Here is a 57671-nt window from a genome sequence, read left to right as displayed (position 1 = left end):
CATTGGCGGCTTTTCCCGGTGCATAGAGTAGTTTCGCTTGTTGGAATACTTCTATAGCCTCAGGTGTAGATGGCATATTAGCTCCTTCCGATATTGCGATAACACCATTTGCTACGAGTTTTTTTGCATCCTCTCCGTTTATTTCATTCTGTGTTGCAGATGGTAATGCGATATCGCCTTTTTCTCCCCAAGGGCGTGCATTCGGAACGTATTTGCAGCCGTATGTTTCTGCATATTCGCTGATGCGGCCTCTGTAAAGCTCTTTCAGCTCTTTTACATACTCCAGTTTCTCGGTTGTTATTCCTTCCGGATCGTAGATGTACCCGTTAGAGTCTGATAATGTAACAGGTATTGCTCCCAGCTCTATCAGTTTTTCGCAAGTATATTGCGCTACATTTCCTGAACCTGAAACAAGACATTTTTTACCTTTTATGTCAATGTTTTTTGTTTTCAACATTTCGAGTAGGAAATATACATTTCCGTAACCTGTAGCCTCCGGGCGAATGAGCGAACCTCCGAATGTAAGCCCTTTACCTGTGAATGTTCCTGTAAATTCACGAGCCAATTTGCGGTACATTCCGAAGAAATAACCTACTTCGCGACCGCCTACGCCTATATCTCCTGCCGGGACGTCTGTGTCAGGGCCAATGTTGCGCCAAAGTTCGAGCATAAAAGCCTGACAGAAGCGCATGATTTCTGCGGTAGATTTCCCTTTGGGACTAAAGTCTGAACCTCCCTTTGCTCCTCCCATAGGAAGCGTAGTAAGTGAGTTTTTAAACGTTTGCTCAAAAGCAAGGAACTTCAATATAGACGGATTTACAGAGGCGTGTAAGCGTAAGCCGCCTTTGTATGGGCCTATGGCATTGCAATGTTGTATGCGGTATCCCATGTTGGTATGTGTGTTGCCTTTGTCGTCAACCCACGTTACACGGAAAGAAAAGATACGATCAGGAATGCATAGTCTTTCTATTAAGTTTGCCTTCTCAAATTCAGGGTGTTGATTGTAAATCTCCTCAATGGATTCTAATACTTCCTGAACAGCCTGAAGATACTCAGGTTCGTTCGGAAATCTGCGTTTTAAGTCTTGTAATACTAATTCTACCTTCATTATAAAAAATGGATTTTGATTTATGGATGCCACAAATATATGAAAAAAATGTCTATTTGTTAAAAAATATAACATAAACGTGACAGTTTTTCAAAATAGAAGGATTGAGATAAATAAATTTACCTCATATAATACCGTCTCGAATGTTTTTAATATTGTTTTTTTCTTATTTTTGTGATGAATAATAAATAAGAATATAAAACAATGACATACTTGATCACAGGCGGAGCCGGATTTATAGGCTCGAATTTTGTGAAACGCATGTTGGCGACACATCCCGAAGCAAAACTCGTTATATTTGATGCACTTACATACGCCGGAAATCTTGGAACTCTGGCTGAGGAGTTGAAAGACTCCCGCGTAACATTCGTAAAGGGAGATATCTGTGATAAAAATATTACGGAGAAAGTTTTTTCGGATCATCAGATAGACTTTGTTGTCAACTTTGCGGCAGAGAGTCATGTTGATAGAAGTATCGAGAATCCTCAATTATTTTTGCAGGTGAATATTCTTGGTACTCAGAATTTATTGGATACTGCAAGAAAATTTTGGACTATAGGCAAAGATGAAAATAATTATCCGATTTGGCGCGAAGGTGTAAAGTTTTTGCAGGTATCTACAGATGAAGTATACGGATCGTTGGGCGAAGAAGGTTACTTTACAGAAGAAACTCCTTTAGATCCCCGTTCTCCTTATAGTGCAGCAAAAACAGGTGGCGACCTGATCGTAAAAGCTTATGGCGAAACCTATAAGATGCCGATTAATATAACCCGTTGTTCGAATAATTACGGACCATTCCATTTCCCTGAAAAGCTTATTCCTCTGATTATACGCAATATTCTGGCAGGACAACAACTTCCGGTATATGGTGATGGTAGCAATGTACGTGATTGGCTATACGTGGACGACCATTGTAAGGCTATCGATATTGTTCTGCACAAAGGACGTGTAGGCGAAGTGTACAATATAGGAGGACATAACGAACGAAAAAATATAGAGATCGTTAAACTGGTAATAAAAACTATACACGATATTATGGAGAAGGAGCCTAAGTATCGTGACGTATTGAAGAAAAAAGACGTGGCTGCTGATGGAAGTATCGATATAAGTTGGATCAACGACAATCTCATCTCTTTTGTGAAAGACCGTCAGGGGCATGATCAACGTTATGCTATCGACCCTACCAAAATATCGAACGAATTGGGATGGTTGCCTGAGACGACCTTCGATAAAGGTATTGTGAAAACAATATATTGGTATCTCGACAATCAAACTTGGGTTGAAGAAGTTACTTCGGGCGACTATATGAAGTATTACGAACAAATGTACGGAAACAGATAAATATATTTCTGATTAATTATTTATGGAGCGCCTAAAATCTATATTGGCAGATAAAGTGCTTGACCTATCCTCAGGAAACGGGGAAGAAGTGAAGGCAAAAATAGAAAAGATACAACGCTTTCGTGATTTTGCGAATGCATTGAAGTCTTTTATGATCAAGTATCCGGCTATAGAAGACGAACTGATATCTATGGTTGAGAGCGGAGACTTTGACACAAAAGTGGCTTCATCTCGTGTGGATACAATTATCCGTCTTGCTGATACCGAAAGGGCGCAAGCCGGTAAGTTTACACCTCAGATTGTTGAACCGATTGGTGTAGAAAATCAATCACCGTTGGATGAAAACGAAGAGTTGGAGACCGAAGACAGCTATATCAATCCTGATGATATTCCGATGGAAATATACGAGGGGGAGGAAGAAGCCTTGGTTCAGACTGAAGATATAGACTTTGAGGAGATCGAATCTATTTCGGAAGAAGTTGAAAAAGGTTACGTTCCTTTTGAAGATGTGAAAAGCGAAGAGGACGAGACCCTCGATATAAGCGAAGAGGAAAAGGCCGCAAAAAGAAAGCAGACAATCCGCAGAGTTTTGCAAATAGTCGGTATTATTCTTGCTGTCATAGCTTTAATCTTTATCATCAAATTCATCATGACCCATTGGCAGACAGTTCTCATTGTTCTTGGAATTCTTGTCGCACTGGGTATATTAATTTTCTGGTTGAAGCGAAAGCGTTGATACCGGATTTATGTAGAATCAATAATTCCTGAAATGGACTATTATAGGCAAACCCAATTAAAAGATTACAATTCATTAAAAACAGAAGCTCAGGCAAAGATTTTTTGCAAGCCCACTACAATCGAAGAGCTTCGCAAGTGTTTATCTGATTACCCGGACGAAAAAAAGCTGATAATAGGTAGCGGTTGCAACCTGTTTTTTACCAAAGACTTTGATGGACTGGTGATTTATCCCCATATCAAAGGGCTTCGTGAAATATCAGACGATGATGACGAAGACGATGATGTGTTTCTGGAAGTCAATGCTTCCGAAAACTGGGATGAACTCGTCGCTTACTGTGTCGAACGTGGTTTCGTAGGGCTCGAAAATCTTTCGCTGATTCCCGGTACAGTAGGTGCAGCACCTATACAAAACATAGGCGCTTATGGGGCTGAAGTAAAAGATGTGATACGTGAAGTTGTTGCAATAGATATGGAAACAGGGAAGATTGTTTCGTTTTCGAACGCTGAATGTGAGTTCGGATATCGTGACAGTATCTTCAAAAGGACAAATAAGTATTTGATCGTATCCGTTGTTATTCACCTGAAACGTTCCTTCGTTTACACCCCCAAGTATGCCGATCTGAATAAAGAACTGGAAGAGATAGAAGAGCCTACAGTTGAGGATGTGCGCAATGCTGTTATACGTGTTCGTCAAAGAAAGCTACCGGATGAAAGGGTACTGCCAAATGCCGGAAGTTTCTTTAAAAATCCGTATATAACAAAAGAGGCTGCGGATAAGATTTTACTGGAATATCCGACTCTGCCTGTTTTTCCATATAAAGATGGGTTGGTAAAAACATCAGCTGCATTTCTTATCGATAAAGCAGGATATAAAGGAAAAAGAATAGGCGACGTAGGTACATATCCCAATCAGCCGCTTATTATAGTCAATTATGGCACAACCGATGGAAACAACATCGTCAGTTTTATGAAAGAAGTGCAGGGGGCAGTGAACGATAAATTTGGTATCGAGCTTGAACCCGAAGTTAGAATTTATTAAAAAATTATATTAGCTAAAAACATGGCATCATTTATAATAGAGGGAGGTTGTCGCTTGAGTGGAGAAATTATTCCACAAGGAGCAAAGAATGAAGCATTACAGGTTATTTGTGCGACATTACTTACCGCAGAGGAAGTTATTATAGAAAATATTCCGGATATTCTGGATGTAAACAACCTGATACGTCTATTGAGCGACATGGGTGTCGAAACCAAAAGGTTGGCAGAAGATACCTGGTCATTCAAGGCCGAAAATGTAAATATAGACTATCTGCAAACACCGGAGTTCTTGAAGAGAAGTGCCTCTCTGCGTGGCTCGGTAATGATCATAGGTCCTCTTGTAGCTCGTTTTGGCAGGGCTATTCTCCCTAAGCCGGGAGGAGACAAAATTGGTCGTCGTCGTCTCGATACTCACTTTGTCGGGATACAAAAACTAGGTGCTGAATTTAATTACAACGACGCAGAACAGATATATAATATATCAGCCGAAAAGCTGAAAGGTACATATATGCTTCTTGATGAGGCTTCTGTTACCGGTACAGCTAATATTGTTATGGCTGCGGTATTAGCCGAAGGCGAAACTACAATCTATAATGCCGCTTGCGAACCATATATACAACAACTTTGCCGTTTGCTTACCAAGATGGGAGCCAAGATAGACGGGCAGGGGTCTAACCTATTGCGTATCGAAGGAGTAACTTCTTTGGGTGCTGCAAAACATCGTATATTGCCTGATATGATCGAGATCGGTAGTTTTATCGGTATGGCAGCTATTACAGGGTCGGAAGTTACAATAAAAGATGTAGCCTACGATGATTTGGGGATCATCCCCGACACATTCAGCCGTTTGGGTATTCAGTTGGAACGCAGAGGAGATGATATATATATTCCTGCACAGAAAGAATATACTATAGATACATTTATCGACGGGTCGATTCTTACTATTGCCGATGCTCCATGGCCGGGGTTGACTCCCGACCTAATCAGTGTGCTTCTTGTTGTGGCTACTCAGGCTAAGGGGAGTGTCTTAATACATCAGAAAATGTTTGAGAGCCGTTTGTTCTTTGTGGATAAACTTATCGATATGGGAGCACAGATCATATTATGCGATCCGCACCGTGCAACAGTAATCGGTACAGGAAAACGTCCTATGCGTTCCACAACGATGACTTCGCCGGATATACGTGCCGGTATAGCTTTGCTTATTGCCGCTATGTGTGCCGATGGAAAAAGTACCATACACAATATAGAGCAGATAGACCGTGGATATCAGAATATCGACGTGCGTCTTAATCAGCTCGGCGCTAATATTATGAGGCTGGACTAGAATATGTTCATTCATTGTTAACTTTATGATAAATAAACTTTTATATATTTTTCTCTTTTGCTTTGTTCCCTCAGCTCTACAAGCCCAAGAGAAGAATGAATTTCTCTTTTTGGGAAACATAACTGTTGGAAAGAGTTTGCCTTCGGATCAGCCGATAGTGGCTCAGACTTATAAGTTTAATGATGAGATATATTCAATGACGTTGGCACCTCGATCTCAAAAAGAAATTATTCTTTTGAGATCCAAAGTTCTTGTGTGTGACTTATCATCTTCTCGTACTCACTTAGAAATCAAATCGCAAGGGGAACCATTTCTGTCTTATAATAATAATGCGTTAATACTGTCTAAGATGAATAGTACCATTATGGCTTCAACAGAGTGCTATTCTCTTCATAATGGTAAAAGGTTGTGGAATAAGGGAAGGAGCCTCAATTCATTTGGTTTCTATACTATTTTTGTTGATAGTAAGTCTCCAACAATAGTAGGTGTGGATTCATATTTCCTTAAAGGAGTAGACGCAATGACAGGAAAAGAAATATGGAAAAAGAATATTAGCAAAAGAGATGCAGGAATACCTTATTATAGACAGATAAATGATTCAACTCTATTAATCATATCAGGGGGACTTCATGCCGTAAATATATATACAGGCAAAGGATGGGATTACGATATAAAAACGTCAGACAACAGTTTTAAGAGAGAAGTTATAAGCTATAGCATCAGCTCGGGAGGAGGTCTTATACCCGCTTTGATTGCTGAATTAGTAAGAGGAACTAAAAAATTAGATTATGGTGATATCAATATAGAGGGTGATATAATCATGTATAATAATGAAACAGAGCTTGTAAAACTATCAGCAACGGATGGGGCTATAATGGAAAAAAGAACAATAACAGCTAATCCTAAGAAAAATAGTAAAGATAGTTTAATAGAGTATTGGTATAAAGATTTGCGGTTTGAGGTGAATGATAATAAAATTTCTGTTTATAACTCCAATTCAGCATTAGTTGCGAATATAGTAAATCTCACAAGATTGATTTTTGCGAATGAGAATTTTATATATCTTGCAAAAGATAAATCAATTTATAAAATAGATATTTCACAATTTAATTAAAAAAACGTTTTAGAGTACGGTATCAATTTTTACACTATGACAGAAAATGAAAAGTATCTCTATGATCATTTCCTTATTAGTATAAAATCAGGATTTGAATCTTTAGAAGATATTATTACAGAGGCTATTGAAGCTGTAGAAGATGAAGGCTGGGAAAGCGAAATCTCTGAAGAGTGGATTCGGGATATTTTTGGCAAGGAGTATGCGAAAAATGAATCTGAAAGTAAAACATGGCAACGCCCTACTGATACGGATAAGCTGCATACCGTTTTCGATAATCTTTGTAAAGAGAAAATTGTAGCATTGCACAATGCCGGATATACACAATCCGAAGCTATATATGATGTGCAGGATGTATGGCAAGACCTGGAAGATAATGGGGTAAAACCTATTGGATATTGTTATTATCACGGGCAGGATTTGGAACGTGTAATACAAACGGGGGTGCTTAGTATCGGCTTCTATGGAGAAAAAGAAAAGAATGACAAGGAAGCTATATTGATAGGTAACAAAATTGTGGCCCAACTCAAGAACCAGGGCTTTACTGTGGAATGGGATGGCTCGGCATCGAAGCGTATCGAGGTTGTTGACTTTAAATGGCAAAATAGATTCACATCCGATGATGAAGTTGCCGAAAAATGGGGATATGATAGAGTCCTCGATTTGATGGAAGAATAAAGAGAAGCGGCTGTAATGAAAAGGGGTTGTCATCCTTTCCATTACAGCCGTTTAATTCTATACTTTTACTTTGCTCTTTCATATTGAAGAGGCCATTTTAGATCATCTCCCAACGATTTTGCCGCATGAAGCGCAAAATAAGGGTCTCTTAATAATTCTCTCCCGATAAAAATAAGATCGGCCTCCTCCTTTTGTAAAATCTCCTCTGCCTGATTCGCTTCAGTAATAAGCCCTACAGCTCCTGTAAGCATTCCTGTTCGGCTTTTTATTTCTTTGGCAAAAGGTACTTGATAATTTTTCCCTACAGGTATTCTTACGTGCGGTAGATTACCTCCGGATGATACATCGATAACATCTACACCTTTATCTTTCAATAACGATGCTAATTGTGTAGACTCTTCCGGATTCCAACCATTGTCTACCCAGTCGGTAGCTGATATTCTTACCCATAACGAGTGATCTTCATCCAATAATAACCGTACAGCGTCCACTATTTTAATTAACAATCGAATTCTATTCTCGAATGTACCACCATACTGATCATTTCTTTGGTTGGTAAGAGGAGATAAAAATTGATGGATAAGGTATCCGTGAGCCGCATGTATCTCTATTATCTTATAACCCGCTGTTATCGAACGTTGCGCAGCGAGCGCGAAATCATATATGATTTTTTCGATCTCAATCTCTGTTAATTCTGCCGGAGTATTATCTGTCTCATAAAAAGAGATAGGGGAGGGTGCTACAGTCTGCCAACTATTTTCACCTTCTTTTATTTGCTCTCCACCTTTCCATCCCAATTCGCAGCTTGCTTTACGCCCGGCATGAGCTAATTGTATTCCCGGTATAGAGCTGTTTTCTTCGATTGCTGCTACTATTTCCTTGAGTTTTGATATATGCTCGTCTTTCCATATACCCAAATCTCCATACGAAATTCGACCTTCGGGACAAACGGCGGTTGCTTCCTGTATAACGGCTGCTACACCGCCTACAGCTCTACTGGTATAATGGACAAAGTGCCAATCGGTAGCGAAACCGTCATGCGCCGAATATTGACACATGGGAGACATGATAATCCTATTTTTGAGAGTAAGATTACGTATCGATAAATTACTAAATAGCTTAGACATATATTATTTGTTTATTATTCCAGTCCTAATGTTTTTATGCTTAAATCTATTTCTCTCGGATCTCCGGTATGCTTTCCAGCTACATCCGAAAGTTTTACGGCTTTCATGAAGTTCGCATCCTTCTTATGTAATTTTACATCCGTTAGTTTAATAACGATATTCAACGCTTTAGATCCTACATCGTTCGAAAAGAATGTACCGATACCATACGTGTCGTGTATACGTCCGGCAACATGATCTTTTATTTCCTTAACTGTTTCTAGGTTTAGCGAATCGCTGAATACTAATGTTTTGGAAGTAGCATCTATGCGGTTTTGTTGATAAAAAGAGATCGCCTTGTCTGCAAAAACAAGAGGGTCTCCGCTATCGTGGCGTACTCCGTCAAATAGTTTAGCCTGTTTGAGGCTGAACGAGTTGAAAAAAGAATCGGTAGTGTATGTATCTGTCAATGCAATGCCCAGACTGCCGTCGTAGACCTCAACCCATGCTTCCAAGCCCTTGATATTTGCCGACCGATAACCGAATATTGCGCCATGAAACATAAACCATTCGTGCGGCATTGTACCAATCGGAATCGTATTGTGTTTCATCGCAAAGTATACATTGCTTGTCCCTTTAAAGTACTTTCCCGAATAGGCCTGAAGTGCTCCGATAACTTTATCTTCTACGTCGAAAGAAAAACGTCTGCGAGTACCAAATTCAGAATAATCGGCCTCCATTTCTTTTAGGGCTTTTGCTTTTATGATTGCATTTTCTTCTACATTCTGAGGGGTCGCCCCTGTCATCTGGAAATAAAGCTCGGAGATAATTGCCAGCAGCGGTACTTCCCAAAGTACAGTTCTGTACCAATAGCCCTCTATTACCACGCTGAGGTCTCCTCCTTCTTGAGTAATGGTCACTTCCTCTGGTTTATATCTGAATCCTTCAAGAAAGTCTACAAATACAGGGTCGAAGAAATAGCATTTGGCTTTTATAAATTTTTTCTCTTCGGCGGTTAATTGCAAGTTAGCCATAGATGCTACTTCTTCTTTCATCCGTTCGGCGAATCCTTCAGGAAATTGAGTCTTTCCTCGGTTCGTAAAAGCATATCTGACGTATGCCCACGGATATAGCTTTTGGATAGCTAACATGACGGAAAATTTATACAGATCGTTGTCTGTAAAATGTTTTATTATCATAATTCTGTGGTGGTGTTAAATTGTATAATTGACAAATATACCTTTTTATATAACAAATAAAGAACGCCGATGTTGTAGAGTTCTGCAACATCGGCTTATTTTTAGTTTTTCTTATTTCGGTTTTAAAGAAAAGATATGTTATTCCAGCTTGTGGATGACAAGTCCTGACCGTAGTTTTGGTTCAAACCATGTTGTTTTTGGTGGCATGATGTTGCCCGTGTCGGCAATGTTCATCAGTTGCTTCATCGTGACAGGGTATAAGGCCAGTGCCAGCTTCATCTCACCGCTATCTACACGTTTTTTCAGTTCGTCCAATCCTCTAATTCCTCCTACGAAATCGATACGCTGATCGGAACGCAAATCCTTTATGCCTAGAATTTCGTCCAATATATACTTCGAAGAGATAGTCACATCCAAGACGCCTATAGGGTCGTTGTCGTCGTAAGTATCTTCTTTTGCAGTCAGGCTATAGCATTTGCTGTCAAGATAGATGGAGAAATTGTGTAAAGCGGTAGGCTTTTCAATGTCAGAACCCTTTTCTTCTACAATAAAATGTGCTTCCAGTTTTTTGAGAAATTCGGAAACACTCAATCCATTCAGGTCTTTTACCAAACGGTTGTAGTCTATTATATTGAGTTGGTTGTCGGGAAAGCAAACAGCCATAAAGTAGTTGTACTCTTCGTCTCCTCTATGATGAGAGTTCAACCTCGCTTTTTCTGCTCCTACAAGTGCTGCCGCTGCTGAGCGATGGTGTCCGTCGGCGATATACAGGTAAGGTATAGTTGCAAATATATCCGTTATTTGTTGTATGTCCTCTTGATCTTTTATTACCCAGAAATGATGCCCTACACCGTCTGTTGCTTCAAAGTCATATTCGGCCGGAGTAGATATTGTGTTTGTTATTATCTTATCCAAGTCTTTATTGTCAGGGTAGGCAAAAAATACTGGTTCTATATTCGCATTATTCACACGTACATGCTTCATGCGGTCTTCTTCTTTATCTCTGCGTGTGAGTTCGTGTTTTTTTATCTTTCCATTCATGTAATCATCTATATGCGAACATACTACCAACCCGTACTGGGTTTTTCCATTCATGGTTTGTGCATATACGTAGTAGTATTCTTCCGGGTCTTGCTCCAGCCAACCTTTTTCCTGAAACTTATTGAAATTCTGTACTGCACGTTGGTATACATCGGGATGATGTTCATCTATTGTTTCCTCAAAATCTATCTCCGGCTTTATGATACGGTAAAGAGATTTTTCGTTGCCTTCTGCTTCGAGCCGAGCTTCCAGAGAGCTTAAAACGTCGTAGGGGCGTGAGGCAATTTGCTCAACAATACTTTTGGGTGGTCTTATTCCTTTAAACGGTTTTATTAGGGCCATGCTGTTTAAATTGAATGGATTATAAGGTTAAAAATCAATTAAGGCAATGCAATCTTATCTTACTTTTTGCTATATGCAAATATATAAAAACAATAGCTAAAAGTATCATAATATGTAAAAAATCCAAATACCCCTGATACAAAAAGCATTTTGCTAGATTCTTGAAATTAAAATCAATAAAAGTCATTCTTAATCACAGTATTTCATATATAATTAGTAATTTTGAAGTCCAAAAATTAATATTGAAGAGTTCTTAATTCCCTAATTTAATATATAAAATGAAGAAATATAATTTTAGTGCAGGGCCATCAATCCTTCTCCAACAGACAATGGAGGAGACAGCAAAAGCTATTCTGGATTTTAATGGTTCTTCTTTTTCTTTAATGGAGGTAAGCCACAGGAGCAAGGATTTTCAGGCTGTAATGGACGAAACAGTTGAACTGTTTAAGGAATTATTAGAAATTCCATCGGGCTACTCGGTGCTTTTCCTTGGAGGAGGTGCAAGTTTGCAATTTTGCATGGTACCTTTTAATTTACTAGAAAGAAAAGCGGCATATTTGAATACGGGGACGTGGGCAAGTAAAGCTCAGAAAGAAGCTAAACTGTTTGGTGAAGTAGTTGAAGTGGCATCATCTAAGGCTGCAAACTATACTTATATCCCAAAAGATTATACAATTCCTACCGATGCGGATTATTTTCACATCACTACCAATAATACGATTTTCGGAACAGAGATACATACCGATCTCGATTCTCCGGTGCCGTTAGTTGCAGATATGTCGTCAGACATTTTCTCTCGTCCGGTAGATATATCAAAATATGCTTTGATATATGGTGGTGCTCAGAAAAATCTGGCTCCATCGGGAGTGACTTTCGTTATCGTAAAAGATGAAATATTAGGAAAGGTAAATCGCCCTATCCCAACAATGTTGGATTATCGTACACATATCGAAAACGGTTCGATGTTCAATACACCTCCTGTTATTCCTGTATATGCTGCAATGCAAACATTGAGATGGCTGAAAGCGAATGGAGGTCTTGATGCAATGTATAAACGCAACAAAGAAAAGGCTGCATTGCTATATGACGAAATCGATCGCAGCTCCGTGTTTAAAGGTACATGTCAGGTTGAAGACCGTTCGTTGATGAATGTATATTTTGTGATGACTTCCGAATATGAAGGAAATGAAGCTGCATTCTTAGAATTTGCGAAAGAACGTGGATTGTGTGAATTAAAAGGACACCGCTCTGTTGGTGGTTTCCGTGCATCTATTTACAATGCTATGCCTATCGAAGGTGTTCAGGCATTGGTGGATGCAATGAAAGAATTTGAAAAGAAAATAGCTAAATAATGAAAGTACTTATTGCTACAGACAAACCTTTTGCTGCTGAGGCTGTAACTGGAATCAGAGAAGTTGTAGAGAAAGCCGGATTTGAATTGGTTTTGCTCGAAAAGTACACAGAGAAGAAACAATTGTTAGATGCGGTAGCTGATGTTGATGCTGCAATTATTCGTAGCGATATCTTCGATAAGGAAGTGTTAGATGCTGCTAAGAATCTAAAGATTGTTGTACGTGCAGGAGCCGGTTATGATAATATTGATTTGGAAGCTGCTACAGCAAACAATATATGTGTGATGAATACTCCGGGTCAGAATGCGAACGCTGTTGCAGAGTTGGTGTTTGGCCTTGCTGTGTATGCCATCCGCAATTTCTTTAAAGGTACGTCGGGAACAGAGCTTCTAGGTAAAAAACTGGGAATCCATGCTTATGGAAATGTAGGACGCAATGTTGCTCGTATAGCCAAAGGCTTTGGTATGGAAGTTTATGCTTTCGATCCGTTCTTGTCTAAAGAAGCTATCGAAAAAGAAGGCGTAAAAGCTGTTGGTTCTGCTGAGGAATTATACACTACATGCCAGTACGTATCTTTGCATATGCCTGCTACAGACGAAACTGCTAATTCTATTAACTATGCATTGATTAGCAAAATGCCTAAAAATGCATTGCTGCTTAATACTGCTCGTAAAGAAGTAGTAGATGAAGCTTCGATAGTGAAAGTAATGGAAGAACGTAAAGATTTCAAATATGTAACAGATGTACTTCCCGGCAATCATGCTGAAATGACAGAAAAATTTGCAGGAAGATATTTCTCTACACCTAAAAAATCGGGTGCGCAAACCGAAGAGGCAAATATCAATGCCGGTATTGCTGCAGCCAATCAAATAGTAGACTTCATTAAGAACGGTAATGAACGTTTCAGAGTAAATGGAAAGTAAGATAACACCTATCTAACTATACTTTTTTTGAAAGGGGTACTCGCATAGAGTATCCCTTTCTTATTGTTTAGATATATTTGTTTTTATTGATTTTATCTTATAATAGGGCGAATAGTATTTCCTAATGAGAGGAAAAACTAAGAAAGAAAGTGACATATAAAAAGCAGTAAAATACTGTTACTTTTGTTACTTTTTGAGAAATAGTATTTTCTTAATCGGGTACGTAAAGCATTTCGAAAAAGAAATAAAGACTTTATAATTAGCCTGTCATGTTTCCAGTTTGAGGAAGCAATATTCTAAGCAGAAATGAGTTATATTTGTAAACTGTAACAACTTATTGTAATAACCTGAAAAAAGCTTGAAAAGATCTATATCTTACATATTTAGTATCCTTATTTTTTTATTGTCTGCATATTCTTGTAAACAGGTAAAACTGGAAGATGCAGACCGTAAGTTTGCACAAGGTGAATATTTTGTTGCGGCAGATATGTATCGCAAGATATACCGCAGCATTCCTGTAAAGAAGAGAGAGTTGAGAGGAGAAGTCGCTTTGCGTATGGCAGAAAGTTACAGGCTGATAAACAATCCACTGCGAGCGAATGCGGCGTATGCTAATGCTGTTAGATATAAGGTGAACGACAGCACTCTGAATCTGCAATATGCCAGATCGTTGCAGAAGGTGGGAGATTATAAGCAAGCTGCTCGTTACTACGCTGATTTCTTAAAGCTTTTCCCTGATAATAAATTTGCTCTTAACGGGCTGGAAAGTACAAAGGTAGCTCCGGAGTGGAAAGCTAATCCGACATTATATACAGTGAAGAGGATGGATTTGTTTAATTCCAATCGGGGTGAGTTTAGTCCGATGTTGCTTCCTCCCGATTACGATCAGTTATACTTTACATCTAACCGAGAAGGTGTTATAGGAGATACAATAAGTAATATAACAGGATCTAAGCTCAATGATATATTCATGTCTCGCAAAGATGAAAGTGGAAACTGGATGAAACCCGAGCATTTGGATTCACCGATAAATACTTCATCAGACGAGGGTACAACTTCATTTTCGGCTACAGGCTCGGCAATGTATTTTACACAAACAAAACTCGATTCGGTAAATACTTCCTTTCCATCTATATATGTCTCATACCGTTCGTCGGGGTCATGGGGAAAAGGTACGAAGATAGAAATAAACAGACGTGATACAACCAGTGTCTATGCCCATCCGGCAATAACACCCTTGGGTGACTATATTTATTTTGTGTCCGACATGCCCGGAGGCTATGGCGGAAAAGATATCTGGAGGGCAAGCATGGTTGGCGACTTGGTCGAATTTGTTGAAAACTTGGGGCCGGATATCAATACGGCAGGAGACGAAATGTTTCCGTATATGCGAAACGACTCAACGCTCTATTTTTCTTCAGACGGACACGTAGGGATGGGTGGTCTGGATATATATAAGGCTGAATACGATAAAAAGTCTAAAGGCTGGAAGGTAGAGAATATGAAGTTCCCTATAAACTCTCAGGCAGATGATTTTGGTATAACGTTCGAAGGAAACAAAGAAAGTGGGTTCTTTAGCTCCAATCGTGGCGACGGAAAAGGATTTGATCATATATATTCTTTTGCATACCCGATAATAACCACCGTAGCCGAAGGGTATATTGTGGATACAGACGATGAGTTTGTAACCAATGCCACTATACGTGTGGTAGGGCGTGACGGAACGAATATGAGGTTTCCCGGAAAGAATGACGGGACTTACAAAATGGACGTAAAGCAAGGGGTAGACTATGTATTTCTGGCAAGTGCCAAAGATCATCTGAATACACGTATGTCTCTCAAAACTCTAGCGGTAGAGAAGGATTCAACCTACCTGTTAGATTTCATCCTTACTCCGATCAATAAGCCGGTGGTATTGGAAAATATATTCTATGAGTTTGATAAAGCGACCTTGCTCCCCGAGTCTAAAAAGGAATTGGATGGTTTGATCGACTTGCTTAATACCAATCCGAATGTGACAATCGAACTTTCGGCTCATGCTGACAGAAAAGGGTCGGACGAATATAATATTAAACTCTCGCAACGAAGAGCTGAGTCTGTGGTCAATTACCTGATAGCGGGAGGAATATCTAAGGATCGTTTGACGGCTGTGGGTAAAGGAAAAAGTGAACCTAAGACAGTAACAAAAGCTATTGTAAAGAAGTATGACTTTCTGAAAGAAGGTGATATACTGAATGAGGAGTTTATTGAAGGGCTCACCCCAGAGCAACAGGAGATGGCTGATCAGGTAAACCGCCGGACAGAGTTTAAGGTATTGAGTATTACATATAATCTCGAATAGTATGTTAAGACTGACTTTATTTATAATATCTGCAATAATCTCTTTTGCTGACATAGAGGCACAGGAGTTGAATGCCAAGTTAACCATAAACAGCAGTAAGGTTCCTGCGGCAAACCAAAACTTGTTTTCGGCAATGGAGAGCTCACTCAATCAGTTGTTGAATGATCAGACATGGACAAATACCTCGTTCAACAGAAATGAGCGTATTGATTGCTCTGTGAATATTTCGATAAGTGAAATGACTTCGGATAATAGTTTTGTTGCAGAAATGCAGGTTACTTCACGCCGTCCTGTATATAATTCGACATATATAACTACTCTAATCAACTATAGAGATACTAAGTTTGAGTTTAATTATACACCGGGGGAATCTCTCGACTTGAGCAATATTACACTTTCTAATAATTTGGTGGCAGTAATATCCTTTTATGCTTATGTTGTGATAGGGCTCGATTTCGATTCCTTTTCCTTAAATGGAGGTGCTCCGTATTTTGCGAGGGCGATGGAAATAGCGAATATGGCTCAGTCGTTGAATACAAAAGGGTGGGAGCCTTTCTCCGGCAAGAATGATAACAGGTATGATCTTGCTGTGGCTCTTACCGATGAGAGCTCTAAAGCCTTTCATTCTTTCTGGTACAATTATCATCGCAATGGGTTGGACGAAATGGCAGCCAACGCTTCACGTGGAAGAATACGTATTATAGAAGCAATGGCAGACTTGCAGAAATTGTATGATTCACGTCCTTCTTCTCCATTGTTATTAATTATCGGAGAAACCAAACTGGATGAAATAGTACGCATCTGTTCTCAGGCTACAGCCGAAGAAAAGCAAGCTGTAAAAAAGCAACTCAATCAGATATTTCCTACGAAAGGTTATCTTATAAATAACCTTAAATAAATGTTTTACAAAACTATGCTAAAAAAATATCTCCTGCTATTCTCTTTTATAATTGCTTACGTATCCGCTTCGGCGAATATGGCGTCTCCGTGGATCGGAGGCAATCCGATGAGTGAGGCTTATTCGAGCAAGGATATAGATATTCTGCATGAGTCTTTACATGTCCGCATTATCGATTTTTATACAGCTAAGTATACGGTGATCTATACAATTAAATCAGATAGGGCAGGGAAGCAGATTCCCCTCATTTTTGACACGATGACGGATGTTTCGCAAGACGATGGCTTTCGTGTGTGGGTAGATGATAAAGAAGCTGAGGTCTCAAAAGTACCTTCTTCGTATGAAAACAAGGCGGCTCTTTCGTGGATAGATTCTTTGGATAATCATCTCTTATACTCGCAGGAGAATGTTCCGAATTTGATCGGACTGAAATATTTTGAAGTCGGTCTCTCTGAGGGTGAGCATGCTATCAGGGTGGAGTATACAGTGCGTGCGAATGTGTATGTCGGTAATCCTGTTAGAGAGTTTACGTTGAGGTACAATCTTGCGCCGGCTCGTTTTTGGCGTACATTCGGAGGACTGGATATTGAGATAGATATAACAGGGCTGGACGGCACATTCGAAACGAATTTGCCTGCTGAAAAAACGAGTCTTACCGATGCTGTAACACACTTGTATTTTTCGGAGATACCGTCAGACGAATTTGTTATAACGTACACACCCGAATTAGGATGGTTTGCTAATGTTTTTGTAGCAATTGGACACTGGTTAGTACTTGCTTTTATTCTAGTACTCGGTGTTGTACATGTTTATCTTACTCTAAGATATCGGATCAGGAAGCCAACAAAACGTTTTTCCCCTGTCGTAATAGTTGGAGGCATTTTAGCACCTATTCTTTATTTGTGTTTATATGTGTGGTCATATTCTTTAATAGATATGGTGATAGGAGAATATGCTTCGGGAAGGCATGGGTATGTATTCCTTATCTTTTTGCTATATCCTGTTGTTATGCCAATCTATTTGCTACTGATTTGGATGATTGATAAGATGAAGAAGGATAAAATAAAAAAGGATGTCTCTATTTAAGAAACATCCTCTATCTTCAATCTTGTTTTTCTCATTTGCTAGCCATGTACTTGCCTTGCTGATCGTTGATAGTAGTATTTAATATTGTCAAATACTTTCTATACTGTTTTTCAGACAAAACTGATCTTACGTTAGCCAAGTTAAAGAATAGCGCTTTTTCTGCTGCTTCTTTATCATTGTCAATCAACGCGCTTTTTAGTTTTTCAGTAGAATCATAGAAGATAGCTCTCATGTATTCTTTCTGATTGGAAGTTGCATTCACATATTCTGCAACACTTTCGAATGTTGATTTGTTGTTCAATACCCAAAGAACATCATAATCGTTTTGCGCGTAAGAGCTGGCTCCTAATCCAAGCACAGCTACAACTAAAATTAATAACCTTTTCATAACCAATTTTTTAAATAAACAATCTTTACTTTAATAACCTAAACCTATAAGACAAAAAAAGACAGAGAGTACCTGTTATTTATCATGGTACTCTCTGTTTAATTATCTTGTATAGTAATAACCTAAAACTCTATGCAAAGATAAAATGTATTTATTGAAAAGTAAAATATTTTAACACAAAAATGTTATATTAATGTTCAATGTGATATATATAAAACCTATAAGTGCTCTTTTTGATATGTGAATATGCCAAACCTAAATAAAAAAGAGGTTGCTTTTGCGAAACAACCTCTCCCTTAAGATATATCAGTTTATTTATTTATCGTCTGTCTCTGGCTGAATATGAGATAGCAGAGGTACTTTTAGCTTTCTTTGTTTTCGGTGCTTTATAATTGCTCTTCTTTGTGCTTTTTGTATTGCCTGTTTGAATTTGATTGATCGAGTCGTTCACTATCCATAATTCTTTGTCAAACTCCTTCAATTCGCCCTCTATTTTGTTTTGAGCCTCTTTTAATGTCTCTGGAGTCGTATATATCTGGTTGAGGAACTTATTCTCCATATTGGTAGTCTTGTATATCTCTCCTTCATACAAGCGCATACGGAAATAGTCGTCAATGGTTTTGTTCATTACGTTGTTCTTATCCGAAGCCATAATGGGCATACGGGCTGCATACGGGCGTATATTTTCGTATGGTATCCAAAATTGAGGTTCTCTTAAGCCTTGATCTGTAGATGTTCCGAAGTCTATACCATCAACGTATTGCTGACGAAACAGTACCGGGCAAATAGCTACTGTTTTCACACCTAGCACAGAGTTAGATTGGTCGAAGTACCAAGCTTCTTTTATATAATATCCCAAAGCTTCGTTGCTGGGAATGCTGAATTCATCATAAGAATAGGCATTACCGTTTTTTTGATAAGGTATTTCGAGCCGTTGGAGTACGTCTCCAAAATTGATTTTCAGATTATCCACAAAAAGGTCAGTGCCATTATTCCAATCATAAGCAACAAGGTTCCCATCGCCCATCAGTTTAAAGATCATTGTATAGAAGTTCATCTGATTGCCAATAGGCTGTACCGGATAATATAGAGCAGCATTCTTTCCCTTTGTAAGGTCTAAGAATCGATATACCTCTCTGATCCACGTAGCATTCGATAAATCTTGTGTCTGTGTGTCGTTCATCATCTCTGCGCGCACAGACAATTGAGGTACTTTTGGTCCGTTGTTTTGCTGTGTATTACCTTGTTGTTGCTGTTGCCTTTTGGCTATTCTGTCTCGAAGCGATTCGGGCTGTTCTTGTGCATACAACACAGAGATAAAGCTCAATCCGCAAATAACGACAGCTAATATTTTACTTATCTTATTCATTTTCTTTACTTCTTAGATTTTGCAAATCCTACCTGAGTTCTTACACATCTAAATCCAATATACGAGCGTGGTTGGTTTTGGAACTCGCCTTCACGCATGTCTCCTCTGATGTTGCGCCCTATATCTTTCCACGATCCCCCTTTTACTACCTTTTTCTTTATAGCGTATGGGTCTTCTTTGGCAGCATCGTATTTGTATTGAGGATTCATATCATTCATCATTGCTGTACCCGATTCGGTATAAGCGGTAGAAGTCCATTCGGAAACGTTACCGGCCAAATCATATATACCAAAACGATTTGGTACATAAGAGGCTACACGGGCAGGGATAAGGTTTCCGTCTTTCGTATAGTTTCCTTCTCCGGGTTTGAAGTTTGCCATAAAGCAAGCCTTCTCATCCATTGTACCTTCTTTATCCCACGGATATTTATTTTCGGTCTTACCATTACGTGCGGCAAACTCCCATTCTCCTTCTGTGGGCAATCGGAAGTTTTCGATCGGACGTCCATTTTTTGGTTGTCCCATTTTGTAGAACATGGTTCTCCATTCACAGAAAGCAGTAGCCTGTTCCCAAGTTACACCTACAACCGGATAATCGTTATACCCCGAGTGAGAAAAATACATGCGCATATATGGCTCATTGTAAGCATTGTTGAAATCGTTTACCCAAACAGTAGTATCGGGATAAACGTTTACAATCTTGGTATGTACAAAATCGAATAATGAGCTTAGAGGGCGAACGATTGTTTGGTTTACAGGACGTCCTTCTTCATTGATATAAGCAGTATCTTTTGATATCATCACTACTTGATTGACGTCTATTGCAATATCTGTATTGAGGGTTCGTTCCTGAGGTATCAAACGGTTTCTACGTTTTGCTGCTTCGGTATAATCGAACCATTCATATTTGAAATTCATCTGACGAGGGTCTAATCCTCTAACTCCTGTTATGGGGTGTATAAAAGTCACGCTGTTTATTGCCAACTCCTCTTCTTCCAAAGGGCGTTTAGGTATCGGTCTCCTCCAATCGAGGTATGGTTTTACCGGGTCACCGTATCTGTCTTCTGTGATTTTGAATGCTTCGTTTCCTCCGTAGGCAGGGTCGGCCAGGCGTTCACGAATAATTGAATCGCGTACCCAATAGACAAATTGGCGATATTTGGAATTGGTGACTTCTGTCTCGTCCATCCAAAAATTATCTACCGAAACTCCTTTCGGATTAGCTTTTATATCCCATAGGGAATCGTTCTCGACCGGTCCCATTTCTATAGAACCTCTCGATACCAATACCATACCGTAAGGTGTAGGTTCGGCCCACGACGATCCCTTTTCGCCAACGACTTCACCGCCGATGCTTGATCCTACCGATTTACCACAAGAAGTAAACAGGATGAGTGAAGTTATAATTGCAAAAAACAAATGTTTCATATTTCTTTTATGATCTGATTCTGTCAGTCAACTTTTTTATTTATTCTACTTGTAAGTTTGTATACTCGTCTTTTTTATAATTACAATATCCTTATGCTTTTGCCTGAATGCCTGTCTTTCCGCTTCTCTAACGGCATACTATAGCGTATAAACAATTCGTGGCTTCCATGACTAACCTTCGATATCTCTGATGTTGAAAGGTCGTATGAATAGCCTGCATCTATATTTTTTATTTTCACACCAAGCAAAAATACAAAACCGTCCCCTTTTCTCCAAGATATTCCTCCATTGAACATCTTTTTATATTCGGCTTTAGCTGTAACTTCCAATTGATAGGTCACTGCATCAGATTTAAAGAGAGCAGATGGTTGCAATTCTATCAACGGATTTCCGAGCTTTATATTGTATCCTCCTGTCAGATAATAGATACGAGAAATAGAAGAGGTGGTTTGCTCATCTATATCAAACTTAGGCTGCATTAAGTGCGTTATAGAAGCCCCTAAGTAATAGGTAGGGGTGATCCACGATACACCGAGTCCCATATCAAACTTCTTTTCGCCTATAGCTGTGGTTGGTACTTGTGGGTCTGTTTCTCCTTCAGATTCGTTTCCTGTTCCTCCTTCTCCGCTTGGTGGGTTCTTTATCCCGGAAGCATCGAAGTCTATATTCATCATCCCCCCTTGTAAGCCTACTCTTAGGTGTTTGTTTTTCTTAAACTTAAACCGATAAGCGTATTGCAGCATGGTGGAGGTATTCGTAAATAATCCGAATTTATCAGTTATAACCATTGCACCCACTCCATGTTCCTTACCCAAAAAGTTCATAGGCATATTCAATGAAACCAACGATGTTATCGGTGCTCTGTCGAGACCTGTCCACTGACGGCGATGCAACAGAGAACTTTCTATAACATTTCTTTCTCCAACAAATGAAGGATTGTAAAAGTTCTTCATATTCCAATATTGACTGATCTGGGAATCCCACTGACCATATACAACACCCGAGCCTAGAGTGAAAAACAGAAAGAATAATGTTATATAGTTAAGTTTCATTCACAAATGTCAGTGATAATGGAGTGCAAAGTAAGTACATTTTATTTTAATTAACGGTCGAAAGCCTTGTAAATTGTGTGTTTAGCTATAATTTGTATTTTAAATGTTTGCTTAGTAAAAAACATCTCGATTCCAAAAAGTAACAACCAACGGTCACAGGAGCAAAGCGTATGTAAAAGTAACACTTTTACGGTATGTTTTTATTGTCACTTTATTTTGATCCAAAATAAGAATACCCTACTAATAGATATTTTTTTCATAAAGGCATAAAAAAACAGGCATGGGTTGATTATGCCTGTTTTGTATATATCTTAAACGTATTTACTAAGATTCACTATCCCATATCAAAGCAAGTTTGAAGTTATAAGCGTCAGGTAATACAGGAGTATCAGGAGAACCATCTGATGTTTGAATATAAAAGGTAACAGAAGGATTAGTTCCGTTTCCATAAAAGATATCGAAACCTATATATTCGGTATACGGAGTAGCTAAGTCTTTATATGCTTGTACGAAAGGTAAGTTTTTCTGTACTTCATAAATGCTTCCATCCGGAGCTTCTTCATTTACAAAGACAGTGGCAGCAATTGTGCCAAATTCATACAATCTCTCATCTATCTCTTTTACGCTTATAGTCGCTTCATAGCGATTGTAAACGTTATTCCATCCCCATTGATTTTTTTCAACCTTAAAATCTTTTGTTTTAACTTCCGAACCTACATAATATTGTTCGGTAATATCGTCTCCACAACCCGTTAATCCGGTAATGCCAAATACAGCCAAAAGAGAGATAACTAAATACTTGTATAGCCTTGTTCTCATATAATAGTTTTTTTATGATTGTTAAAAATACAGATTCTATTTTAATTAAACAACAAAAGCCCACCTTTTGTTAACATCCGCTAATGGATATTATTTTTTTTAACGCATCATCTTCACTTGTTTCAGATAAGTTGATCCAGTGAATTTCTTTATCTCTTTTGAACCATGTGATTTGTTTGCGAGAGTAAATCCGTGTACTTTGTTTTATCTTTTCGATAGCAAAATCAAGAGTCCATTCGCCATCCAGATATTTGAACAACTCTTTATATCCGACCGTATTTAATGCATTGAGGTGTCGTTGTGGATAAAAACGTTCGGCTTCTTCTATCAGCCCCGAAGAAATCATTTCATCTACACGGTTGTTTATCCTTTCGTACAATTCGGCTCTGTCGCGAGTCAATCCTATTTTTATAATTTCGAACGGACGTTCTTTTTTTGTTTGTGTTCTGAATGATGAATAAGGCTTGCCCGTCATCAGGCAAACTTCCAAAGCGTGAATCACACGCTTATAATTTTTTAGGTCTACTTCGTTATAAAAATCAGGGTCTAGTACTTTCAGCTGTGACCGTATCGGTTCCAGCCCTTCTCGTTCGTACAATTCATAGACCTCTTTGCGAAGGCTCTCTTCTATTGTGGGTACATCGTCGATGCCATTGCAGAGAGCATCGATATACATCATAGAACCACCACTGGCTATAATTACATCGTGCGGTTTATGAAGATCTTCTATTATATTCAGTGCATCACGCTCAAATTCACTGGCACTATAGTAGTCGGTAACATCAAGCATACCAACAAGGTGATGTGCAACACGTTCTTTTTGAGCTATAGTCGGCGCAGCTGTGCCGACTTCAAGTCCTTTGAAAAATTGTCGGGAATCGGCTGATATGATAGGCGACTGATAGTGCTCAGCCAAGTTCAGACTTAGTGCTGTTTTCCCCACTCCTGTGGGGCCAAGCAGTACTATCAGGCGTTTCATTAATATTCTTCGTCGCTAGGCAACTGAACATCGTCTAATCCGTCAAAGCCTTCGGCATCCAGTTCGTCCATGTCGTATCCTTCGTCGCCATAGAAAGTCTCACCCGTATCCAACGATGTAGAACTTGCAGCAATTGTTTCGAAGTCAACAAACTGAGTAGGAGGGTTTCCTGTGGATTTAGTGCATACGGCTTGCTCGAGGTTTTTTCCAGTAATGATTTCTCGTAGTTCCATAAAGAATGCACGTTCTGTCATATAATCAAATACGTACATCAATTTTTGTCTTTCATCTTCCAAAAAATCGTTCAGGATAGATTCTTCCATTGTATACGAATCTTCGTCCGAACTTGTATCCATTTCCACAAGGGTGATTTCTTGTTCTTTTTCCCAGTCGTCAGAGCAGATAAAGAATGAAGTCATCTCACCGTCTTTATAATCTACCGACTTAATAATTGCCTGATGCAGATCAAGAAAAGTATTATCTGCATCTATTTGAATCTCACGCTTGAAGTCTTCAACTTCATCTGATAAAAGTAAAAAACGGAATATCATTTTAATTTATGCTTATTTATTTCTGCTTCAAAAATAATAATTTTTTACAACATTTCTGCAAAATAAATGCAGGGATAGGAAAGTAGAATTACTTTATAACTTTCATTCATTTTTTATCAAAACTTTCCGCTTGTCCACTATGCTCGGGATTTCGTTTTCATAATGAGTGACATAGATTAGCGACTTGTTTGAATCACAATACCTTTCAAGAATTTCTTTTACTCTTCTTTTGTTAATAATATCCAATCCATGCAGCGGTTCGTCGAGTATAAGGAGATCGGGATTTTTTACGAACACCCGGGCTAACAATATCAGGCGTTGCTCGCCAGAAGACACGTTCAGAAAAGATACATCTTTGAGATGTTCCACTCTGAAAAGCTTCATCCATTCTAGAGCCACAACCTCTTGTCCTGTGTCGCATTTTCTGTATAAACCGATAGTGTCGAAAAAGCCTGACCCGACAACATCGAGACATCTCACATTCTTTAGATAATAAAGATGCATCTCGGGAGATATGTATCCAATCCGCTTTTTTATATCCCAGATGCTTTCTCCTGTACCCCTTTTACGGTCAAATAACGTTATGTTATTCGCATAGGCTTGAGGATTATCACCGCATATCAAGCTCAATAAGGTTGATTTGCCCGCCCCATTGGCTCCAAGCAGAGCCCACTTTTCTCCTCGTTTGATTTCCCAATTCAGATCTTTTAATATTGTTCGTTGTCCGTATCGGATATGAATGTTTTTTAGAATAGCGGCATTCTCATAAGCCTTGATCTCTCCGTCATTAGATGTTTGCTTGAGTGTCTCCAGTCCTTCGATACCGACAGAGGGGAATAATGAAGTTACAAACTCTTTATCTTCCTTAAAAGCCATGCGAGACATCGGTTCGTATATCTGTTTGTCTTTTATCGGCAGAATATGGGTAACCATATCCGGTATATCGTTGGGGTTGGATAAGATCAATACAATCTGTAGATTATCGAGTTCGGATAAACGGGTGAGCAGATCATTCAAAACTTTTCGGGATGACGTATCGAGTCCGATAAACGGGTTGTCGAGTATCAAAATACGAGGTCTCGATAAAAGAGAGCGCACAATCAAAAATTTACGAAGCTCACCACTCGATAGAAGATTAACCTCTTTATTCATCAGATCTTCTATCCTGAACCACTCTACCAATGTATTCAACCACGTTTGATCGGCATTCTGTACCAAATCTTTTGTTAGAGGTACTTCTTGCTCATCTCCCTTATTCCACCGTTGTTGGTAATAGCTGTTCTGTGTATCAATAATGCTGTATATATCCCTAAAGGCAACACTTTTTACGACAGATGATACAGATCGATTTGTCCCGGATTCGCTAGTGCAAACAATCTCACCTTCTTTAAGTGCATATTTCCCCAACAATATATCTACCAAGAGCGTTTTTCCTCCGCCATTTGGACCAATAACCGCCCAGTGTTCGTTTTCTTTAATCGTCCAGTTTACGGGATGATTAAATCTTAAACTATCAATGCGAGGAGTCGCTCCTTTTATTTCAATTATAATCTTTTTCTCCATAAGTAAGAACTAAGTTACAAAGATAATGAAAGTCGTATGTCGGTGCTTACAGTATTCCGGAATAAAGAATTAATATCAAGCATTTTATTCAAAAAAGAGAGGGTATTTATCTCATTTTTTACATTTCATAAATCTTTTCTTAAAATATTTCCTATAGTATAAGAAATATATTAAATTTGTAAATTAATACAAACAAAATAGGTATTTACCTTAACACCAAGTATATCATTATGAAACTAAGACTTCTACTGTCATTTATGCTTTTAGGGCTATTTGTATTCCCTGTAAAAGCTCAAAATGCAACTACCACATCTACGTCGAATGATCCGGCTGTACAATTAATCAGTGATGATCGTGTAACAATATTGAGGGGAGATACTCCGGGACAAACTGTAGTATTGTCGAATGCTGCCACCAATAGGAGAAAGTATTTTGGTTGTCCTGACAGTATACCATCACTGTGCGCACCAGTAAAAGATGCTCCTCCGATAGAGGCGGAGACCAGACCTATCAAAAATCCCGACCCGGTTGTAGCACCTGTGAAAAAAGATCCTTTCTTTTTGCCTAATCCTGTCTTTTTCCGTATAAATAAATATGTGATAGATGCATCCGAATGGTCTAAGGTTGAGTTGGCTGTGGATTATCTGAACGAGCATCCCGGTTCGACTGTTGTTGTAACAGGATATGCAGATAAGAAAACAGGTACTGCTAAAATAAATATGAAGCTGTCAGAACAACGTTCTAATGAGGTGGCAAAAGCTTTGGAAACAAAATATGGTATTGCCAAGAATAGGATATCTGTGAACTGGAAAGGTGATGGATTACAGCCGTTCCAGCTCGAAAATGATAAAAACCGTGCTGTGTTATTCTTGATAAATCCGTAGATAAAATATAAAACATGAAAAATAAGCGGAAACTTAGTTTCCGCTTATTTTTTTATATATTGATCCTGAATAAACCTCAATTGTTTTTCCAGCATAGAAACCCGGGTCATCTCGTATCCTGCTTTCTGTGCCTCTATTATCGGTCGTGTATAGATATAGTCGATTTCTAAAGGACGATGAGCATCAAAATCAAGTTTCATACTTGGTGAATACGGTCTCATTTGTTGCGTCATAACCAGCATCTCATCCGCATAAGATTCTGGTATGGTAAATTTTCTCTTTCCTACGTGATTAGCACCACGTATCACGTCGAGCATCATCTCTTTCAATAGCTGTGCAGTTGACGGATGATCCACCAGAATATCTGTTTCTGTATTTAAGACAACGGTCATGCCATTATACGGGATGTTCCAAACCAGTTTCATCCACCGTGCTAACTCAAGCTCCAGAATATTTGATTCTATTCTTGCTTGTATGAAGTCGGAACATACCTGTTCCAATACTCTTGAATCTCTACAAGAGTAAGATCCCAAATTGAGTTTTCCATAGTCAAAATGGGCTATATGACCATTTCCTATCTTACTGGAGCAAATAAAAGCCAAACCTCCTGCAATTTGTAATTAAGGAAAAGTTTCTTGTAGATCAGCTTCCAGTCCCAATCCATTTTGTATCAATATTACTATTGTGTCTTGATGTAAGAGGGGAGGGAGTAGCTCTTCTAAGAGGTTATTGTTTGTTGATTTCAACGCAACCAAAACAACATCACATGCAGGCATGTCTTTCGTATTGCTATAAGCTGGAACATCCGATAAATGAAAGTTTCCGTTAATGGAATCAACCTTTAGCCCATGTTTCTTTACATAGTCATAATCTGAATGAAGCAAAAAGTGAACTTCATTTCCAGAGTGAGCTAAGCTTCCGCCATAATATCCGCCTATAGCTCCCGTTCCTATTACTGCATATTTTAGAGACATATTTTTTTATTATAAAGATATAATTTTATGCTTCTCCATTTACTGCTATGTCGTATAATTTATTCTTTGTTATATTTACTTTAATGTATAACAAGGAGCTATTATCGCATTCGCTCTTCTCCATCTTTTTTAACCACAGAGTAAAAAGAGTAACACAGCGTTTTTGCAATAAAACAAATACTTCATTATTTTTGATCAATTACTTAAAATCCAAAAACAATGCCGAAATATCTGACCAGAGTTATTGTGATAAGCTGCGTACTACTGCTTGCCGCAATTATATACTTTGTGTTCAGCCCCGCAGAATCGGCATATTTTCCGCAATGCCCTTTTCATCAGCTCACAGGATTCGACTGTCCGGGCTGTGGTTCGCAGCGAGCCATACATCATTTACTACACTTTAGGCTGAAAGATGCATTTGCAAGTAATCCCCTCTTAATACCGGCAATTCCTTATCTTATCATTGGAATTTATTTCGAATACTTTGGCGGTAAAGAAAAATATCCGACCGCACGGAAGACATTATTCGGAAAAAGGGCTATCATTCTAGTTCTTATACTGATTGTGCTTTTCTGGATAGGGAGGAATATCAGCTTTTCATAATATATAAGAGGGATAACAAGCCACGGGATACAATTTCCCCCTCCAATAGAAAAGAGTGAATCTAATGAAGGGGGAAGAAAATAAAGTATATCTTTTATTTCACAGCTTCTACTGTGTATCCTTTAGCAGCAAGCTGAGCCAGCAATCCGTCCTTGTCGGCAAGGTGCAACGCACCTACGGCAATGAGGCTCGATTTATTTTTCATTATCTCAGGAAGTTTTGCGATCCACTTATCATTACGGTCTTTATTCAGAGCGTTTTGCGACTTTTGTGATACACCACACGGATCGTCCGGATTATTAAAAGCAAGGTTGTACATATTTGTCAACTGCCCTGCCTTGTAGTATGAGTTCAGTTTATCCAACATATCTTTTGCCTTGTCGCTGTTCACGACATAGCATGCCAATGAAACAGCCTGATCTTTCAACGGTTCGGCATCGAACAGAGCATAAATCTGATCTTCGACAGTTTCGAGACCAACAACGGTTTTTCCTTTCTCGGTAGCTATGCGTTGTACATATCCATCGATAGCCTCGTGTGCCATCGGGTTGAACTCGGGATAAAACTTTGTATATAACGTGATGGTGTACAACATAGAAAGCATACCCGGTTTGAGTTGTCCAAACTGACTGAGACCAACACCGAAAAGCTTTTTCAGCCCATCATCCAGCTTGGAATAGTCGTCGGGAGACAACAAAGCTGCATAGCTCTCGCCTGCCGGCATCATCGCCGCCTGTTGCAGTTTGGCCTGCATCGCTGTCTGATCAGACATCAGAAGTTCGCCCACCGTTTGTTCGGTAGCATCCATGGCACTTCTTAGCCCCGGAATGCTATCTACATAGCTCACATGTGCCAGATGGTGTGTACCTAGTATATAAGAAGGCTTTGATAGCCCATTGCCCGAAACCTTCCAAAGCAAAGCGTTATCATACTTCGTTTCGTTCTGAGCTGTGAGCGTGGTAGCAGCTACAAATAGTATCAGTGCAAAAAATGTTGCGACCAGATTTTTCATATTACATTTATTCGTTAAGTTTCTTACAAAGGTTATTTATATTTATCATGCTGACGACTAGAAGCATTTCTTATGGCAAGAGATTATTTACTCCTTTCAATATGACAAAGAGGATATTCTTATTATTTAGTCAACATTATCTTTCTCAAAATCCTCTATTTCCCGTATCGAATCTTGTATTTTCTTTATATTATTCAAGTACAAATATTTATAGATCAGGAAAGAGAAAACCATCGTAGCTGCAATCATAAAGATAAGCAACAAGAGCATAAACGACGACTCGCCGTCGGACGAATATCGCCCCATCAGCTTAGGAAACATACTGGGCAGACCATAATATATATACGACACCGAGAAAGCTACTATCCACACAGCTCCTATAATAATTTCGTACACCAAGAATTTCTTGTAGCGTGTCACCCCCTTCGATATTTCCAGTATTCCCATTTTAGACACATCCGCCTTCTTCAGGTAGCTGATCTTATACAGCTGCCAGAAAAATGCCGGGATAAGCAATGCAAAATAAAGGATACCGGGCAGAGGATGCATACAATAGAACAAGACTCCTGCAAACACACAAGGTATGAGCAGCCACAGAAAGCACTTGTCATACTTCAATAAATTTGCATAAGCGCTTTTCCCCTTATTATCCAACATTTTCTGAATCTTTGATTCATCGATTGTCGGCTTTATATCCGCTTCTTGCCACGTTTTTTTTATGCTATCGAGATCCATATAATTTGGTTAGTTTTGTCCATTCGACATCTGCTTCAACTTATCTTTTATGCGGCTCAGCTTGGTTGCCACATTTGTCACAGAAAGCCCTGTGATTTCGGCTATCTCCTTATACGGTTTATCGTCGAGATAGAGTAAGACAAGGGCACGTTCGATTTTCCCTAAACGGTTGATTAATTTGTACAATTCTTGTATTTCTTCATTGTTGTCTACCACGTCGGGAATATCTGTCGATATATCTACATAGGAAACATTAATTCTATTCCTGCGATAAAAAGACACACAGGTATTGAGCGCAATCCTATATATCCAGGTCGAGTACTTGCTTTCGCCCCTGAACGACGGATACCCTTTCCATAGGTTGAGTACGACTTCTTGATAAAGATCGCCGATCGGATGCTCTTTGTCGGCATAGAAGGAGGCTACTTTGAAGATAATACCCTCGTTTTGGCGTATCATCTCTAAGAATTGTTCATCCCTTTCCTTCGTTTCTTTCATCTATTAGAAGTCGCTTTATTATATATGTCGCAAAAGTGTGCGATTTATCACAATATTAGGAATTTTTTAATGTTTAATCACGAATAGATGATGAAAATATGAAGCGGTAACCAAAAAAATGGATGTAAAAGCTTGTTGCTAGGGGCATGTTCTCAATTCGGGTAGCTACAAGAATAGCCTCTACTGTAAGATATATTTTTTGTTATGTACTATCCATTTTTCATATCTTTGCAAAAAAATGCAAACATCGGATAGAATGAAAAAGATAGTATACTTGCTGATTATTTTGTTTAGCATATCCGCGTGTAAATCTGTTAAGTTTATGACAAGCAACGAAAAATCACTGATAAATAGCGGAAGTGCAGATACTCCGTTCAGAGTATTGCAAACCGACAACCAAAGAGATTCTCTTTTCCTCAGAAAAAAAAGCATCGATCTGGATGCGAAGAACATTGCAACCAACAAAGACCTGCAACTCCTTATCGACCGCCTGCAAATGACACTTGCCGTAGAGTCGGGAGTAGGCATCGCAGCTCCGCAGGTGGGTATCGGGCGCAACCTGTTCCTTTTCTTGCGTATCGACCAAAAAGGGATGCCTGTGCAAGTAGCCATCAATCCACGTATTGTAGGTCATTCGGGTGAGACATTCCTCTTCGAAAGAGACGGATGCCTTTCCGTACCCGAACTATCGGGCACAACGAATCGCTACACATGGGTAGATGTGGAGTATTACGACGATAACGGAACGCTTATAAAAGAAAGACTAAGCGGCGGCTCTCGTGGCGCAGACTTTACGGGCGTGATATTTCAGCACGAGTACGACCATCTGCAAGGTATATTGTTTACCGATAGACTGGCTACTGCCGTTTCTCCTGAGGTTCAGAAAGAGGATTGATGCTGCCATTTGAAGAAAAAACAATCGACAACACAAAAGCAAAAAGAGTAAATCAAGGAAATGATTTACTCTTTTTTTGACGAATATAGTTTTGTATGTATTCGTATTAAGATTAGAAAGTTAACATAATCGCCGTCTAAAGTAAGACCGCGAAGCAAAAGTATAGTATTCATTTTGCACTTATGTTAACTATTATAAATCCTGACCACAACTTTTCTCCACACAAGCAAATTATATAAAGCTCTTTTTTCGAATGTATTCTTTGAAAATAAAAACTGTTTACTAAAAATTACCGATCATCTCTCTATGTTTCGAAAACTCCCCTCAAGAAGCAACAAAAGGTGTAAACATTTATAAATATTTACAGCAGAAAGGGCATTGGAAAAGCGTTTTCGCTATTTGGAGATATCCTCGTAGAGAAAGAAATATTATCGACGTATTGAATTTATAATGGCAAAAAAATAAGTTATAGGATGTGATAAAAGATGAAGTACATCATCGCAAAGTTGTATCCGGCATGCGACAGCACAGCTCCAAATATAGAGTCACACATCTGCTTACACGCAAAAAACAGTCGACTGACAGCAAACATTGACAGTACCCACAACAGTGCCGGAACAGGAAGCAATTTCCACACACCTGCATCAAAAATGATTCCGAAATGAGCCAGATGCGTTAATGCAAAAGCGAGGCTATCGAAGAGAGAAGCCTTTGTTTCACCAAACTTGGGAACAAAGCTGCCATGTATTACCCCTCTGTACAGAAATTCTTCGCCGATAGGGCTGAATAGCATACTGGGTATAGCGGCAATAAGGAAGAAGATAAGCCGATGACTATCGTCCAACACGACAGACGTGCTGGCTTTAGAGATATAGACAAGCGAATTGCTGATTGTGTTGCCATACAAAAGATAAAACAGCCCGTATATAGCTCCGCACGCCAATGCGCCCAAGGCAAAAGAATAAAGCAAACGAAGGTAATTGTTAGGGCGCTTAAAGCCAATTTCTCTCCTGCCCTTGCGAGTGAGAAAAATAAAAGGGGTGAACCACATGATGAAAAAGATGATAAAAGCTGTGCCATATCCGCCCGACATGTTCGCATCCAACACCAGAATAAAACGAGGAACACCAAACAGCAGAATTAGCGCAAGACCAAATTGCCAATTATAGTTGAAATAACGTGACCATATTTTGTGTAGTGATTCCATATCTAAATAAGTATTACGATTAAAAGTATAAATGAAGCATCTCTTTCTATTCTGACATAAGATTCTTCACTTCTGAGCATGGCAATAAAAATACATTTTAAATATCATCCCGAAAAGAAGAAATCCCTAAAATCTGAAAAATGAGCTTAAATATTTACTTAATAAGAAAAAACATCGCCTGAATATCGATGAAAATTGTACTTTTGTGATATAAACAATTTATCGAAAGTATTGATTTAAACTTTTATCGACATGAATGGGATAGACTGGTCTAATTTGTCTTTCGGGTACATGAAGACAGATTATAATGTAAGAAGCCATTACAAAGATGGAAAATGGAGTACACCAACCGAAACTACTTCTGAGAGTATTGACATTCATATAGCTGCCACTTGCCTCCACTACGGACAAGAAGCATTTGAAGGACTCAAAGCGTTTAGAGGTAAAGACGGGAAAATCCGAATTTTCAGAATGCGCGATAATGCTTTGCGTATGATTTCTTCATGTCATGGTATTATGATGGCCGAGCTTCCTGTCGAAGTTTTTGAAGAAACAGTATTAAAAGCTGTAAAACTGAACGAAAAATTTGTTCCGCCATACGGAAGCGGAGCTTCTTTATATATCCGTCCGCTACTGATAGGCACAAGTGCGCAGGTGGGCGTAAAACCTGCTGCCGAATACATGTTTCTCGTATTTGTTACCCCTGTAGGCCCATACTTCAAGGAAGGGTTTAAACCTACTCCGGTTGCCATCCTGCGAGGATACGACCGTGCAGCACCGCTGGGTACAGGTACAATAAAGGTAGGTGGCAACTATGCAGCCAGCCTCGTGGCAGGACACAAAGCACACGAAATGGGATACTCTGCCGTTCTGTATCTCGATGCCAGAGAAAAGAAATATCTGGACGAATGCGGCCCTGCAAATTTCTTCGGAATAAAAGACAATACATATATCACACCGCTTTCGAGCTCGATACTTCCTTCTATCACCAACAAGAGCCTGATGCAACTGGCCGAAGATATGGGAATGAAGGTAGAACGCCGTCANNGGACAAGTGGGTACAGCTGCCGTAATCAGCCCGATATTAAGAGTAGATGATCTGGACGAAAACAAGTCGTATGTGATATCTAAAGATGGTAACGCAGGCCCTGTAAGCACCAAGCTGTACAACAAGCTGAGAGCGATACAGCAGGGCGACGAACCCGACACACACGGCTGGGTAACAGTTCTCGACTGATCGGGTATCCATACTCTAACAACTTGTTTGCTTGTCTACAATAGTAATTGAATAATGGCAGAAGATAACAATATACAACCCACCGAGAGAATGGTGCTACGCACCGAAGACCTTGTAAAGCGATACTCGTCGCGTACTGTCGTAAATCATGTCTCTATAGATGTGAAGCAGGGCGAGATTGTCGGCTTGCTAGGCCCCAACGGTGCAGGGAAAACCACAACGTTCTACATGACCGTAGGATTGGTGATGCCCAACGAAGGCAAGATTTTCCTCAACGACACGGAGATAACCAAGTTCCCTGTTTATAAGCGGGCGCAACATGGCATCGGCTACCTGGCACAGGAAGCCTCCATCTTTCGCAAGATGACTGTGGAAGACAATATCCGGTCGGTACTGGAAATGACAAAAACATCATCCGAGTATCAAAAAGAGAAGTTGGAAAGCCTCATCGATGAGTTTGGGTTACACAAGGTTCGCAAAAATCTGGGTGACAGGCTATCGGGGGGGGAACGCCGCCGCTCGGAGATTGCCCGCTGTCTGGCTATCGACCCTAAATTTATCATGCTCGACGAGCCTTTTGCGGGGGTAGACCCTATTGCTGTGCAAGACATTCAGGAGATTGTGGCAAAGCTGAAATATAAGAACATCGGGATTCTCATCACCGACCACAATGTGGACGAAACGCTGAGTATCACCGACCGTGCATATCTTTTGTTCGAGGGGAAGGTATTGTTCCAAGGAAGTGCCGAGCAATTAGCTGAAAATGAAACGGTAAGAGAGAAATATCTCGGACGTGACTTCCAACTGAAACGACGCAATTTTGAACATTTGAAATAGCAGAATAAAAAATAACAGGGAGCGCAGATTGATATAATCTGCGCTTTTTTTATGGCTGAAAATAAGATAATATAAGAACAACATATATATAAGTTAANNCACACAGAGATCGCTTTTTGATATTCAATATAAATAAAATTTATAAAAAAAATACTACCTCCAAGAAAGCTCTTATACCCAAACCATTACACCCTGCCAAACTACCATAATAAAACAAATAAAATTAAAAATAGGGGATAAAAACACACTAAAGTTGCATTTCTATATCACAATAGGTATTTTTACAATCAAATAGATACCAATCTAAAGAAGAATACACAGAATTATATCCATTTTTACAAAAACTAAACCTATGTTAAAATCACACTCAAGACATACAATGTTTATAAAACGATAAATAATTAAGAATCTCTTGTTAAACCTAAAATCACAAAAAAATGAGTAAAAACAAATTTTTATCAAAATGCATTTTATTGCTATTTTTATGCGCTTGTTTCACAGCATGTTCAAATGAAGAAATTTCGAAGAACACTTCAAACCAGGAGAATACAAATGAAGAAACTAAACTAAAAGCTTCTATTGACAATTATTTCGATTTCGAGGCTGAAAGATTGAATATGATCGATCTAAAAGGGAATTTGGTTAAAGGAATTTTAGTTCCATGGGTAAGAGAATCGCCTAATGCTGGCGTCTCCAGCGAGTGGATAGATCATAACTTTCATGTATCAGGAGCTAAAAGAATGTATACTAAATCAAATGGATGGGAACTAGTATATAGTAATATATTAGAAAAAGATTCATATAAGTATATTGGTTTGTACAATAAGTATACAGGAATTTTACGTTTTTTTGTCTATATATTTGCAGACCCAGGCAATCAAGGATCATCCCAATCGGTATGGGGAATTAGTGTCAACAAACAGACCTCTTTGATGAACTTTAACAAAAATACACCTCTACCAGCAGATAAACCTGACCCTGCACCTGCGACAATCTCAACAACTGAAGGTACTTTCTCCAATGGTAAATTCACATCGATAGGATTGGCTAATAATACATGGTATGCCTTCGAAATTGAATGCGCATACGCCCCTGAAACGATCTCAGACAGTAGCTATTTCTTTACAATAATGGGTAGAGCTATTAATAAAATCACTACAGAAGGAACAGCTACTACTACAGGAGAGATTACTGGTACAATTAAAGCCACAGCATCTTCATCATCCTCTCCTTCAGTAAGCTTTAGCAATATGTTCAACAATACTTTAACAAATACAATATCAGCGACAAGTAATACTGGTGGATATGTAGGAGATAAAATTGATCAAGGAATAAAAAAGAACGATCCGTTCTTCAAAAGTCTTTGGAGCAATATAAAAAGTAATGCATCAAAATGGGTTACTTCCGGATTAGAATCCGGTGCTAAAAAAGGAATTGAATCCATAATATCATCAGGAAGTTCTCTTGCTGTAGATGCGCTAAAAGGTCTTCTTGGAGGTTTAATCGGTGACCAAGATAAGGTTAGTAAGGTAGATCTAAAAGTACAGTTAGATTCTAAAATTAAAATGGAGTCAGAACAAATACTTGCAGGATGGACTGATAGGAGATTAGCAATACCAGGAGGTCCTGACAAATCTCTATTATACAATAAACCTCTGGGAGTATGGAACTTAAAAACAACACCTGTAGTAACTGTCCATTCTAATCGTTGCATTTACTATGTCGACAGAAAGGCTCCTACAAGAATGGCTGGGATGAAGTTCTATTTTACATACTCCATTGAGAATTATTCTATAATACTAAATCCTGAAATAGAAAAAGAATTTAATATTTCAGGACCTTGGGCTACAATTTTAGTAGAAGGGACAAGTCAACCAGATACACCTTTAAATAAACCTTATGGTTACATTGTAAATGGAAAGCTCTCCGGAAATAAATATGAGGATATTAAATTCTACACAGGGAATACTGGACTATATTATGAAACACAAGTATATTTTGAATCAACAAATGGTAGTGGAGACAAAAATCATCATATGAGTAATAGAAAATTTAAAGTATATATTTCATTCAATATTACACATAAGACTAATGGTAAAAAATATTCTTTCAGTAAAATGTTTGATGCAAATAGAGAGTTCAAAATAGAGAGTACTTACAATGCTTATCTAAATGAAGGTAATTATCATCCTGAGTGGGGTTCGATGTATGATTAACATAAAATATACCTAACTATTTATAAACGAGTAAAGAAGGAGCTGTTCTTAAGAAGACAGCTCCTTCTTTTTTGCCCAAAAGCCCATACTCAGTCTAAAAAAAGTCATATTACAACACAAATAAAAGACTACTAAACAATTATACGACAATATTTTAACAAGAATCACACCCTACAAAAAGTCATATCAGAGCTTACACCAGCCTTATTTCCAGTCAATTATTACTAATTTCAAAACACATAAAATTCTATGTTTAACGCTAAATTATGTTATCATGAAAAAAGCTTTGTACACATTTATCGCTGTTTTTGTATTTACACTTACATGCAGTAGCCTGAAAGCCCAGTCAGTCGACGTATTTTTCACAAATGACAAGCTAAGTTCTGACAAATCGAAAGTGACTGCTGATGTTTACAGCAGCCAGCCGTCAACTGTTGTTTTCGAATTGAGAACAAGCAAGCATCCTTCTTTTTCGTACAGTGCAGCCGGATATAAGGTGATAGATTGGTCAAATTATATGAGCTGCTATGTGCCCAATACGAGTACGATGGTTACTTACATGACAGTAAATCTGCCTCAGGGATACTCTCCTATCGAAATCTATTTAACAAATTACCCTACAGTAATAATGCTACTCAGCAAAGTAAACGGAGTTGCAGCTAGTACCCGCCCAATTGTTTTCGCAAATTATTATTGAAATTTATTCATAATACAAGATCAAAAGCGTCTGGATATTCAGGCGCTTTTTTATTTCCGACTCTACCCTGCGATTTTATTATCACTACAAAAACATTACCTTTGCAATCTATCCTAAAACATTATGACAAAAGCTATTTTTTTTGATATAGACGGCACGTTATTAAGTTTCAAAACACACTCGGTTTCACAATCTACAATCGATGCTATTAACGAAGTAAAGAGACAAGGCATCAAGGTTTTCCTTGCCACAGGTCGCTTGAGAAAGCAGATACAAAATCTGGGAGGCTTGGAGTTTGATGGCTTTATAACCGTAAACGGAGCGTATTGTGTAACTACCGATCATGATGTTATCTTCAAAAAGCTGATCCCCAAGGAAGAGCTGAAGTCGCTGATCGAGTATCAACAAAACGAGGTGAAATTTCCTTTAGCCTTCATGCTCAACGAAGGTTCGTTTGTAAACTATGTAGACAGCAATGTGGAAAAGATAGCTAACCTTGTGAAGGTAAATGTGCCTCCTGTAAGAAACCTAGAGGAGATGATCGATCAAGAGGTTCTACAAGTAAACCTGTATGTAGATGATGCGTTGGAAAAAAGAATAATGAACGAGGCATTGGTAAGTTGCCATGCCAGCCGATGGCATCCTACATTTGCCGATGTAAATATCAAGGGGATAAACAAGAGCACAGGGATAGATAAATTTCTCGAACATTTCGGCATCCACAAGTCCGAGACGATGGCTTTCGGAGATGGAGGCAACGATATAGAAATGCTTCGCCACGTGGCTATCGGCATAGCGATGGGAAATGCCGGCGACGATGTAAAAGCGGCGGCCGACTACGTTACCGATGACATAGACGAGAATGGCGTTGCAAATGCATTAAGGCATTTTGGAGTAATAAAGTAAAAAGAGGTGAAAATCCCTTCCACCTCTTTTCAAACCTAAAATCACCTAAATTCAGGAAATACTGTTCCTAGTTATTTAGACAAGGAATTGCATATCTCCAAATTCACCTTTTTTACTCGTGGTTCGTCCACTTTTATTTCTTTTCTATCGTATGTTATGAAGCCGTTTACTTCGCCTTCCACATCCGTAGTCTGGGTGTAGACAGCAGCAGAGAAACCGGCTTTGATAAGCTTTTTCAACTGTTCGGCATACTTCACATATTCGTCTGTCACTTCTTTGGCATTCTTAAACTGAACGTATCCCCAGTTTTTGTCAGGCTGCCACAGATGGTTCTGAAGCGGAAGACCTATACCTCCATACTCTCCAAGCACTGTAGGACGTTCGGCATCGTAGAGATACATGTCAGGGCCCGGATAGTTGTGCAAGTCGAGCATATCGCCTGTACGGTAGAAGTTACCGCCACTAGCAGGGTTTACAAGGCGAGAAGGATCATACGCTTTTGTCCATTCGGCAATCTCCTGTGTTTTGAACTGTCCCCATGCTTCGTTGAACGGAACCCACACAGCGATAGAAGGATAAGAGATCAGATAATCCATAATCGCTTTCCACTCCTGACGATAGTTTGCTTCCGACTCGGCACTACGAATCAGCTCCGATCCTTTGAAGTAATCTCTGTTTTGCCACTGTGGCGAACGGTCACCGTTAGGCATATCTTGCCAAACCAATATCCCCAGACGATCGCAATGCGTGTACCAGCGTGCAGGCTCTACCTTCACGTGCTTGCGTATCATATTGAATCCAAAGTCTTTCGTTTTCTGTATGTCATACACCAAAGCCTCATCGGTAGGTGCGGTATATAGTCCGTCGGGCCACCAACCCTGATCGAGCGGGCCAAACTGGAAGTAATCTTTATTGTTGAGTTGCAAACGCATAATGCCATTATCGTCACGCTTGAACGAAACCTTACGCATGGCCGTATAGCTCTTTACCTTATCCTGAGCTTTGCCTGCACTGTAAAGCGTTACTTCTACATCGTACAAGAACGGACTTTCGGGCGACCATAGTTTAGGGTCGGCGATAGGCAATTCGAGCGTCTGTCCCGCAACGGCTTTTCCCGAAGCTACAGTTTGTCCTTTATCTTTTACTACTACCTCTACAACATCTGAAGATGAAGTATTTGCCGCACATACATCGAATGCTATTTTCTTCGTATCGAGGCTCGGTATAGCCTTAATATTGGCAATATGTTTGTTATTCACCGGCTCTAGCCACACTGTTTGCCAGATACCCGACACAGGAGTGTACCATATACCGTGAGGGTCTTTGTGCTGCTTGCCGACAGGCTGATAGCCGTCTGTGGTAGGATCCCAGACTTTCACAACCAATTTTTGAGCACCCGATGTAAGGAAAGGAGTAACATCAAAGCTGAACGGAGTATATCCGCCCTTGTGTGTACCCACTTTTATATCGTTAACAAAAACCTCTGTCTTCCAATCTACCGCACCAAAGTGAAGGATTACATTCTTACCCTTCCACGACGATGGTACAGAAAAAGTTCGTTTGTACCAAAGTTCGTTTTTTGCTCCAAGTTCCTTTTGCACTCCCGACAGGCTCGACTCTACAGCAAACGGAACAAGTATCTGTCCGTCGAAACTGCGAGGTTCGGCTTGTCCGATGGGTAAGATTGCATATTCCCATAGTCCATTTAGGTTTGCCCACTCGGTACGCTCCATTATCGGACGTGGATACTCGGGCAATATGTTTTTGGGATCAAGCGATTCTGCCCATTTTGTTTTTATCTTATCTCCCGCTGGTTTCCATTGGGCAAAAAGACCAATACTGGTGACAAATAAAATTAACAATAAAAAATTCTTCTTCATATCTTATATTTTGAGTTAATGATTCCTTGTAGAATAAAGCTTATTCTATAAAAATTAGCGATATGTTATGTTATTCTTCGTGTAGTGAGAGAAAGAAAACTTTCGTCTTTCTTTACTTCCCGAACGAAGCTTATGTTCTGGGCTCGCTTCGTCCGGGGCAGTAAATACCAATCATTAATTAGGTTGCAATCTCCTATCTATTACAATCACTATATCTTTAAAACACAGGCTTATCTGCCGAAGAAGACGGTTTGCCTCCCTCTATATAAGGCCATGAATTGTTATCCCATTTTACCTGATCGAGCAGCAGTATACGCCCATTGGGGTGGTTAAGGTCTACGCCATGGTAGAATATCCAGTCGTTGCCTGCCTTGTCCTGTACGATTTCGGAGCAGTGTCCGTTGCCTACAAAGCGGGAGCTTTTGCTTATCACCACCGTATAGCCGTTGTCCATCATATCCTTGCCAGTCTTATCCACATAAGGGCCAAACAATGATTGTGAACGACCAACAACAAGCTCGTACGTACTGTTTGCACCTTCGCAACAACTGCCTATAGACGCAAACATGTAGTAATAATTTCCTTTCTTGTGGATATATGTTCCCTCAAAGGCTGTTCCGGCTATTTGCTTTTTCTGCGCTCCTTCTTTTACCGACAGTCCGTCGTCGCTCAGCTCTATGGCATAAATGCCTCGGAAGCTGCCCCAAAAGAGGTATTTCTTGCCTCCTTCTTCGATGTAAAACTGGTCGATGGAATTCTGAACGCCGATCTCGTTGCTTCTAAAAAGCTTTCCTTTGTCGGTGAATGGTCCTTCGGGCTTGTCGCTAACAGCTACGCCAATGCCGCATGTCCACTCGCCACCCCATACCGACATGGAGTAGTACAGCACATATTTGCCGTTGATGTAATTAATATCAGGCGCCCACAAACCTCCGTTGGGCTCGAAGGTGGGGCGTGTGGCATCCGTAAATGCCGTTCCTAAAAATGTCCAGTCTACAAGATTATCCGACCTGTAGATAGGAGTATTTCGTGTATTCTCTGTTGCATACAAATAAAAATGTCCATCCTGTGCCTTTATGATTGTTGGGTCGGGCAGGCTCAGAGCCACTACAGGATTTGTATATTTCTGATTTGGAGTTACAGGTGCTCCTTTTTTAGAACTGCTACATGCATTACATCCCGTTGCCACAAGCAATTGGAGAATGAACATATATGTAAAAATTTTCTTCATGGTATTATTCAAATTTTATTGCATTATCTTATGACATGCTTTTCGTAGCGTTCTGCACTGCTAAGTTAGCATGCCAAGAATAAAAGATAAGTATACTTTTCAACCAAAAAAGTGTCAAAATAAGCCAAATTCGGCTTTTGACTAGTTTTTATTACTATTTGACCGATTTTTATCATTAGCGCCACTCTGCTTTAAGGCTGTTATATTGGGTTGGAGATGGAGGGAGAATTTGTTTTAGATTCTTATCATCCCGACCAAAGGGGAAGGATCTCTCCTTGTAGACAAGAGATGTTTGGCGCTGCCGATTTTCAATTCACTCTGTTCAACATGGTAAAGAGGAATTAAACATTAATATCGCAGATTTACTTTCAACCATTTATTTTAAATTATTCACTCTAAGATCGAATAAGAATATTCATTTTTCACAAGGACACACAAACCGATGCCTACATTTAAGAAGATTTTTTGAAATTAAAATCACACAATGATTATTTTTTAGGTTGGAAAATACTTACTATAACTTTTGCCTTTAAACAATATAGGAATGACAGTGTAAAGTTGTATTTTTTATTCAAAAACATGTAAATATTAACCATTTAACAGATACATGTTATTTTGAATATTTTTATTAAAATGCATCTCTTATATTTGTTTTAATAGTCTATAAACTTTATTAACCTTTAAAATTTAAGTATATGAAAAGGATATTCTTTTTTCTCATTGTGGCTATTCTGATTAGTAGTTGTAGTGAAATCCGTGATGATTTTGATTTGGACACAAATGTAACCGCAACCAGAGGTGATGATTTTGTTTCTGAAAGAAAAGCCTCAGAAGTAGCAAATAAATTCTTCTTAACAGTTTCAAATAATAAAAATAATATTGCTAACTCCATAAAGACTATAAAAGATAAAGATACCGATACTCCTACAATGTATGTAATCAATTATAAAGAAGGGGGATTTGTGATAGTAAGTGCAACAAAGAAGTACTATCCTATTTTAGCATATTCTGAAAAGAATTCGCTCGCTATAGAAACGATAAATGAAAGCTTAAATCAAGGTGTATTTATTTGGTCTGAAAATGTAAAAAATAGAATAAAAGAGCTCAAAACAAAATCTTTTGATGAAAATACATCGAGTATAATAAATAATTCGTGGGCACTTTACGAGGAACTTGATTCGAAGGAATCTAATAAAACAAAAGGATTTTATGAAGATGAAATGGCGTTTAGACAACGTTTGTCAGAATTATATTCAAAATACCCAAGTTTCTCATTTAGCCCTTTATCATCTGCTGCAAACTTTTTGCCTTCAACCGAATATCGGAACTTATGCAATATAGCCAATATGTACGGTTCATCTCTCCAACATACAATTATTGGATATAAATCTAAACCTACACAAGAAGTTGGTCCTCTTATTAATACTGTATGGCATCAAGGCTCTCCTTATAATGGTATGTGTCCAAATGAATATCCTGCAGGTTGTGTAGCTATTGCTATGGCACAGATGATGAAGTTTTATAAACACCCAACTAAGTATAACTGGAATAATATGCCTAATTACACCGGAACAGTGGATACACAAACGTTGATTGCTAATATTGGTACATCCGTAGAAATGGAATATGGTAGTAATGGCTCGGGGGCTGATTACGAAAACACGATAATAGGCTTCCAATCTATGGGTTACAATACAGTACCCAGTAACCCTTTAGTGCCACTGGGATATAACCATACAGATGTCGAAAATTACCTTCTAAATAAAAAGCAGCCTGTTTTTATGAGTGGTTTTAGAACCAAAGAGTGGTTAGGTCTTATTTATAAAGATGGACATGCCTGGGTAATTGAAGGAGCAAAATCGAAAGACTTAACTTTAACTTATTTTGTTGAATATAAAACGGCTAACGGATATTCATCTTTGGGAGGGCCTACAGGGGATAACCCTGCATCTTCTTCTGGACACGGTTACCTATATTTCTATATCAATTGGGGATGGGGAGCTAATGGAGGAAATGGTTGGTTTAATTTTGATAACTTCAACTCTCAGAATGGAAATTATCAATATAAACAACAAGTTATATATATAGCACCTAAATAAGTATTCTATAAAGACATAGAGTAGAGTCATTCTCTTAATGACTCTATTTTTTTAATTCCAATCGATAAACCCCGACCCTTTTTAATATTTTTGACCTATTTTTTACCACAAAATAAGCTTACCCAAGAGTTCGTATGTTCGCAGATATACTGTATTTTTACAAAAATGAAAAACAGAAGACTACTTTTCACCATTTTTCTGACCGTTTTTTATACCATAAATCTATTTGCTCAGGAAAATTCCAATTTTCACTTCCGAAAGATTCAGGTAGATGACGGGCTCTCGGAAAACGCCGTGTACTGTATCCTACAGGACTCGAAAGGCTTCATGTGGTTTGGAACCAAAGACGGACTCAACCGCTACGATGGGGATAACTTCCGCATATTCAGAAAAAACAATCACAACAACCAGTCTTTGGGCAACAACTTCATCCGTTGCATTGCCGAAGGAAAAGAAAACATACTCTATGTAGGTACTGATGCCGGACTATACAGAATGGATATGACCGACGAGAGTTTTGCGAAGATAAATACCAAGACCGCCAACGGCATAGAGGTTACCTCAGCCGTAAATGCATTGTACATAGACAAAGACGGCAATCTGTGGATAGGAACAATGGCGCAAGGCATATTTATGTACAACCCCGCAAAAAAGACACTGAAAGCCATAGAGATAGAAAAATACAGGCTCGGGCTGAACGCCGCGTGGTCTATCATAACCGACAAATCGGGATCGATATGGGTAGGTACAAGGCTCGGGCTGCTCAGGTACAACCCCGACAAAGGCAAGCTGGAAGCGCCCAAAGGCATGTTTAGCATACAAGATAATTCGCAAAACGAAATCTTGTGCATGCTCGACGACAACAAGGGCAATCTCTGGCTGGGCACATGGGACGATGGCATCAGGCTCTTCAACAAGCAAACCAACGAGTACACTTCGTTCTTCGGGCTGGGATCTAAGTCGTACTATATTACGCACGTACGCTCTATATTTCAATATACCGACAACTCGCTGCTTATCGGTTCCGACGATGGGCTGTACCTCTTTAATACAGACACCAAATCGATAAGACGACTCGATGCCCCTCAGGTGAAATACAGCCTCAGCGACCAAAATGTATACTCGATAGCCAAAGACAAGGAGAACGGGATATGGATAGGCACTTACTTTGGAGGAGTAAACTATCTGAATACCTCGCTACTCAATATAGAGACTTACTACCCCGATGTTTTGCACAACCTGCTCTCGGGAAAGGCGGTCAGCCAGTTTTTGGAAGACAACTCGTCCAATATCTGGATTGCCACCGAAGACGGCGGGCTCAACTACTTTGATACCAAGACAAAGGTATTTTCGCAACCCGTAAAGACTTCATACCACAACACCCATGCCCTGATGATAGACGGCGATAACCTGTGGATAGGAACATTTTCGCGCGGGATAGACATATATAATACACGCAGCCATTCGCTGGTCAACCACCGAAGCAAGATCAGAGACGAAAGCACGCTGAATGACGACTGCATCTTCTCGCTCTACAAAACCAAGAATGGAGATATATACGTCGGTACTCCTGTAGGGCTGAACAAGTTTGACCGAAGTACCAGCAGCTTTAAGCGTATCCCCGAAGCCTTCGGCTTTATATACGACATGAAGGAAGACGACTACGGCAACCTCTGGGTGGCAACATACGGAAGGGGTGCGATAAAGCTCGACATGACCCGCAACAAATGGGTACACTACGACACGATACAGGGGCGCAGCAACCCCATTGTAGGCAGTAAGCTGACAAGCATACACATCGACAATACCAAGCGGGTGATATTCTCGAGCGAAGGGCGTGGCATTTTTATCTACGACTACAAAACGGATAACTTCAAAAATATATCGGAAGACGACGGCTTGCCCAACAATGTGATTTACGGCGTGCTCGACGACCCTTTCGGCAACCTCTGGGTAAGTTGTAACAAGGGGCTGGTAACCTTCAATACGTCCGACCCCAAAAACCATAGAATATACAACAAAGCCGACGGACTGCAGAGCAACCAGTTCAATTACAAGTCGAGCTACAAGACCAAAGACGGCAAATTTTACTTCGGAGGGATAAACGGATTCAGTTGTTTTTACCCTAAAGACCTGAGCGAGAACAAAAACGGCATCATCCCATCTATAGAGATCACCCAGATACGTGTGTTGGGAAATATCAGTGCGGAAAAAGAACAAGAGATACAAACCCGTCTGAATAAAAAACAACGCATAAAATTATCTTACAACCGTTCGTCATTCACCATATCGTACGTTAGCCTCAGCTATATATCGCAAACTAAAAACCAATATGCCTATATGCTCGAAGGAACGGACGAGGAATGGAACTATGCGGGCAACAACAAGAGCGTGACCTATGTAAACCTTTCGCCGGGCAAATACACCTTCAGGGTGAAGGCCTCGAACAACGACGGACTGTGGAACGAAACGGGCACAGCAATAGAGATAGAAATACTGCCGCCTTTTTGGCTGTCGATACCGGCACGGCTCGTTTATTTTGCACTCGTCATATTCTTTATTTATTTGTTGGTATCGTACTACACCAAGAAAAGCAAGATAAAGCAGCAGAAACACCTTGAGGCTTACAAAGCCGAACAGGAAACGCTCGCCTTCAAATCGAAGATCGATTTCTTCACCACCATTGCGCACGAAATACGCACACCGCTAAGTCTTATCAGCGCACCGCTCGAAGAGGTGATTTCGTCGGGCGAAGGCAGCAAGGAGACTCATCAGAACCTTTCGATGATAGAGAAAAACTGCGACAGGCTGACGGTGCTCATTAATCAATTGCTCGATTTCCGCAAGATGGATTCGACCAAATATATAGTAAATCCCGAAACAATAAACCTTAGCGAGCATATCAACGAACTGTATGAGCGATTTAAAAAAACGGCTCAGAACAAAAAGATAGACTTTGAGCTGCACATGCCTGCCCAACCTATAATAGATGTAATATCCGATCCGGATGCGCTGACCAAAATAATAGGTAACCTGCTGACCAATGCGTTGAAATTTACCCGAAGCAAGATTATCCTTACTCTTATACCGAACAGTGATAAGACATATACCGTGACTGTAGAAGACAACGGGCGAGGCATATCCGACAATCATAAAGAACTGATATTCGACCCTTTCTATCAGGTGCAGCAAGACGACAGTAAGGTAGGTACAGGCATCGGGCTTTCGCTGGTAAAGCATTTGGCAGAGATACTGAAAGGCAAGATTGAGGTAAAAGACAGCAAAACTGGCGGCGCATTGTTTGCGTTCACTTTCTCTGATACATCCAAAGAGTTTTCTATCGACCAAAGCGAAACGGCAAGTAGTGAAAGTACCTCCTTCGAGGATGGAGGACTGACTACGATCAACGGCAAGAACAGCGTGCTTGTGGTAGACGACAATCCCGAGATGATACAATTTATAAAAAACAGCCTGCAGAACGAATATACGGTAGACACGGCACTGAGTGCTACCGAAGCTTTGAAACTACTCGAAGACAAGAGCTTCGACCTTATCGTTTCGGATATTATGATGCCCGGCATCGACGGCATATCGTTTACCAAACGACTGAGGGCCGACCTCAACTACAGCCATATACCGGTGATACTGCTATCGGCAAAGACCGAGAATACGGCGAAGGTAGAAGGATTGTTATCGGGGGCTGATGTGTTTATCGAAAAGCCGTTCTCGATATCATATCTCAGAGCTCAGATAGCGAGTTTGCTGGAAAACAGGAAGGCGATACTCGAAGCGTTCAACCGTTCGCCGCTATCGTCTTACGCAAGCCTGGTAACCAATAGGGGTGACGAAACATTCCTCAACAAGCTGAACGAAGAGATAGAAAAACACCTCTCGGAAGAAACATTCACCGTGGAATCGCTAACCGATATACTGAGCATCAGCCGCTCCAACCTGCAACGCAAATTAAAGAGCATCTGCGGGGTTACTCCGGGTGACTACCTGCGCAATTATCGCATGAAAAGAGCATGTAAACTTCTGCTGGAGACAGACATGCGGATAAATGAAGTGGCTTACTACGTAGGTTTTAACTCGGCATCGTACTTTACCAAGGCATTCTTCAAAAGCTATGGCATGTCGCCAAAGGAATTTGTAAATAAGATGAAAAGCGGGGAGTAATATTTTCGGTAGGGGATACAAATAGCTAAGCTAAATGAAAAGAGATAATCGAAAAAATATCCTCTTTGCCATTCTATTTTATCAGATAGAATAGCAGAGAGGATAGATCAAATAAAATTTATTCGTAACTAAGTCTTATTCTAGAAGTAGTACTTTTACCACATTCATTCGTGGTATAACATGTAACTATAATCACATTGCTCATCCCTGTACTTCCACCTGTTCTAATCACTATGGTATTTGAAGTAGGATCAGTAGGCTCTAACGTTACTGCACTTGAAGCTGTAGACCATGTATATGTTTGTGCACCCGCAGAAATAGCTTGGAGTTCATAAGTTGAATTTGGTTGCAGGGTAGTCCCTCCACTACAAGACAAAATTGGAGTTTGAGGCACTCCTACACAGACTACGGAGTTTTCGGCTGCATCGCTTTTCTCTCCATTCGCTACGGCTGGCTTCACTCCAGAGCTCTGTCCACATACGCCCCCAATATATAAACACATTAGGGTAACCACTAAAATAATTTTTTTCATAAGCATAAAAAAGTTTAGTTAAACAATAGATTTAAAATGCTTCCGAGTTAAAGAAACATACGTATTATATGTATAATAAGTTTTTTAACTTATAAATGAGCTTTCGAGAAGAATATCGCTGTGTTAAAAACGCTGCATATCCACAGGCTCATCATCATTACTCCATACGAACAGGCTCTATATTAAACGGATTCCCTAAAATGAGAATATTTGTATTTGTTTTATAAAAATAACATAAATTTTTAATAAAAGACCTACAATATCAAAAAAAGAACCTCATTGTCTTTACTTTATGAGTTTACGAAAACAGAATGTATGTGTTAATCGCTCAACACCCCTTATCCTGATAGGTTTTTCTTCAATCTTTCCAAATTTTCTTTTGTATCGTGAGACAGCACGTTGATAACCAATTCGGAAGGTTGGTCTGCCTCCTCCTTTTTTTCTATGGCTGTAACCTTAGACAGAGCATTTGCATTGTAAACACCGATACATTCGCCCTCGAGCTGCTGCTGACAGATTGTCAATCGGAGATGCTCTATAGCTTCACCAAAGTGAGGGTCAGACTCGTATCGGCTGAAAGTAGCAAGACTGATTCCACAAAAAACGCACAGGCCTTCGATGGTGTATGGGCGTGACACGGGAAGCTCTACCCCCTCTCCTACCCTTGCTCCCGAACGGATCAGCTCAGCTTTGGGCCAAGGGTTGCTGTCGCACCACTCGAAGTATTTATATGCCTGTGCGAGAAGGCTACCCGGGCTTTCATACCTTATCTCCCTGCCGTTGTTTTCACGGCTTTTGTAACAGGTTTTGCGGGCAGCCATTATTTATCTTTTTTCAAATGTTTCTTTGCTGTCTTTGCGGATGCGGATTGCACTGCGGAAGTTTCTTTATCTGCAATATGCTCGTTATCGGAGCTTTTAGCAAGCCAGTTTTTCAACTCTCTTACTTTGCGTATCAGGCAACTGGCACACGACTGAGGGGTTTCGTTTGTGCCGAAAACCCGATTATATAATCCATAGATACGGCCCATCGAGTAACGGTGTGTTTTCTCTACTTCGCGTACCAATGCTTCTACTTCTGATCTTAATGCTAGATTTGTCATTTTACTATTTTTTTGTTGTCGATATATTTTACAATGAAAAATACAATGAACGCAACCACGATGCCGATACCTGCCAAAGTCCACGATTGCCTCTCAAAGGCAAATATCCCCAACAGCATCCATGTGAGGTGAAAGGTGAGACAGGGACGACAATTGAAAGGCTTTCGGTCGAGAATAGTCCACACTTCGGGAAGCCTTAGCGACAGCACCACTCCGCAATAAAGGGAGGTGATAATGCAACACAGCATCGTAATAATGATAATTAGCGCATCCATATATAATAAGATAATTTTGTAGAGAAATAATGCAGTTTTTTGGGGGAAGGAAAGAGAAAAATATCCTCCTCCCTTTATGAAGAAGGAAGGAGGATAGATAAAATTATTTATATAAGATCTTATTACTATATCGTAGGATCTAATCCACCTACGCCATCGACAGATACAAAGTAATAAATAGTAACAGATTCTTTATCATTACTTGCTGTTACCCATATTGTCATCCCAAATCCCTTACTTATAATATGCTTCTTATCTACTGTAACAGATGCACTTGTCTTACTGCCTTTATATTCGACCGGAAAACCTCCATACCATTGAAATTTGGTTGCTCCTCTTATTTCGCTACCGAATGTTAACGACCCAACCCTATCGTATCGGCTTATATCGGTATAGTTCTTGATAGCATTGTAAGAAATGGTACTAGGGTTTGGATCTAAAATAATGCGAACACTGGAGTCTTCAACTGTATAGCTTTGTCCATTATAGGAGACTGTTGCCTTAGCAATGGCATTACCTTCACGTGCAGCATAATATACAGCTTCGCATGTGCCCTGTCCCGATAGTAGAGATAGTAGCATTGAGCCTTCCCAATTTACTACTACCTGGTCTCTTATATTAGAAGGAATATCTAATGTATAAGTAATTTTATTCCCTTGATAAACTGCGGAGCTACTCGGAATCATTTTGGCAGGCTTACCTTCTATTTCTACTTCTTCTCTCGCTTTAAACACCCCATATTCTGCCCTAATCTCTGAACGTATATTTGTATGAGTATATTTAACTACAAAGGTTATCCTTTTAAAGTCATTATCAGATTTGTTGGGTATTCTTCTTAAATGGTCACTATTATAAGTCCAAGAAATCTCACCTTCTTTTACTACAGCGTTGACAACTTTACAATAACAAATTATAGTATCTCCAGGATGTGCAGGATATGTAAATGATAATAGTCGATTGTCTACTGTGGAGGTAATTATTTCATCAATATATGGAAAACCTGTACTGCCGCCCGTTTCGCCGCTTGCACTTTTATACTCTATATCCAAATACAAATCTTTAATATCTCCAGTAAATCTTATTACCTTACTTTCATCGACATGATTTATTGCTAAATATAACTTTTTACCGATTGCATTCTTCGTTGTTATCTTCAACGCTTCATTTGACAAGGCTTTCCCATACCCTTCTCTTTGCATATCTGTACTAATGAGATCAAGATTAGTTATTCCTTTCAGGCTATTCCAAATAACCTCATTAGCATCCATGTAGTTTCCACATGAATATAGCTTAATCTTCCCGTTGAAATTATTATCATACGCTATCACACTTGTTAACTGTAATGATGCGGAAACAATTGTAACATCCTTAGGTAAAGATGAAAGATCAAATTCCAAATATCCTCTACCATAAGTACTGGTAGTAGCATCGTAACCGACAAAAAAACGCTTCGGATCTTTCTCTATAGATTGCTTTGCATAAGTAGTACCTTTTTTAGTTACTCCTACAAAGCTGGCTTTGGGATAAATTCGAACAAAGGTCTGCCCCATAATCGNNAATTTTCTTCATAAGCTTAATAATTACTTTAATAGTTCTTTTTAGAAATGTTTTGAATTCAATAAACACATGTGCACAATAAGATAATATTGAAGAAAAAAGATGACGGTTTTTTCACGATTTGGATGATATTTTTTTATGAAATAGCGAAATACTTCGCTCTTCAGTACGACAGACAAGGATTATAGCCGTGAGCAATATACAAGACAATGAAAGTTCCCCTCAAACATTTATCAGATAGTCTATTATTCCTCCAAAGAGAAACTATAAAGAAAAATTGTGCGAAAAAAATCTATATTTCTTTTTTCAATAACTAATAGATAGAGGTTATTGTATATTTTAACTATAAACACATAACACACTATAGATAACGTATTTAGTACGCTTCCGTTAATTTTATAGAGCCTAGAAACAAAGTAAAAACAAAACGAATACCCTCCCTAAAGTCTTAATATAAAGAGAGTAATTATTTTATTTCCTTTTTTAATACTACCTTTGCGAAGGATTTAGAGACAAGTACAATTACAGTTTACAGTGGCTGATTACTCAAGCACATCAGACCACTTATCATATTTTAATTATTATGATCAGATATATAATCATATTATTACTCATCAATATGAACGTTTTCTTAAAAGCCCAAGTAACCATTGGGTGTGCGAGCGAACCGGTTTATGGTTCCATCTTGCAACTGAAAGAAAACGATTCGAAGGGTACAAACTCTACAAAAGGTTTTGGTTTTCCGAGGGTATTTTTATCAAAGGCAGACAAACTTTTACCAATGTTTGCAGAGGGATACAACATTGCACAAGACACTATAAACGAAGGACTAACGGTATACAACACCAACTCCAAATTTTCTAGCGGACGAGGCATATATACATGGCAACTAAGTGACTCTACATACAAATGGGTAGCCCTAAAACCAAAGGTATCGGTTGTGGAAAAAACACTGGCTGTTGCCATCAAACAAAACGTTCAGATCATCGCTCCCAGAACGAACAATTCAACAAATCCCGTGACTACAGACATTGTGTGGGATTCGATAAAAGGCATAAATGCAAACGATCTGAAGATTATAAACAACACAGACATATACCTCCCCCCGTTCAAAGATTTCAAGATAACAGGCTACGTTGGCATCTTCACCAATGGCACCGAAGGAAGCGCGACATACATCGCCAGTCGTTTTTATCTTGTGAAGAATGGAAAACCAACTGTGGAGTCGCTACCAATATCCACATGGGGATATTCAGAATCGTCAACAGAGGGCTATCACGATGGCGGGGTTACAAACCCAATTTGCATACTAAACACAGGAAAACAAGGTGCAACTATAAGAATGATAGCTAATGGACCCACAAACGACAGATTCACGCGCATGTCTGCATCAACTTCACATGATGCCAAACACATGAGCTCGATAGGCAGCTATCTACTGATAGAAGAATTATAAATAAACACAGCAAACTTTAACTTCACATTATTGTATTCTTAGAAGGGAATATAAAATCGTTTTTTACGCAAAAATCAGGACTTCCCAACCTTATACTTCATGTTCTGTCTTGCAAAACANNGACAGAACATTTTTTTATGCAGGCAAGAATATAAATAATTTGTAAAAATATCTATACCAACTCTCTACGCCTTTCTGCAAACTCCTTATTGGCAAGTACACCTTTCTTGATGCGCGAGATAGCCCGCTGTATATTATGCGCCTTAACCCCTGTAATTTCCGATAGCGAACTATAATTTATCGCAGGCTTGAGCGAGATATACATCTTAAACAGTTCAAAATCTCGAATATCGTAGTTGTCATACACATATTGCATTATATCCGACTCCAACTTGCTTTGCTTGGCTTCTATTTCACGAAAATAGCCGCTATCTACATCCGACTTGTCGTAGTTGGGCAACAGCTCACAATATCTGTTTTGCTTAATGCCCTCCGCCATCAGGTTGGTATAATACGAACGGATAAAATAGTGCATATAATTCTCGATTTTGTTTCCCGAGAAGAGAATATTCTCATACATTTTCAGATAGCTGTCGTTGAAAACATCACAGTTGTACGAACGGCGTACCTCAAGATATTGAGTCAGCTTTTTATTATTGTCGGCGAACCAACGGTTGAAAGCTTCTGCCTTTTCGGCAAAAACGATATCCGACATATCACGTTTTTTACTGAAATACTTTTTCCCTTTGTTGCCTTTGCTTACGTTGAATAATAGCATAATATAATAAGATAAAGAATGGTTAATAATTGATTATAAATACGTTGAATACACTTTTGAAATAAAGAGCACCGCACAAAAAAGAGCAGGCGATGCCCATCGGGACGAGAATCCCGACAATTATGAATAGTCACAAATTATTTGTTAATCAGCATCTTTGGCTCTGCCCCTTAAATTCGATACGGCGGGTAACCGAAATAATGCGCTCCATCACCCGCTGACCATAACGAGCTACAATCTGATCACCATTGAGATTGGTGGATACGATAATCAGCTTTCGGTATTTTTCGGCGGCATCCATCACTTCGGCAAAGGCAAGGCGGCGGTTGCCATAGCTTACCAAAGTATCTTCGGTACCAATATCGTCGAGGCTTATAACATGCTTCCTCAGCAGCTTATCTATATCGCTGTTCATCTTCTGAGCATCGTACACATTCACCACCTTGTTCATATACTTCAGCAAGATGGCGGGCAGCACATGATAGCCCAGCACCGTTTTGCCACGACCATAGTCGCCATACATAAAAAGCCCCCTCCCCCGATTGTCTGCCAACCATTCTGCTACCTCTTCGTACTCGGGCAGCCAGTGCAGTTCACTCCTTTTCTGCGCCAGACAGTCTTTCATATAGTGATAGAGCACCGTGCGAGCTTCGGGCACACGCACCATCACTTGGCTGTGAGGCACAGGCATATCGTGCTCTTTCATTCGGCTGCATATTTCGCTAAAATCGTTCATCTCCTAAGCTTTTTTGTTGTTTACACTCGGCTACGGGCTGCATGTAAGCCTCCGATTTTTCCCACGTGCGGACAGCAGCCTGCCAGTTTTTCATTTTGTTGCGCCCTATCATCCAGTCTTTTGCTGTATAGAAGTCTATAAACTTGCGGGCGTCTACTCTCCCGCCCCTTTGCGTGCAGTAAGCCTGCACTTGGTCGAAGGTGGGCACAACGAATGCGGATTTTGCACTGTTCTCATCGCCTGTAAAGGGCAATCTTTTCTTTTCAGGTTTTACCTGCTTCTTACTTGCCGGTCTGCACCCTTTTTTGTTGTACAACAGTGTATATACGGGGGAACGAAGCCTGCGCTGTCCTGCCTCAAAGTCTATCAGCCCCTTCTCTTTTAGCCTGTTGCGTGCATCTATCATGGTCTTTTCGCTAAAACCGATCGTGGCGCAGATAATGCCGTTGGTACACTCGAAAGGGTTTTCCCATTGGCGAGCGTTCGACTCCTGCATCAGGAAGTAATACATATCTGCCTCGCTGGAGCTCAATCGCACCTTACGGCGGATTTGCCAAAATAGATTTATGAGTTCAATGTAGTTCATACAAGCGATTAATTGTTTTAGAGCCGATGTTGGGTTAGTTCTTGCCGGGGAGGCACGTATTGCACTCCCATCAGCTTGTGTATCTGTCGGAAAGTATCTCCCGCGACTGTTCACATGCTTCGTTCTCGTTGCGGTTGTATTCATCTACAATAGCTCGCAGGCGTGAAGTCAGCACAGCAGAGTCTTCGTAGAGCAAATCCCAGTCGCTATCGAGTACTTCGGAGGTTTTCAGCTGTACAGTATCCATGTATGTTTCAAACTCTACACACACCCGTACACCACAGATCACATCGTCGAAATCGGGTATCTCCGACCTGTCGGATTCATACAAATGGCCGGTAACGGCTTTCACTAAGCTTGCCATCTGTCTTTCATTGCAATAGCAGTCAATTTTCAGTGCTCCCATTTTTCTTTCATTTTAATTGCCAGATTGTATTTATTTTCTTTAATTTGATAGTAAATAATACTTTCAATACAAATATACACATATTTGTGAATGCATAATACACATTTACGTGAATATTATGGTTAATTATAGTTAACTGCGATTGAATAGATAATACTGCCTAGATAATGAATAAGATAGCTCGGTAATCATTTTCTAACAAAGACTTAAGAAGAAAGAAAAGAAGAAGGAAAAGCAAAATAATCACATTACACGCCCATTTAACAATACACAGATTAGTGAATCATGGAAATACATGAGAGAATAAAGAAAATAAGGGAAGATTTGTTTAAAGGGTCTAACATCGAATTCGCCAGATCGATAGACGAAAAACCAAATACAACAAGCAACTGGATAAGCGGAAACCGAAAGATCGGATTGGAAGTGATAGAGAAAATTCTTGCCCGGCTGCCGCAGATAAATGCAAGCTGGCTACTCACCGAAGAAGGTCCGATGATGAAAGCCGACGCCGACAAGGAAGAGCCTTACCTGATAACAAAGGCAGGGGTGAAATACTTTGAGTTGGCAAACGGAAAATACCTGATGCGAGTTCCCTTTGTACCGATAAAAGCCTATGCCAAGTACATAGACGACTATCGGGATGCCGAATTTAGCGGTTCGCTCGACGAGTACAATTTCATTGTAGACCAGATAGGACACGGAAAGTACATGGCCTTTGAGATAAAGGGCGACAGCATGGACGACGATACACGCAAAAGCCTCGCAAACGGCGACATCGTGCTGGGGCGTGAACTGGGATCGGAACACTGGAGAGACAAGTTACATACGAATGAGTACCCGAACTGGATCATTGTGCTCGACAACACCATCCTCTGCAAACAGATTATAAATCAGGATATAGAAAAAGGCACGATCACCTGCCATTCGCTGAACACCTCACCCGAATATTCAGACTTCGAGTTGAGCTTCAACGATATACGGCAGATGTTCAATATTATACAAAGGGTATCGAATATGATGTAACTTTTCGAGCAAAAGAAGAGACGCATATTAAGACAATAGGGGCGATCCCTTGTGGTCGCCTGTATATAAACGGGCAGGAACGAGTTTAAAATCCTTATAATAAAGCTTCGGGGTTGCAATTAGCAATCAACGGAGTGTCACGTAGTTAAACCCCGAAGGACGAAAGAACGAAAAATCCCGAAGAATGAAGGAGAGGCAAAAAGTTTACAATCCAGAAGGACAAAAATATTTTTATTATTATGAAAAACCTGATTCTTATTTTAATCCTAGTTCTAATCGGAAGTTGCAGCAGCAAAAAGTTCATTTCAGGAACTGTAACTGACACAGAAGGAAATCCCATATACAACATAACAGTCAATTCGCCTCAAGCCATATATGTATCTTCTTTAACAGATAATAATGGAAAATTCCGGATTTGTGTAAGAAAAAGAGACTCGATCAGACTCTGTTTCGAACACAGACTATTCTTCTATTTTAATTACAATGGGCTAGAAGATTTTCAAGATTACTACAAGAAAGAGATAGATGTAAGAAAGGAAGATAAATATATAAATGTAACATTAGAGAAAACACCTGAGCGAATCCATTGCGATTCTCTAATAAGCAAGGCTCTAGATGGAGCATATTATATAAAGGGGCAGATTTATAATAAAAAAGGACAAGCATTACCATTGGTTGATGTTTTGGTTGAAGACCTTCCTTTCATTCCTAGGCAAACCCCTTTCTTCACAACCAGCGGGCTCAATGGCGTATACGAAATTACTATACCCAATAGAGATTCAGTCAGAATTACATTCTCTGACATGCTAGATAAAAAAGAGAGGACAGTTACGATAAAAGGAGAAAACAGCAGCAACATAGATATTACATTAGAATAAATACTATTGCAACCGTCCTTTTGGATTTTAAATCCTGATGATAAAACTTCGGAGTTGCAAACCCCGAAAAACGAATAAAGTGACAATCATCAATTTATCAAACTAAATAATATGAAGACTATATACGTTATCCTATCACTCGTTATACTGACTGTATCAGGCTGTCGGTTTCAGCCAAATAATTCGGAAGGAATTATAGTCTTAAAACACACCGATGACACCCTTTCTATAAGCATATTAGACTCATATTATAGAATTAGCAAATACAAAACCTTTAAGAAAAACGATACTTTGTATATTGAAGTACTATCAATATCCTCGCCCGACACAGTATCCAAGCCTGATTTGATACCAATAGATACGACCATCAAATATATTAAATTGCAAAACGACACGATTATTGACGTTCAAAAGATACCTTTCCCAATTAGTCATTAAGGCTCACCGTCTCACCACACCGTCCTTTCGGATTTGC

Annotated in this window: 53 protein-coding genes and 1 pseudogene (1 of these 54 running past the window's edge); 25 read left to right on the top strand and 29 right to left on the bottom strand. The window is 39.5% G+C overall.

Going from position 1 to position 57671, the window contains the following annotated elements:
- On the bottom strand, positions 1-1108 hold the 5' portion of the coding sequence (locus B3P17_RS01870) for an NADP-specific glutamate dehydrogenase (protein WP_135104861.1). The gene continues 227 nt to the left of window position 1, outside the view; 1108 of the gene's 1335 nt are visible here — the first part of the coding sequence; its start codon is at positions 1106-1108; its stop codon lies off the left edge, out of view.
- Positions 1109-1312: 204 nt separating this feature from the next.
- On the opposite strand from B3P17_RS01870, the gene rfbB reads away from it, so the two are divergent.
- The 6 genes from rfbB to B3P17_RS01840 are packed head-to-tail and all read left to right on the top strand — an operon-like array spanning position 1313 to position 7344.
- Positions 1313-2449 (top strand): dTDP-glucose 4,6-dehydratase, encoded by a 1137-nt coding sequence (rfbB, locus tag B3P17_RS01865; protein WP_252638644.1) that lies wholly within the window; start codon positions 1313-1315, stop codon positions 2447-2449.
- A 22-nt stretch (positions 2450-2471) separates the two neighbouring features.
- Positions 2472-3185: a DUF2157 domain-containing protein gene (locus tag B3P17_RS01860; RefSeq protein WP_252638646.1), complete on the top strand. Its 714-nt coding sequence runs from the start codon at positions 2472-2474 to the stop codon at positions 3183-3185.
- A gap of 33 nt (positions 3186-3218) precedes the next feature.
- Positions 3219-4226: a UDP-N-acetylmuramate dehydrogenase gene (murB, locus tag B3P17_RS01855; protein ID WP_252638647.1), complete on the top strand. Its 1008-nt coding sequence runs from the start codon at positions 3219-3221 to the stop codon at positions 4224-4226.
- A 21-nt stretch (positions 4227-4247) separates the two neighbouring features.
- Positions 4248-5552, top strand: coding sequence for a UDP-N-acetylglucosamine 1-carboxyvinyltransferase (gene murA, locus B3P17_RS01850; protein WP_252638649.1), 1305 nt, complete (start codon positions 4248-4250; stop codon positions 5550-5552).
- 25 nt (positions 5553-5577) lie between these two features.
- On the top strand, positions 5578-6666 hold the full coding sequence (locus B3P17_RS01845) for a hypothetical protein (protein ID WP_291102967.1): 1089 nt from the start codon (positions 5578-5580) through the stop codon (positions 6664-6666).
- Between the two features lie 36 nt (positions 6667-6702).
- Positions 6703-7344 (top strand): DUF6891 domain-containing protein, encoded by a 642-nt coding sequence (locus B3P17_RS01840; RefSeq protein ID WP_252638651.1) that lies wholly within the window; start codon positions 6703-6705, stop codon positions 7342-7344.
- Between the two features lie 65 nt (positions 7345-7409).
- Here the strand turns inward: B3P17_RS01840 and B3P17_RS01835 are convergent, their stop codons facing one another.
- The 3 genes from B3P17_RS01835 to B3P17_RS01825 form a co-directional block, all read right to left on the bottom strand.
- Complete coding sequence (locus tag B3P17_RS01835; protein WP_252638652.1) at positions 7410-8471, bottom strand: NADH:flavin oxidoreductase/NADH oxidase; 1062 nt, start codon at positions 8469-8471, stop codon at positions 7410-7412.
- A 14-nt stretch (positions 8472-8485) separates the two neighbouring features.
- A complete protein-coding gene (pncB, locus tag B3P17_RS01830) occupies positions 8486-9649 on the bottom strand; it encodes a nicotinate phosphoribosyltransferase (RefSeq protein ID WP_252638653.1) in 1164 nt (387 codons plus the stop codon).
- A gap of 138 nt (positions 9650-9787) precedes the next feature.
- Positions 9788-11032 (bottom strand): DUF1015 domain-containing protein, encoded by a 1245-nt coding sequence (locus B3P17_RS01825; protein WP_252638654.1) that lies wholly within the window; start codon positions 11030-11032, stop codon positions 9788-9790.
- Positions 11033-11310: 278 nt separating this feature from the next.
- On the opposite strand from B3P17_RS01825, the gene serC reads away from it, so the two are divergent.
- The 5 genes from serC to B3P17_RS01800 all read left to right on the top strand — a co-directional run bounded on the left by serC (position 11311) and on the right by B3P17_RS01800 (position 17632).
- Positions 11311-12384 (top strand): 3-phosphoserine/phosphohydroxythreonine transaminase, encoded by a 1074-nt coding sequence (serC, locus tag B3P17_RS01820; protein ID WP_291102954.1) that lies wholly within the window; start codon positions 11311-11313, stop codon positions 12382-12384.
- Positions 12384-13307: an NAD(P)-dependent oxidoreductase gene (locus B3P17_RS01815; protein WP_252638658.1), complete on the top strand. Its 924-nt coding sequence runs from the start codon at positions 12384-12386 to the stop codon at positions 13305-13307. The genes serC and B3P17_RS01815 overlap by 1 nt, the downstream gene beginning before the upstream one ends.
- Positions 13308-13665: 358 nt before the next feature.
- Positions 13666-15648 carry an OmpA family protein gene (locus tag B3P17_RS01810; protein WP_252639688.1) on the top strand — a complete coding sequence of 661 codons (1983 nt, stop codon included), beginning with the start codon at positions 13666-13668 and terminating at the stop codon, positions 15646-15648.
- A 1-nt stretch (position 15649) separates the two neighbouring features.
- Positions 15650-16546, top strand: a complete 897-nt coding sequence (locus B3P17_RS01805; protein ID WP_252639691.1) for a DUF4835 family protein — start codon at positions 15650-15652, stop codon at positions 16544-16546.
- Positions 16547-16561: 15 nt separating this feature from the next.
- Positions 16562-17632 (top strand): hypothetical protein, encoded by a 1071-nt coding sequence (locus tag B3P17_RS01800; protein WP_291102946.1) that lies wholly within the window; start codon positions 16562-16564, stop codon positions 17630-17632.
- Positions 17633-17663: 31 nt separating this feature from the next.
- On the opposite strand, the gene B3P17_RS01795 is transcribed toward B3P17_RS01800, so the two are convergent.
- The 8 genes from B3P17_RS01795 to B3P17_RS01760 form a co-directional block, all read right to left on the bottom strand.
- Positions 17664-18020 (bottom strand): hypothetical protein, encoded by a 357-nt coding sequence (locus B3P17_RS01795; RefSeq protein ID WP_252639696.1) that lies wholly within the window; start codon positions 18018-18020, stop codon positions 17664-17666.
- A gap of 319 nt (positions 18021-18339) precedes the next feature.
- On the bottom strand, positions 18340-19389 hold the full coding sequence (gldN, locus tag B3P17_RS01790) for a gliding motility protein GldN (RefSeq protein WP_252637006.1): 1050 nt from the start codon (positions 19387-19389) through the stop codon (positions 18340-18342).
- 5 nt (positions 19390-19394) lie between these two features.
- Positions 19395-20816: an SUMF1/EgtB/PvdO family nonheme iron enzyme gene (locus B3P17_RS01785; RefSeq protein ID WP_252637004.1), complete on the bottom strand. Its 1422-nt coding sequence runs from the start codon at positions 20814-20816 to the stop codon at positions 19395-19397.
- Positions 20817-20896: 80 nt separating this feature from the next.
- Complete coding sequence (locus B3P17_RS01780; protein WP_252637002.1) at positions 20897-21868, bottom strand: PorP/SprF family type IX secretion system membrane protein; 972 nt, start codon at positions 21866-21868, stop codon at positions 20897-20899.
- A gap of 324 nt (positions 21869-22192) precedes the next feature.
- Entirely contained in the window at positions 22193-22687 is a 495-nt protein-coding gene (locus tag B3P17_RS01775; protein WP_252637001.1) for a hypothetical protein, read from the bottom strand.
- Between the two features lie 70 nt (positions 22688-22757).
- Positions 22758-23666, bottom strand: coding sequence for a tRNA (adenosine(37)-N6)-dimethylallyltransferase MiaA (gene miaA, locus B3P17_RS01770; protein WP_252636999.1), 909 nt, complete (start codon positions 23664-23666; stop codon positions 22758-22760).
- Entirely contained in the window at positions 23666-24217 is a 552-nt protein-coding gene (locus B3P17_RS01765) for a plasmid pRiA4b ORF-3 family protein (protein ID WP_252636998.1), read from the bottom strand. Before B3P17_RS01765 ends, miaA begins: the two co-directional genes overlap by 1 nt.
- A gap of 102 nt (positions 24218-24319) precedes the next feature.
- Positions 24320-25780, bottom strand: coding sequence for an ATP-binding cassette domain-containing protein (locus B3P17_RS01760; protein ID WP_252636997.1), 1461 nt, complete (start codon positions 25778-25780; stop codon positions 24320-24322).
- A 230-nt stretch (positions 25781-26010) separates the two neighbouring features.
- Here B3P17_RS01760 and B3P17_RS01755 point away from each other — a divergent pair, with 230 nt between their 5' ends.
- Complete coding sequence (locus B3P17_RS01755; RefSeq protein ID WP_252636996.1) at positions 26011-26664, top strand: OmpA family protein; 654 nt, start codon at positions 26011-26013, stop codon at positions 26662-26664.
- A gap of 44 nt (positions 26665-26708) precedes the next feature.
- Here the strand turns inward: B3P17_RS01755 and B3P17_RS01750 are convergent, their stop codons facing one another.
- Complete coding sequence (locus tag B3P17_RS01750; protein ID WP_291102932.1) at positions 26709-27266, bottom strand: ketopantoate reductase C-terminal domain-containing protein; 558 nt, start codon at positions 27264-27266, stop codon at positions 26709-26711.
- Positions 27267-27284: 18 nt separating this feature from the next.
- The gene (locus tag B3P17_RS01745; protein ID WP_291102929.1) at positions 27285-27638 is read right to left on the bottom strand and encodes a 2-dehydropantoate 2-reductase N-terminal domain-containing protein; all 354 of its coding nucleotides are present in this window, start codon (positions 27636-27638) and stop codon (positions 27285-27287) included.
- A gap of 219 nt (positions 27639-27857) precedes the next feature.
- On the opposite strand from B3P17_RS01745, the gene B3P17_RS01740 reads away from it, so the two are divergent.
- Positions 27858-28241: a DUF2752 domain-containing protein gene (locus tag B3P17_RS01740; protein WP_252639383.1), complete on the top strand. Its 384-nt coding sequence runs from the start codon at positions 27858-27860 to the stop codon at positions 28239-28241.
- Positions 28242-28335: 94 nt separating this feature from the next.
- Here B3P17_RS01740 and B3P17_RS01735 read toward each other — a convergent pair whose 3' ends face one another.
- From B3P17_RS01735 to B3P17_RS01725, 3 genes are all read right to left on the bottom strand, one after another.
- Positions 28336-29253: a TraB/GumN family protein gene (locus B3P17_RS01735; protein ID WP_252639384.1), complete on the bottom strand. Its 918-nt coding sequence runs from the start codon at positions 29251-29253 to the stop codon at positions 28336-28338.
- A gap of 126 nt (positions 29254-29379) precedes the next feature.
- Complete coding sequence (locus tag B3P17_RS01730; protein ID WP_252639385.1) at positions 29380-29988, bottom strand: hypothetical protein; 609 nt, start codon at positions 29986-29988, stop codon at positions 29380-29382.
- A 9-nt stretch (positions 29989-29997) separates the two neighbouring features.
- Entirely contained in the window at positions 29998-30486 is a 489-nt protein-coding gene (locus B3P17_RS01725) for a sigma-70 family RNA polymerase sigma factor (protein WP_252639386.1), read from the bottom strand.
- 256 nt (positions 30487-30742) lie between these two features.
- Here B3P17_RS01725 and B3P17_RS01720 point away from each other — a divergent pair, with 256 nt between their 5' ends.
- The gene (locus tag B3P17_RS01720) at positions 30743-31381 is read left to right on the top strand and encodes a peptide deformylase (protein ID WP_252639387.1); all 639 of its coding nucleotides are present in this window, start codon (positions 30743-30745) and stop codon (positions 31379-31381) included.
- 466 nt (positions 31382-31847) lie between these two features.
- Here B3P17_RS01720 and B3P17_RS01715 read toward each other — a convergent pair whose 3' ends face one another.
- On the bottom strand, positions 31848-32588 hold the full coding sequence (locus B3P17_RS01715; protein WP_252639388.1) for a CPBP family intramembrane glutamic endopeptidase: 741 nt from the start codon (positions 32586-32588) through the stop codon (positions 31848-31850).
- A 252-nt stretch (positions 32589-32840) separates the two neighbouring features.
- Here B3P17_RS01715 and B3P17_RS01710 point away from each other — a divergent pair.
- The 5 genes and pseudogenes from B3P17_RS01710 to B3P17_RS01690 all read left to right on the top strand — a co-directional run bounded on the left by B3P17_RS01710 (position 32841) and on the right by B3P17_RS01690 (position 38481).
- Positions 32841-33825, top strand: a pseudogene (locus B3P17_RS01710) (branched-chain amino acid aminotransferase).
- Positions 33826-33879: 54 nt separating this feature from the next.
- Positions 33880-34662 (top strand): LPS export ABC transporter ATP-binding protein, encoded by a 783-nt coding sequence (gene lptB, locus B3P17_RS01705; RefSeq protein WP_006844650.1) that lies wholly within the window; start codon positions 33880-33882, stop codon positions 34660-34662.
- A 473-nt stretch (positions 34663-35135) separates the two neighbouring features.
- Positions 35136-36878, top strand: a complete 1743-nt coding sequence (locus B3P17_RS01700) for a hypothetical protein (protein WP_252639390.1) — start codon at positions 35136-35138, stop codon at positions 36876-36878.
- A 274-nt stretch (positions 36879-37152) separates the two neighbouring features.
- Positions 37153-37575: a hypothetical protein gene (locus B3P17_RS01695; RefSeq protein WP_252639391.1), complete on the top strand. Its 423-nt coding sequence runs from the start codon at positions 37153-37155 to the stop codon at positions 37573-37575.
- Positions 37576-37698: 123 nt separating this feature from the next.
- A complete protein-coding gene (locus B3P17_RS01690; protein WP_252639392.1) occupies positions 37699-38481 on the top strand; it encodes a Cof-type HAD-IIB family hydrolase in 783 nt (260 codons plus the stop codon).
- Positions 38482-38552: 71 nt separating this feature from the next.
- Here B3P17_RS01690 and B3P17_RS01685 read toward each other — a convergent pair whose 3' ends face one another.
- Both B3P17_RS01685 and B3P17_RS01680 read right to left on the bottom strand, forming a co-directional pair.
- Positions 38553-40361, bottom strand: a complete 1809-nt coding sequence (locus tag B3P17_RS01685) for a glycoside hydrolase family 2 protein (protein WP_252639393.1) — start codon at positions 40359-40361, stop codon at positions 38553-38555.
- A 217-nt stretch (positions 40362-40578) separates the two neighbouring features.
- Positions 40579-41592 (bottom strand): family 43 glycosylhydrolase, encoded by a 1014-nt coding sequence (locus B3P17_RS01680; protein WP_252639394.1) that lies wholly within the window; start codon positions 41590-41592, stop codon positions 40579-40581.
- 695 nt (positions 41593-42287) lie between these two features.
- Between B3P17_RS01680 and B3P17_RS01675 the strand changes: the two genes are divergently transcribed.
- Complete coding sequence (locus tag B3P17_RS01675; protein WP_252639395.1) at positions 42288-43691, top strand: C10 family peptidase; 1404 nt, start codon at positions 42288-42290, stop codon at positions 43689-43691.
- A gap of 165 nt (positions 43692-43856) precedes the next feature.
- On the top strand, positions 43857-47867 hold the full coding sequence (locus B3P17_RS01670; protein WP_252639396.1) for a hybrid sensor histidine kinase/response regulator transcription factor: 4011 nt from the start codon (positions 43857-43859) through the stop codon (positions 47865-47867).
- 118 nt (positions 47868-47985) lie between these two features.
- Here the strand turns inward: B3P17_RS01670 and B3P17_RS01665 are convergent, their stop codons facing one another.
- From B3P17_RS01665 to B3P17_RS01645, 5 genes are all read right to left on the bottom strand, one after another.
- On the bottom strand, positions 47986-48399 hold the full coding sequence (locus B3P17_RS01665; RefSeq protein WP_252639397.1) for a hypothetical protein: 414 nt from the start codon (positions 48397-48399) through the stop codon (positions 47986-47988).
- A gap of 338 nt (positions 48400-48737) precedes the next feature.
- A complete protein-coding gene (locus B3P17_RS01660; protein ID WP_291102914.1) occupies positions 48738-49220 on the bottom strand; it encodes a terminase small subunit in 483 nt (160 codons plus the stop codon).
- The gene (locus B3P17_RS01655; protein ID WP_252639399.1) at positions 49220-49501 is read right to left on the bottom strand and encodes a hypothetical protein; all 282 of its coding nucleotides are present in this window, start codon (positions 49499-49501) and stop codon (positions 49220-49222) included. The genes B3P17_RS01660 and B3P17_RS01655 overlap by 1 nt, the downstream gene beginning before the upstream one ends.
- The gene (locus tag B3P17_RS01650; protein ID WP_252639400.1) at positions 49498-49776 is read right to left on the bottom strand and encodes a hypothetical protein; all 279 of its coding nucleotides are present in this window, start codon (positions 49774-49776) and stop codon (positions 49498-49500) included. Before B3P17_RS01650 ends, B3P17_RS01655 begins: the two co-directional genes overlap by 4 nt.
- Before the next feature lie 125 nt (positions 49777-49901).
- Positions 49902-51326 carry a hypothetical protein gene (locus B3P17_RS01645; RefSeq protein WP_291102911.1) on the bottom strand — a complete coding sequence of 475 codons (1425 nt, stop codon included), beginning with the start codon at positions 51324-51326 and terminating at the stop codon, positions 49902-49904.
- Positions 51327-51916: 590 nt separating this feature from the next.
- On the opposite strand from B3P17_RS01645, the gene B3P17_RS01640 reads away from it, so the two are divergent.
- Entirely contained in the window at positions 51917-52789 is an 873-nt protein-coding gene (locus B3P17_RS01640) for a hypothetical protein (protein WP_252639402.1), read from the top strand.
- A gap of 172 nt (positions 52790-52961) precedes the next feature.
- Here the strand turns inward: B3P17_RS01640 and B3P17_RS01635 are convergent, their stop codons facing one another.
- From B3P17_RS01635 to B3P17_RS01620, 4 genes are all read right to left on the bottom strand, one after another.
- Complete coding sequence (locus B3P17_RS01635) at positions 52962-53567, bottom strand: hypothetical protein (RefSeq protein WP_252639403.1); 606 nt, start codon at positions 53565-53567, stop codon at positions 52962-52964.
- Positions 53568-53715: 148 nt separating this feature from the next.
- A complete protein-coding gene (locus B3P17_RS01630) occupies positions 53716-54273 on the bottom strand; it encodes a hypothetical protein (RefSeq protein ID WP_252639404.1) in 558 nt (185 codons plus the stop codon).
- A gap of 16 nt (positions 54274-54289) precedes the next feature.
- Positions 54290-55033 (bottom strand): hypothetical protein, encoded by a 744-nt coding sequence (locus B3P17_RS01625; RefSeq protein ID WP_252639405.1) that lies wholly within the window; start codon positions 55031-55033, stop codon positions 54290-54292.
- A complete protein-coding gene (locus B3P17_RS01620) occupies positions 54960-55295 on the bottom strand; it encodes a hypothetical protein (RefSeq protein ID WP_252639406.1) in 336 nt (111 codons plus the stop codon). The genes B3P17_RS01625 and B3P17_RS01620 overlap by 74 nt, the downstream gene beginning before the upstream one ends.
- A gap of 285 nt (positions 55296-55580) precedes the next feature.
- Here B3P17_RS01620 and B3P17_RS01615 point away from each other — a divergent pair, with 285 nt between their 5' ends.
- The 3 genes from B3P17_RS01615 to B3P17_RS01605 all read left to right on the top strand — a co-directional run bounded on the left by B3P17_RS01615 (position 55581) and on the right by B3P17_RS01605 (position 57634).
- Complete coding sequence (locus B3P17_RS01615) at positions 55581-56318, top strand: LexA family transcriptional regulator (protein WP_006844631.1); 738 nt, start codon at positions 55581-55583, stop codon at positions 56316-56318.
- A gap of 239 nt (positions 56319-56557) precedes the next feature.
- Entirely contained in the window at positions 56558-57196 is a 639-nt protein-coding gene (locus B3P17_RS01610) for a carboxypeptidase-like regulatory domain-containing protein (protein WP_252639407.1), read from the top strand.
- 111 nt (positions 57197-57307) lie between these two features.
- Positions 57308-57634, top strand: a complete 327-nt coding sequence (locus B3P17_RS01605) for a hypothetical protein (RefSeq protein WP_252639408.1) — start codon at positions 57308-57310, stop codon at positions 57632-57634.
- Positions 57635-57671 lie beyond the last annotated feature (37 nt).

Source organism: Dysgonomonas sp. UBA7630, from assembly GCF_002483985.1.
In the GTDB taxonomy this organism is placed as follows: Bacteria; Bacteroidota; Bacteroidia; order Bacteroidales; family Dysgonomonadaceae; genus Dysgonomonas.
Note: the sequence above shows the minus strand (reverse complement) of the source record. Positions and strands in the feature narration are given on the sequence as shown.

Bases quoted from the DNA above. Each gene is read 5' to 3' on its own strand.
- rfbB (WP_252638644.1), top strand. From the start codon at position 1,313: ATGACATACTTGATCACAGGCGGAGCCGGATTTATAGGCTCGAATTTT.
- B3P17_RS01860 (WP_252638646.1), top strand. From the start codon at position 2,472: ATGGAGCGCCTAAAATCTATATTGGCAGATAAAGTGCTTGACCTATCC.
- murB (WP_252638647.1), top strand. From the start codon at position 3,219: ATGGACTATTATAGGCAAACCCAATTAAAAGATTACAATTCATTAAAA.
- murA (WP_252638649.1), top strand. From the start codon at position 4,248: ATGGCATCATTTATAATAGAGGGAGGTTGTCGCTTGAGTGGAGAAATT.
- B3P17_RS01845 (WP_291102967.1), top strand. From the start codon at position 5,578: ATGATAAATAAACTTTTATATATTTTTCTCTTTTGCTTTGTTCCCTCA.
- B3P17_RS01840 (WP_252638651.1), top strand. From the start codon at position 6,703: ATGACAGAAAATGAAAAGTATCTCTATGATCATTTCCTTATTAGTATA.
- B3P17_RS01835 (WP_252638652.1), bottom strand. From the start codon at position 8,471: ATGTCTAAGCTATTTAGTAATTTATCGATACGTAATCTTACTCTCAAA.
- pncB (WP_252638653.1), bottom strand. From the start codon at position 9,649: ATGATAATAAAACATTTTACAGACAACGATCTGTATAAATTTTCCGTC.
- B3P17_RS01825 (WP_252638654.1), bottom strand. From the start codon at position 11,032: ATGGCCCTAATAAAACCGTTTAAAGGAATAAGACCACCCAAAAGTATT.
- serC (WP_291102954.1), top strand. From the start codon at position 11,311: ATGAAGAAATATAATTTTAGTGCAGGGCCATCAATCCTTCTCCAACAG.
- B3P17_RS01815 (WP_252638658.1), top strand. From the start codon at position 12,384: ATGAAAGTACTTATTGCTACAGACAAACCTTTTGCTGCTGAGGCTGTA.
- B3P17_RS01805 (WP_252639691.1), top strand. From the start codon at position 15,650: ATGTTAAGACTGACTTTATTTATAATATCTGCAATAATCTCTTTTGCT.
- B3P17_RS01800 (WP_291102946.1), top strand. From the start codon at position 16,562: ATGCTAAAAAAATATCTCCTGCTATTCTCTTTTATAATTGCTTACGTA.
- B3P17_RS01795 (WP_252639696.1), bottom strand. From the start codon at position 18,020: ATGAAAAGGTTATTAATTTTAGTTGTAGCTGTGCTTGGATTAGGAGCC.
- gldN (WP_252637006.1), bottom strand. From the start codon at position 19,389: ATGAATAAGATAAGTAAAATATTAGCTGTCGTTATTTGCGGATTGAGC.
- B3P17_RS01785 (WP_252637004.1), bottom strand. From the start codon at position 20,816: ATGAAACATTTGTTTTTTGCAATTATAACTTCACTCATCCTGTTTACT.
- B3P17_RS01780 (WP_252637002.1), bottom strand. From the start codon at position 21,868: ATGAAACTTAACTATATAACATTATTCTTTCTGTTTTTCACTCTAGGC.
- B3P17_RS01775 (WP_252637001.1), bottom strand. From the start codon at position 22,687: ATGAGAACAAGGCTATACAAGTATTTAGTTATCTCTCTTTTGGCTGTA.
- miaA (WP_252636999.1), bottom strand. From the start codon at position 23,666: ATGAAACGCCTGATAGTACTGCTTGGCCCCACAGGAGTGGGGAAAACA.
- B3P17_RS01765 (WP_252636998.1), bottom strand. From the start codon at position 24,217: ATGATATTCCGTTTTTTACTTTTATCAGATGAAGTTGAAGACTTCAAG.
- B3P17_RS01760 (WP_252636997.1), bottom strand. From the start codon at position 25,780: ATGGAGAAAAAGATTATAATTGAAATAAAAGGAGCGACTCCTCGCATT.
- B3P17_RS01755 (WP_252636996.1), top strand. From the start codon at position 26,011: ATGAAACTAAGACTTCTACTGTCATTTATGCTTTTAGGGCTATTTGTA.
- B3P17_RS01745 (WP_291102929.1), bottom strand. From the start codon at position 27,638: ATGTCTCTAAAATATGCAGTAATAGGAACGGGAGCTATAGGCGGATAT.
- B3P17_RS01740 (WP_252639383.1), top strand. From the start codon at position 27,858: ATGCCGAAATATCTGACCAGAGTTATTGTGATAAGCTGCGTACTACTG.
- B3P17_RS01735 (WP_252639384.1), bottom strand. From the start codon at position 29,253: ATGAAAAATCTGGTCGCAACATTTTTTGCACTGATACTATTTGTAGCT.
- B3P17_RS01730 (WP_252639385.1), bottom strand. From the start codon at position 29,988: ATGGATCTCGATAGCATAAAAAAAACGTGGCAAGAAGCGGATATAAAG.
- B3P17_RS01725 (WP_252639386.1), bottom strand. From the start codon at position 30,486: ATGAAAGAAACGAAGGAAAGGGATGAACAATTCTTAGAGATGATACGC.
- B3P17_RS01720 (WP_252639387.1), top strand. From the start codon at position 30,743: ATGAAAAAGATAGTATACTTGCTGATTATTTTGTTTAGCATATCCGCG.
- B3P17_RS01715 (WP_252639388.1), bottom strand. From the start codon at position 32,588: ATGGAATCACTACACAAAATATGGTCACGTTATTTCAACTATAATTGG.
- lptB (WP_006844650.1), top strand. From the start codon at position 33,880: ATGGCAGAAGATAACAATATACAACCCACCGAGAGAATGGTGCTACGC.
- B3P17_RS01695 (WP_252639391.1), top strand. From the start codon at position 37,153: ATGAAAAAAGCTTTGTACACATTTATCGCTGTTTTTGTATTTACACTT.
- B3P17_RS01690 (WP_252639392.1), top strand. From the start codon at position 37,699: ATGACAAAAGCTATTTTTTTTGATATAGACGGCACGTTATTAAGTTTC.
- B3P17_RS01685 (WP_252639393.1), bottom strand. From the start codon at position 40,361: ATGAAGAAGAATTTTTTATTGTTAATTTTATTTGTCACCAGTATTGGT.
- B3P17_RS01680 (WP_252639394.1), bottom strand. From the start codon at position 41,592: ATGAAGAAAATTTTTACATATATGTTCATTCTCCAATTGCTTGTGGCA.
- B3P17_RS01675 (WP_252639395.1), top strand. From the start codon at position 42,288: ATGAAAAGGATATTCTTTTTTCTCATTGTGGCTATTCTGATTAGTAGT.
- B3P17_RS01670 (WP_252639396.1), top strand. From the start codon at position 43,857: ATGAAAAACAGAAGACTACTTTTCACCATTTTTCTGACCGTTTTTTAT.
- B3P17_RS01665 (WP_252639397.1), bottom strand. From the start codon at position 48,399: ATGAAAAAAATTATTTTAGTGGTTACCCTAATGTGTTTATATATTGGG.
- B3P17_RS01660 (WP_291102914.1), bottom strand. From the start codon at position 49,220: ATGGCTGCCCGCAAAACCTGTTACAAAAGCCGTGAAAACAACGGCAGG.
- B3P17_RS01655 (WP_252639399.1), bottom strand. From the start codon at position 49,501: ATGACAAATCTAGCATTAAGATCAGAAGTAGAAGCATTGGTACGCGAA.
- B3P17_RS01650 (WP_252639400.1), bottom strand. From the start codon at position 49,776: ATGGATGCGCTAATTATCATTATTACGATGCTGTGTTGCATTATCACC.
- B3P17_RS01645 (WP_291102911.1), bottom strand. From the start codon at position 51,326: ATGGGGCAGACCTTTGTTCGAATTTATCCCAAAGCCAGCTTTGTAGGA.
- B3P17_RS01640 (WP_252639402.1), top strand. From the start codon at position 51,917: ATGATCAGATATATAATCATATTATTACTCATCAATATGAACGTTTTC.
- B3P17_RS01635 (WP_252639403.1), bottom strand. From the start codon at position 53,567: ATGCTATTATTCAACGTAAGCAAAGGCAACAAAGGGAAAAAGTATTTC.
- B3P17_RS01630 (WP_252639404.1), bottom strand. From the start codon at position 54,273: ATGAAAGAGCACGATATGCCTGTGCCTCACAGCCAAGTGATGGTGCGT.
- B3P17_RS01625 (WP_252639405.1), bottom strand. From the start codon at position 55,033: ATGAATACAACCGCAACGAGAACGAAGCATGTGAACAGTCGCGGGAGA.
- B3P17_RS01620 (WP_252639406.1), bottom strand. From the start codon at position 55,295: ATGGGAGCACTGAAAATTGACTGCTATTGCAATGAAAGACAGATGGCA.
- B3P17_RS01615 (WP_006844631.1), top strand. From the start codon at position 55,581: ATGGAAATACATGAGAGAATAAAGAAAATAAGGGAAGATTTGTTTAAA.
- B3P17_RS01610 (WP_252639407.1), top strand. From the start codon at position 56,558: ATGAAAAACCTGATTCTTATTTTAATCCTAGTTCTAATCGGAAGTTGC.
- B3P17_RS01605 (WP_252639408.1), top strand. From the start codon at position 57,308: ATGAAGACTATATACGTTATCCTATCACTCGTTATACTGACTGTATCA.